At 60.6% G+C, this 55522-nt stretch carries 54 protein-coding genes and 1 pseudogene (1 of these 55 cut by a window edge); 20 read left to right on the plus strand and 35 right to left on the minus strand.

Annotation, left to right across the window (positions count from 1 at the left end; all coding sequences use genetic code 11):
* The first annotated feature begins 247 nt into the window (after nt 1-247).
* Complete coding sequence (locus tag L6D63_RS22825; protein WP_095667354.1) at nt 248-1255, plus strand: DUF481 domain-containing protein; 1008 nt, start codon at nt 248-250, stop codon at nt 1253-1255.
* A 163-nt stretch (nt 1256-1418) separates the two neighbouring features.
* On the opposite strand, the gene L6D63_RS22830 is transcribed toward L6D63_RS22825, so the two are convergent.
* Nucleotides 1419-1628: a cold-shock protein gene (locus L6D63_RS22830; RefSeq protein WP_002554837.1), complete on the minus strand. Its 210-nt coding sequence runs from the start codon at nt 1626-1628 to the stop codon at nt 1419-1421.
* A gap of 353 nt (nt 1629-1981) precedes the next feature.
* On the opposite strand from L6D63_RS22830, the gene dcd reads away from it, so the two are divergent.
* Nucleotides 1982-2548, plus strand: coding sequence for a dCTP deaminase (gene dcd / locus L6D63_RS22835; RefSeq protein ID WP_003222308.1), 567 nt, complete (start codon nt 1982-1984; stop codon nt 2546-2548).
* Between the two features lie 102 nt (nt 2549-2650).
* The gene (locus L6D63_RS22840) at nt 2651-2860 is read left to right on the plus strand and encodes a hypothetical protein (protein WP_047292047.1); all 210 of its coding nucleotides are present in this window, start codon (nt 2651-2653) and stop codon (nt 2858-2860) included.
* Between the two features lie 45 nt (nt 2861-2905).
* Here the strand turns inward: L6D63_RS22840 and pdeM are convergent, their stop codons facing one another.
* The 10 genes from pdeM to L6D63_RS22890 all read right to left on the minus strand — a co-directional run bounded on the left by pdeM (nt 2906) and on the right by L6D63_RS22890 (nt 16163).
* Nucleotides 2906-3562 (minus strand): ligase-associated DNA damage response endonuclease PdeM, encoded by a 657-nt coding sequence (gene pdeM, locus L6D63_RS22845; RefSeq protein WP_047292049.1) that lies wholly within the window; start codon nt 3560-3562, stop codon nt 2906-2908.
* A complete protein-coding gene (locus L6D63_RS22850; protein ID WP_131669900.1) occupies nt 3559-6048 on the minus strand; it encodes a ligase-associated DNA damage response DEXH box helicase in 2490 nt (829 codons plus the stop codon). Before L6D63_RS22850 ends, pdeM begins: the two co-directional genes overlap by 4 nt.
* A 157-nt stretch (nt 6049-6205) precedes the next feature.
* Nucleotides 6206-6970: an ABC transporter ATP-binding protein gene (locus tag L6D63_RS22855; RefSeq protein ID WP_047292052.1), complete on the minus strand. Its 765-nt coding sequence runs from the start codon at nt 6968-6970 to the stop codon at nt 6206-6208.
* A 13-nt stretch (nt 6971-6983) separates the two neighbouring features.
* A complete protein-coding gene (locus tag L6D63_RS22860; protein ID WP_131669901.1) occupies nt 6984-8102 on the minus strand; it encodes a succinylglutamate desuccinylase/aspartoacylase family protein in 1119 nt (372 codons plus the stop codon).
* 11 nt (nt 8103-8113) lie between these two features.
* Nucleotides 8114-8824: an ABC transporter permease gene (locus L6D63_RS22865; protein WP_047292057.1), complete on the minus strand. Its 711-nt coding sequence runs from the start codon at nt 8822-8824 to the stop codon at nt 8114-8116.
* Nucleotides 8821-9549 carry an ABC transporter permease gene (locus tag L6D63_RS22870; protein ID WP_003222319.1) on the minus strand — a complete coding sequence of 243 codons (729 nt, stop codon included), beginning with the start codon at nt 9547-9549 and terminating at the stop codon, nt 8821-8823. Before L6D63_RS22870 ends, L6D63_RS22865 begins: the two co-directional genes overlap by 4 nt.
* Nucleotides 9550-9606: 57 nt before the next feature.
* Nucleotides 9607-10389 (minus strand): transporter substrate-binding domain-containing protein, encoded by a 783-nt coding sequence (locus tag L6D63_RS22875; protein WP_003222321.1) that lies wholly within the window; start codon nt 10387-10389, stop codon nt 9607-9609.
* A gap of 424 nt (nt 10390-10813) precedes the next feature.
* Nucleotides 10814-12502 (minus strand): ATP-dependent DNA ligase, encoded by a 1689-nt coding sequence (locus L6D63_RS22880; RefSeq protein ID WP_131669902.1) that lies wholly within the window; start codon nt 12500-12502, stop codon nt 10814-10816.
* Nucleotides 12499-13533, minus strand: coding sequence for a ligase-associated DNA damage response exonuclease (locus L6D63_RS22885; RefSeq protein WP_047601187.1), 1035 nt, complete (start codon nt 13531-13533; stop codon nt 12499-12501). The genes L6D63_RS22880 and L6D63_RS22885 overlap by 4 nt, the downstream gene beginning before the upstream one ends.
* Before the next feature lie 179 nt (nt 13534-13712).
* Nucleotides 13713-16163, minus strand: a complete 2451-nt coding sequence (locus tag L6D63_RS22890; protein WP_131669903.1) for a penicillin acylase family protein — start codon at nt 16161-16163, stop codon at nt 13713-13715.
* Between the two features lie 285 nt (nt 16164-16448).
* Between L6D63_RS22890 and L6D63_RS22895 the strand changes: the two genes are divergently transcribed.
* Nucleotides 16449-17006 (plus strand): cysteine hydrolase family protein, encoded by a 558-nt coding sequence (locus tag L6D63_RS22895; RefSeq protein ID WP_131670512.1) that lies wholly within the window; start codon nt 16449-16451, stop codon nt 17004-17006.
* A gap of 192 nt (nt 17007-17198) precedes the next feature.
* On the opposite strand, the gene L6D63_RS22900 is transcribed toward L6D63_RS22895, so the two are convergent.
* The 4 genes from L6D63_RS22900 to L6D63_RS22915 all read right to left on the minus strand — a co-directional run bounded on the left by L6D63_RS22900 (nt 17199) and on the right by L6D63_RS22915 (nt 18983).
* Nucleotides 17199-17402, minus strand: coding sequence for an SEC-C metal-binding domain-containing protein (locus tag L6D63_RS22900; protein ID WP_003198420.1), 204 nt, complete (start codon nt 17400-17402; stop codon nt 17199-17201).
* Nucleotides 17399-17893: an LEA/WHy family protein gene (locus L6D63_RS22905; RefSeq protein ID WP_047292071.1), complete on the minus strand. Its 495-nt coding sequence runs from the start codon at nt 17891-17893 to the stop codon at nt 17399-17401. Before L6D63_RS22905 ends, L6D63_RS22900 begins: the two co-directional genes overlap by 4 nt.
* A 111-nt stretch (nt 17894-18004) precedes the next feature.
* Nucleotides 18005-18481, minus strand: coding sequence for a YchJ family protein (locus tag L6D63_RS22910; RefSeq protein WP_047292073.1), 477 nt, complete (start codon nt 18479-18481; stop codon nt 18005-18007).
* 4 nt (nt 18482-18485) lie between these two features.
* Nucleotides 18486-18983, minus strand: coding sequence for a DUF6231 family protein (locus L6D63_RS22915; protein ID WP_047292075.1), 498 nt, complete (start codon nt 18981-18983; stop codon nt 18486-18488).
* Between the two features lie 197 nt (nt 18984-19180).
* On the opposite strand from L6D63_RS22915, the gene L6D63_RS22920 reads away from it, so the two are divergent.
* The 4 genes from L6D63_RS22920 (at nt 19181) to L6D63_RS22935 (ending at nt 21878) form a co-directional block, all read left to right on the plus strand.
* Complete coding sequence (locus L6D63_RS22920) at nt 19181-19876, plus strand: PA1041 family peptidoglycan-binding anchor lipoprotein (protein WP_041070618.1); 696 nt, start codon at nt 19181-19183, stop codon at nt 19874-19876.
* A gap of 90 nt (nt 19877-19966) precedes the next feature.
* Entirely contained in the window at nt 19967-20689 is a 723-nt protein-coding gene (locus L6D63_RS22925; RefSeq protein WP_041070617.1) for a PA1041 family peptidoglycan-binding anchor lipoprotein, read from the plus strand.
* Between the two features lie 162 nt (nt 20690-20851).
* Nucleotides 20852-21127 (plus strand): DUF1145 domain-containing protein, encoded by a 276-nt coding sequence (locus L6D63_RS22930; RefSeq protein WP_047292079.1) that lies wholly within the window; start codon nt 20852-20854, stop codon nt 21125-21127.
* Nucleotides 21120-21878, plus strand: a complete 759-nt coding sequence (locus tag L6D63_RS22935; protein WP_047292080.1) for a hypothetical protein — start codon at nt 21120-21122, stop codon at nt 21876-21878. The genes L6D63_RS22930 and L6D63_RS22935 overlap by 8 nt, the downstream gene beginning before the upstream one ends.
* A gap of 69 nt (nt 21879-21947) precedes the next feature.
* Here the strand turns inward: L6D63_RS22935 and L6D63_RS22940 are convergent, their stop codons facing one another.
* Nucleotides 21948-22412, minus strand: a complete 465-nt coding sequence (locus L6D63_RS22940) for a CopD family protein (protein WP_041070611.1) — start codon at nt 22410-22412, stop codon at nt 21948-21950.
* Between the two features lie 98 nt (nt 22413-22510).
* Between L6D63_RS22940 and dinG the strand changes: the two genes are divergently transcribed.
* From dinG to pdxH, 5 genes are all read left to right on the plus strand, one after another.
* Nucleotides 22511-24655, plus strand: a complete 2145-nt coding sequence (gene dinG, locus L6D63_RS22945) for an ATP-dependent DNA helicase DinG (protein WP_131669904.1) — start codon at nt 22511-22513, stop codon at nt 24653-24655.
* Between the two features lie 92 nt (nt 24656-24747).
* Complete coding sequence (locus L6D63_RS22950) at nt 24748-27087, plus strand: beta-galactosidase (protein WP_131669905.1); 2340 nt, start codon at nt 24748-24750, stop codon at nt 27085-27087.
* 190 nt (nt 27088-27277) lie between these two features.
* Nucleotides 27278-28423 (plus strand): serine hydrolase domain-containing protein, encoded by a 1146-nt coding sequence (locus L6D63_RS22955; protein ID WP_131669906.1) that lies wholly within the window; start codon nt 27278-27280, stop codon nt 28421-28423.
* 113 nt (nt 28424-28536) lie between these two features.
* On the plus strand, nt 28537-29655 hold the full coding sequence (locus L6D63_RS22960) for an OmpA family protein (protein ID WP_047292087.1): 1119 nt from the start codon (nt 28537-28539) through the stop codon (nt 29653-29655).
* 24 nt (nt 29656-29679) lie between these two features.
* A complete protein-coding gene (pdxH, locus tag L6D63_RS22965) occupies nt 29680-30327 on the plus strand; it encodes a pyridoxamine 5'-phosphate oxidase (protein WP_047292090.1) in 648 nt (215 codons plus the stop codon).
* Between the two features lie 5 nt (nt 30328-30332).
* Here pdxH and L6D63_RS22970 read toward each other — a convergent pair whose 3' ends face one another.
* Nucleotides 30333-30569, minus strand: a complete 237-nt coding sequence (locus L6D63_RS22970) for a hypothetical protein (protein ID WP_047292092.1) — start codon at nt 30567-30569, stop codon at nt 30333-30335.
* 167 nt (nt 30570-30736) lie between these two features.
* On the opposite strand from L6D63_RS22970, the gene L6D63_RS22975 reads away from it, so the two are divergent.
* Nucleotides 30737-31201, plus strand: a complete 465-nt coding sequence (locus L6D63_RS22975; RefSeq protein WP_007969461.1) for an outer membrane lipoprotein — start codon at nt 30737-30739, stop codon at nt 31199-31201.
* Between the two features lie 72 nt (nt 31202-31273).
* Here L6D63_RS22975 and L6D63_RS28935 read toward each other — a convergent pair whose 3' ends face one another.
* From L6D63_RS28935 to L6D63_RS22985, 3 genes and pseudogenes are all read right to left on the minus strand, one after another.
* The gene (locus L6D63_RS28935; protein ID WP_445009225.1) at nt 31274-31540 is read right to left on the minus strand and encodes a DUF7683 domain-containing protein; all 267 of its coding nucleotides are present in this window, start codon (nt 31538-31540) and stop codon (nt 31274-31276) included.
* Nucleotides 31528-31758, minus strand: a complete 231-nt coding sequence (locus tag L6D63_RS22980; protein WP_047292099.1) for a DUF7683 domain-containing protein — start codon at nt 31756-31758, stop codon at nt 31528-31530. Before L6D63_RS22980 ends, L6D63_RS28935 begins: the two co-directional genes overlap by 13 nt.
* Nucleotides 31755-32938: pseudogene (locus L6D63_RS22985) on the minus strand (colicin E3/pyocin S6 family cytotoxin). Before L6D63_RS22985 ends, L6D63_RS22980 begins: the two are co-directional and overlap by 4 nt.
* 333 nt (nt 32939-33271) lie before the next feature.
* Here L6D63_RS22985 and L6D63_RS22990 point away from each other — a divergent pair.
* Nucleotides 33272-34366, plus strand: coding sequence for a PLP-dependent cysteine synthase family protein (locus L6D63_RS22990; protein ID WP_047292103.1), 1095 nt, complete (start codon nt 33272-33274; stop codon nt 34364-34366).
* Between the two features lie 133 nt (nt 34367-34499).
* Here the strand turns inward: L6D63_RS22990 and L6D63_RS22995 are convergent, their stop codons facing one another.
* Together L6D63_RS22995 and L6D63_RS23000 are read right to left on the minus strand one after the other, a co-directional pair.
* Nucleotides 34500-36113 (minus strand): NAD(P)/FAD-dependent oxidoreductase, encoded by a 1614-nt coding sequence (locus tag L6D63_RS22995; RefSeq protein WP_041070589.1) that lies wholly within the window; start codon nt 36111-36113, stop codon nt 34500-34502.
* Nucleotides 36114-36210: 97 nt separating this feature from the next.
* On the minus strand, nt 36211-36864 hold the full coding sequence (locus tag L6D63_RS23000) for a COG3650 family protein (protein ID WP_121184107.1): 654 nt from the start codon (nt 36862-36864) through the stop codon (nt 36211-36213).
* Nucleotides 36865-37008: 144 nt separating this feature from the next.
* On the opposite strand from L6D63_RS23000, the gene L6D63_RS23005 reads away from it, so the two are divergent.
* Nucleotides 37009-38115, plus strand: a complete 1107-nt coding sequence (locus tag L6D63_RS23005) for an acyltransferase family protein (protein ID WP_121184109.1) — start codon at nt 37009-37011, stop codon at nt 38113-38115.
* A 21-nt stretch (nt 38116-38136) separates the two neighbouring features.
* Here L6D63_RS23005 and L6D63_RS23010 read toward each other — a convergent pair whose 3' ends face one another.
* The gene (locus L6D63_RS23010) at nt 38137-38736 is read right to left on the minus strand and encodes a short chain dehydrogenase (protein ID WP_131669907.1); all 600 of its coding nucleotides are present in this window, start codon (nt 38734-38736) and stop codon (nt 38137-38139) included.
* Nucleotides 38737-38840: 104 nt separating this feature from the next.
* Here L6D63_RS23010 and L6D63_RS23015 point away from each other — a divergent pair, with 104 nt between their 5' ends.
* Nucleotides 38841-39755 (plus strand): LysR family transcriptional regulator, encoded by a 915-nt coding sequence (locus L6D63_RS23015; RefSeq protein ID WP_131669908.1) that lies wholly within the window; start codon nt 38841-38843, stop codon nt 39753-39755.
* A gap of 107 nt (nt 39756-39862) precedes the next feature.
* Here L6D63_RS23015 and L6D63_RS23020 read toward each other — a convergent pair whose 3' ends face one another.
* The 9 genes from L6D63_RS23020 to L6D63_RS23060 form a co-directional block, all read right to left on the minus strand.
* The gene (locus L6D63_RS23020) at nt 39863-40339 is read right to left on the minus strand and encodes a DoxX family protein (protein WP_121184115.1); all 477 of its coding nucleotides are present in this window, start codon (nt 40337-40339) and stop codon (nt 39863-39865) included.
* Nucleotides 40336-41094: an HvfC/BufC N-terminal domain-containing protein gene (locus tag L6D63_RS23025; protein WP_131669909.1), complete on the minus strand. Its 759-nt coding sequence runs from the start codon at nt 41092-41094 to the stop codon at nt 40336-40338. The genes L6D63_RS23020 and L6D63_RS23025 overlap by 4 nt, the downstream gene beginning before the upstream one ends.
* Complete coding sequence (bufB, locus tag L6D63_RS23030) at nt 41091-41978, minus strand: MNIO family bufferin maturase (RefSeq protein ID WP_131669910.1); 888 nt, start codon at nt 41976-41978, stop codon at nt 41091-41093. The genes L6D63_RS23025 and bufB overlap by 4 nt, the downstream gene beginning before the upstream one ends.
* A 25-nt stretch (nt 41979-42003) precedes the next feature.
* Complete coding sequence (locus tag L6D63_RS23035; RefSeq protein ID WP_007969475.1) at nt 42004-42312, minus strand: BufA1 family periplasmic bufferin-type metallophore; 309 nt, start codon at nt 42310-42312, stop codon at nt 42004-42006.
* Between the two features lie 274 nt (nt 42313-42586).
* Nucleotides 42587-43288 carry an ABC transporter ATP-binding protein gene (locus L6D63_RS23040; protein WP_103307205.1) on the minus strand — a complete coding sequence of 234 codons (702 nt, stop codon included), beginning with the start codon at nt 43286-43288 and terminating at the stop codon, nt 42587-42589.
* Nucleotides 43289-44056: a high-affinity branched-chain amino acid ABC transporter ATP-binding protein LivG gene (livG, locus tag L6D63_RS23045; protein WP_007969480.1), complete on the minus strand. Its 768-nt coding sequence runs from the start codon at nt 44054-44056 to the stop codon at nt 43289-43291.
* Entirely contained in the window at nt 44053-45309 is a 1257-nt protein-coding gene (locus L6D63_RS23050; protein ID WP_047292126.1) for a high-affinity branched-chain amino acid ABC transporter permease LivM, read from the minus strand. The genes livG and L6D63_RS23050 overlap by 4 nt, the downstream gene beginning before the upstream one ends.
* Nucleotides 45306-46229, minus strand: a complete 924-nt coding sequence (gene livH, locus L6D63_RS23055) for a high-affinity branched-chain amino acid ABC transporter permease LivH (RefSeq protein WP_027614381.1) — start codon at nt 46227-46229, stop codon at nt 45306-45308. Before livH ends, L6D63_RS23050 begins: the two co-directional genes overlap by 4 nt.
* A 230-nt stretch (nt 46230-46459) precedes the next feature.
* Nucleotides 46460-47587 (minus strand): branched-chain amino acid ABC transporter substrate-binding protein, encoded by a 1128-nt coding sequence (locus L6D63_RS23060; RefSeq protein WP_047292128.1) that lies wholly within the window; start codon nt 47585-47587, stop codon nt 46460-46462.
* Nucleotides 47588-47939: 352 nt separating this feature from the next.
* Between L6D63_RS23060 and L6D63_RS23065 the strand changes: the two genes are divergently transcribed.
* Nucleotides 47940-48245, plus strand: coding sequence for a DUF2288 domain-containing protein (locus tag L6D63_RS23065; RefSeq protein WP_047292130.1), 306 nt, complete (start codon nt 47940-47942; stop codon nt 48243-48245).
* Between the two features lie 319 nt (nt 48246-48564).
* Here the strand turns inward: L6D63_RS23065 and L6D63_RS23070 are convergent, their stop codons facing one another.
* Complete coding sequence (locus L6D63_RS23070) at nt 48565-50763, minus strand: hypothetical protein (RefSeq protein WP_041070561.1); 2199 nt, start codon at nt 50761-50763, stop codon at nt 48565-48567.
* A gap of 197 nt (nt 50764-50960) precedes the next feature.
* On the opposite strand from L6D63_RS23070, the gene L6D63_RS23075 reads away from it, so the two are divergent.
* Nucleotides 50961-51857, plus strand: a complete 897-nt coding sequence (locus L6D63_RS23075) for an NAD(P)-dependent oxidoreductase (RefSeq protein ID WP_236170393.1) — start codon at nt 50961-50963, stop codon at nt 51855-51857.
* Here the strand turns inward: L6D63_RS23075 and L6D63_RS23080 are convergent.
* Both L6D63_RS23080 and L6D63_RS23085 read right to left on the minus strand, forming a co-directional pair.
* Entirely contained in the window at nt 51748-54030 is a 2283-nt protein-coding gene (locus tag L6D63_RS23080) for a putative bifunctional diguanylate cyclase/phosphodiesterase (protein WP_131669912.1), read from the minus strand. The genes L6D63_RS23075 and L6D63_RS23080 overlap by 110 nt on opposite strands.
* A 147-nt stretch (nt 54031-54177) precedes the next feature.
* Nucleotides 54178-54546 carry a YkgJ family cysteine cluster protein gene (locus tag L6D63_RS23085; RefSeq protein ID WP_041070557.1) on the minus strand — a complete coding sequence of 123 codons (369 nt, stop codon included), beginning with the start codon at nt 54544-54546 and terminating at the stop codon, nt 54178-54180.
* A 301-nt stretch (nt 54547-54847) separates the two neighbouring features.
* On the opposite strand from L6D63_RS23085, the gene L6D63_RS23090 reads away from it, so the two are divergent.
* A protein-coding gene (locus L6D63_RS23090; protein WP_131669913.1) for a spinster family MFS transporter crosses the window boundary here: on the plus strand, nt 54848-55522 show its beginning. The gene runs 681 nt beyond the window's last position; the window shows 675 of its 1356 coding nt (coding positions 1-675); its start codon is at nt 54848-54850; its stop codon lies beyond the right edge, outside the window.

The raw sequence follows: 55522 nt of genomic DNA on the forward strand, positions 1-55522 counted from the left end.
GAGACATTAGCCAGTACCTGATGGGCCACTACAACTGGATCCGACCCCATCACTTCAACGATGGACTGGCTCCGGCGAAAGCTGAAGAAAAACTCAAAACCGTGTCCGGGATGAGTTGACCACTACATCGCTCGTCGGCCAGATGAGAAATGAACTCAATGGAAATCGTCCGGTCAGTCCTTGTCAGGGTCTTATTCCTCCGGATAATGCCGACCTTTTTTCGCAAACTTGAGCCCTTGAACTGCTTATGCTGTCCAGAACCTTGCTGTGCCTTGCTGTTTTCAGTGCATCCACGCCCCTGCTTGCCGACACCGTCTGGTTGAAGAACGGTGACAAACTGAGCGGCAAGATTTCCGTTTTCGATGGCGGCAAATTGCTGATTCAGACCCAGTACGCGGGTGCGGTCACCATTGACTGGAAAGAGGTCAAGACCCTGCAGAGCGATCAGGAACTGCTGGTCAAACAGGACGCCTACAACGGTGAAAAGGCCAAGTCGCTGACCGCCGCCGATGACGGCAAGGTCACTCTGGCCAACGGCGAGGCGCCGAAAACCGTCGAGCTGGCGAGTATCCAGCAGATTCTCAAACCAAAACCGGTGGTCGAAGATCTGGTGTGGAAAGGCAATATCGGCCTGGCGATGGACTATCAGCGGGCGGAAAAGGACACCGACGATTACGACATCGACTTCAAGACCACGGCACGTCATGGTCGCTGGCGGCACACTGCCGAGGGCGAATACAACCGCGAGGTGCAGGACGACGAAGTCACCACCAATAACTGGCGCGCTGAATACGCGCTCGACCGTTTCCTTACCGACAAGTGGTTCTGGCAGGGGCGCCTGAACTACAAGCGTGATTACGTTGAAGAGCTGTCACGTCAGCGCGTGGTCGGTACCGGTCCGGGCTACCAGTTCTGGGACGACGAGCTGGGGGCGTTCTCGCTCGGCTCGCTGCTCAACCGCACCGATTACGAGTACAGCGATGGCGGCAAGGATAATTTCTATTCGGTCGCCATGAAGTGGGATTACAACCGCTACCTGATTGGCAAGAAGGTCGAGTTCTTCACCAACGGCGAACTGGGCAAGCCGCTGTCGGATGTGGCCAATTACGCGCTGGATGCCGAGATGGGGCTGCGTTACAAGGTCACTGACTGGGCGTCGCTCAATCTCAAGGCCGAGCGCGACATCATCAGTGGCACGAAGGACGCAGATTTGAACAAGACCCGCTATACCGCAGGGTTTGGCGTGGCCTGGTAAGGCACAAGCAAAAGATCGCAGCCTGCGGCAGCGCCTACAGGGGAATGGTATTTATCCCGTAGGAGCTGCCGCAGGCTGCGATCTTTTTTTGCGTCTGGAAAACAGACACCCACAAAAAAGCCCCGCTTTTGAGGGCGGGGCTCTTTTCTAAAGAAGCTACAAGTTAGATAACTTGTACTTCTTCAGCTTGCATGCCTTTCTGACCGCGGGTAGCGATGAAAGAAACCTGTTGGCCTTCTTTCAGGCTTTTGAAGCCGTCGGATTGGATAGCTTTGAAGTGAACGAACAGGTCGTCACCGGATTGTGGAGTGATGAAGCCGAAGCCTTTTTCATCGTTGAACCACTTAACGGTACCGGTTTGGCGATTAGACATGGTGTAACTCCTTGAACAAAGATAACTGCGACTCAGGAAGAACCCTGGCCGAGACTGAGTGCAAAGAGCAGGAAAAATTCTTGTAGATGGTTGGATCGAAATTCAACATATCGTGTAGAGATTCTCAGTGACACAAGCAGCACAGTGGCGCCACCTTAACCCTTTTTCCGGAACGTGCCAATGCTTCTTGCGAAGGTTTCTCTGTTTTAAGGATCGGCGGTGTGACGCTTCGTCGCCAGGACGCGTATTTCCAGCGTGTTCGCCGAGAATTGCAGCGCACACTTTGAACCCGGCGGCGCGCCCGGTAAGATGCCGGACAGATTTTTTCCACCTCGCTATTCAGGACACCCGCCATGAGCATCAAATCGGACAAGTGGATTCGCCGCATGGCGCAGGAACACGGCATGATCGAGCCTTTCGTCGAGCGCCAGGTGCGCGGCAGCGACGACAGCCGTGTGATCTCCTACGGTGTGTCGAGCTACGGCTACGATGTGCGTTGCACCAACCATTTCAAGGTGTTCACCAACATCAATTCGGCGATCGTCGACCCGAAAAACTTCGACGCCGGCAGCTTTGTCGACATCCACAGCGACGTCTGCATCATTCCGCCGAACTCCTTCGCCCTGGCCAGCACCGTCGAGTACTTCCGCATTCCGCGCAACGTATTGACCATCTGCCTGGGTAAAAGCACCTATGCGCGTTGCGGCATCATCGTCAACGTCACCCCGCTCGAGCCTGAGTGGGAAGGTCATGTGACGCTGGAGTTTTCCAACACCACCAACCTGCCGGCGAAGATTTACGCCAACGAAGGTGTGGCGCAGATGCTGTTCCTCGAATCCGACGAACAATGCGAAGTTTCCTATAAGGATCGCGGCGGCAAGTATCAAGGCCAGCGTGGCGTGACCCTGCCGCGTACCTGATCCGTCCGGCAGTTCGCGGGAATTCTTTGGCGGGCAGGCACTCTATGGGGTGTACTGCCCGTTTTTGCTTCTGGCAAAACGGGCCTTCGCCGAGGAGGTTGCATGAAGATCGATCCGCATATCACCGCCGAACTGGCAAGGCTTGAGCCCAATCAGGTTGGCGTTTTGGCCTGGTCATTGTTGGCACACCCGGCTTTCCATATGGCTGGCGGCATTCCCGGTCAGCCTGATCCCGATACTCCCAACGAACAACCGACCGAACCGGGCGAGCCGACGCTGCCGGACGAGCCGCCACCCGCGCCAGTGGCTTGAGCCGCTGCCCGATAATGGCCAGTTGGCCGAGGTGTGCCCTGTACCTCAGCTGACTGGCCATATTTCGTTGTCGCCGACGACGAAAATCCTGCAGTTGCCATCTTTCTCTACCGCAAAGCCGCCGGTAAACGCGCCAAACGCTGGCAGCAGGCTCAAACCTTCGCCCAGCCGGAAGCACGCCAGACGCAAGCGCTGCCGCCCTTTGCCGTTAAGCCGATAGACGGGATGCACGTGCCCGGCCAGCACATGCCGTTCCGGGTGCGGGTCGGGTTCGTGTTGCAAGGCAAACGGCCCGAGCAGCATCGGTTCCGGAACCACGCGGATATTCAGTGCCGCTGGCGGGTCCCCGGCGCGTTTGTCGTGGTTGCCGCGAATCAGTGTCATCGGCAGATCCGCGTGACGTGCGCGCCATTCGGCCAAGGCATTGAGCGTGCCCGCCGAATGCGAGCCGGGACCGTGCAGAAAGTCACCGAGGAAAATCAGCTGCCGGCAGGGCAGCCTCGCCAGCAAACGGTCGAGCACTTCGATGTTCGCCGTCGTGGTGCCTTGTGGCACCGGCTGGCCGAGGCTGCGGTACGCCGCAGCCTTGCCGAAATGCACGTCGGCGATCAGCAGCGCTTGCTGCGCTGGCCAGTACAGAGCCTTTTCCGGCAGCAGCCAGAGTTCCTCGCCGGCCAGGCGCACGGGATACGCTGCACTCATGAGGCTTGACCCTTGTCGGCGGATTGCTCCAGATCGCCGACCATGCGCCGGATGCGATCGGCAAGTTTTTCCGAGCTCATGCTTTCGCGCATGCGCTCCACCAGCAACGGAAAGCCCAGCGGTGTAGGCCGTTTGATCAGGTGCATGTCCAGTTTCATCCGGTTGATTCGCTCCAATGTCTGTTCCAGACGACGGATATCCAGTTCTTCCCGCAAGACTTCTTCCCCGGCCTGGGCCAGCAGCAGGTTGTCGGCGTCGTATTGCTTGAATACTTCGAAGAACAATCCGCTGGAGGCCTGCACCTGACGGGTACTTTTCGGTGCGCCGGGATAGCCGGCGAACACCAGCCCGGCGATTCGCGCAATTTCGCGAAAGCGCCGCAACGCCAGCTCCCCGGCATTCAGGCTGGCGAGCACGTCGCGCAGCAGCTGCTCGGGGCTGAGCAGTGCTGCATCGAATTGCCCGGACCAATCGACCGGTGTGGCGCTGAGCAACTCCAGCCCGTAATCATTGACCGCAATCGAAAACGTCAGCGGCTGGCGCTGGCTCATGCGCCACGCCAACAGGCTGGCGAGCCCCAAATGCACCTGGCGCCCGGCAAACGGGTAGAGGAAAAGATGCCAGCCTTCGCGGGATTTCAGCACCTCCGCCAACAGACTGTCGGAAGTGGGCAGACCCGACCAGCGCGCCTGGGTTTGCAGCAACGGTTGCAGCGCGAGCATTTCCGGGCCGACAAACTCACCCCGCGCGGCTGCTGTGAAGCGACTGACCACGGCGGCGGCCAATTCGTTGGAAAGCGGCATCCGCCCGCCATTCCAGCGCGGCACAGCGGCTTTCTTTGCGGTGCTGCGTTTGACGTACGCGGTCATGTTTTCCACCCGCACCAATTCCAGCAAGCGTCCGGCGAACAGAAAGCCGTCACCCGGTTTCAGCCGCGCAATAAAACCTTCCTCGACGCTGCCCAATTGCTTGCCGCCGCCACCCTTGCTCCAGAATTTCAGATGGATGCTCGCATCGCTGACGATGGTGCCGATGCTCATGCGATGACGGCGGGCGAGCCGTGCATCGGGGACGCGCCAGACGCCGTTTTCGTCCGGTTCGACCCGGCGGTAATCCGGATAGGCTGTCAGAGACAGCCCGCCGTGACGTACGAACGCCAGCGCCCAGGCCCAGTCCGCCAGCGTCAGGTCTCGATAAGCCCAGGCACCACGGACTTCTTCGTACAGCGCCTCGGGAATAAAGCCACCGCCCAGCGCCATGCTGACCAGATGCTGCACCAGCACATCCAGCGGTTGGTGCGGCGACAGGCGCGGTTCGATGAGTCGCTGCGCCACGGCATCGCGTGCGGCGACGGCTTCGATCAGTTCCAGGCTGTGGGTCGGCACCAGCGTCACTCGCGAGGTGCGCCCCGGCGCGTGACCGGAGCGCCCGGCGCGTTGCATCAGCCGCGCCACGCCCTTGGCCGAGCCGATTTGCAACACCCGCTCGACGGGCAGAAAGTCCACGCCCAGATCCAGGCTCGAGGTGCAGACTACGGCTTTCAACTGCCCGTCCTTCAACGCTTGCTCGACCCAGTCGCGGGTCTCGCGGGCCAGCGAACTGTGGTGCAGTGCGATCAACCCGGCCCAGTCAGGCCGCGCTTCGAGCAACGCCTGATACCAGATCTCCGACTGCGCGCGGGTGTTGGTGAAGACCAGGCTGCTGGCGCAGGCGTCGAGTTCGGCGACAACCTGCGGCAGCATCTTCAGACCAATGTGCCCGGCCCACGGAAAACGTTCGATGGCGGGCGGGATCAAGGTGTCGACCTTGAGTGATTTTTCGCTCTGGCCCTGCACGCTGATCCCGCCGCCCTGTGGGATCAGCACCTGTTCGGCGTGAGCTTGATTACCGAGGGTCGCGGACACGCCCCAGACGATCAGTTCCGGTTGCCAGTGGCGCAGGCGGGCGAGGGCCAGTTGCAGCTGTACGCCGCGTTTGTTGCCGAGCAGTTCGTGCCATTCATCGACGACGATCATGCGCAGGCTCGACAGTGCGGTTTGTGCGTCGGCGCGGGCGAGCAGCAGGGTCAGGCTTTCCGGGGTGGTGATCAGCGTGGTCGGCAGGCGTCGGCCCTGACGTGCGCGTTCAGCGCTGCTGGTGTCGCCGGTGCGCAGACCGATGCTCCATGGAATCTGCAAATCAGTGACGGGCGTTTGCAGGGCGCGAGCGGTGTCGGCGGCGAGGGCGCGCATTGGCGTGATCCACAGCACGGTCAGCGGCTCGGCCGGTGCTTTGCGTTTTTTGCTGTCTGCGATGAGAGGCTTTACACGGGCGAAGCGGTTGAGCGCGGCGAACCACACCGCATAGGTTTTACCGGCGCCGGTGCTGGCGTGGAGCAACCCCGACTGACCTTGTTTGACGGCGGCCCACACCTGCTTTTGAAAGGCGAACGGCTTCCAGTTGCGTGCGTTGAACCAGGTTTTTGCGAGGTCGGTGGAGGTGGGCATACCGGCGGCGTGCGCTCTGAACGTGTTCCTTCAGTGACCGCGCCGACTGGCGAAAGGTTTAATCACGCCGCAATCCCCGTGTAGGAGCTGCCGCAGGCTGCGATCGGCAACATCAAAAGATCGCAGCCTGCGGCAGCTCTTACACAAGGGATTCGGGTTACTTGAGGTTACCGCTGAGGAACTGCTTCAGCCGTTCGCTCTTCGGGTTGCCCAGAACGTCTTCCGGCGCGCCTTCTTCTTCCACCAGCCCTTGATGCAGGAACAACACCTGGCTGGAGACCTTCCGGGCGAAGCTCATTTCATGGGTCACCATGATCATCGTCCGGCCTTCCTCGGCCAGCCCCTGAATCACCCGCAACACCTCACCCACCAGCTCCGGGTCGAGTGCCGAGGTCGGTTCGTCGAACAACATCACCTCCGGCTCCATCGCCAGCGCCCGGGCAATCGCCACCCGCTGTTGCTGGCCGCCGGAGAGAAACGCCGGGTACTGATCGGCGACGCGCGCCGGCAGGCCAACCTTGTCCAGATAACGGCGGGCGCGGTCTTCCGCTTCCTGTTTGCTGCAACCGAGCACACGGCGCGGGGCCATGGTGATGTTTTCCAGCACGGTCATGTGGCTCCACAGGTTGAAGTGCTGGAACACCATCGCCAGTCGCGTGCGCAGGCGTTGCAGTTCATTCGGGTCGGCGACATGCATGCCGTGGCGGTCGGTGACCATGCGAATCGCCTGGCCGTCGAGGCTCATAGCGCCATCGTTGGGTTGTTCGAGGAAGTTGATGCAGCGCAAAAAGGTGCTTTTGCCCGAGCCGCTGGCGCCGATCAGGCTGATCACGTCGCCGGTTCTGGCCTTGAGCGAAACGCCTTTGAGTACCTGATGGTCGCCATAGCTTTTGTGCAGACCTTCAACCGTCAATTTGTACATGGGACAGACATCCTCAAGGCGAAAGTAGATAGCCGCTGCGATAGGCTTCGGCGCCGGCCACGTGGGCGATCACCATGCCGGCAGTGGCCATGCGCCGCAGCGAGCGGGCGTACATGACGCCGGCAGCGGTGCAATGAATGGGGGTGACCCGGTCGTGGATCGGGTCGATGATTTCGGCAATCTGTTGCCCGGCTTGCAGGTATTGCCCGGCCGTGGCGGTGTACACCAGCAAGCCGCCGACCGGCGTGGTCACCGGTTCGACGCCGGCCAGCGGCGTGGCGGGGAAGGGCAGGGGCGGCTGCGGCTTGGTCTCGCCGACGATCGCATCGAACTGGATCAGGTAATCGATCAAGGCCTGGCAGTCACGACTGGCCATCGGGTGATTGACGTCACCCTGGCCGCGCAACTCCACGGTCACCGAAAAACTGCCCAGCGGAATCTCGAAGTGCTCGCCAAAGCGTTCCTGCAGTTGCCACCATAGCAGGGTGAAGCATTCGTCGAACGACTGGCCGCCGGAATCGGTGGCCAGCAAGCTTGCCTGGGCTTCGATGTAACGCGCCAGCGGCTCGACCTGCGGCCACGCCTCGGGCGTGGTGTAGAGGTGAACCACCGATTCGAAATCGCAGTGCAGATCCAGCACCATGTCGGCATCACACGCCAGCCGTTGCAGGGTCAGGCGCTGGGATTGTAGCTGCGTGGCGGGTGTCTGGCGGGCGAGGGCGTTGCGCAGGCTGGCGCGGATCAGCTCAAGGTTGCGTTGCGGGTCGGCGCCCAGTTTACCCTCGATGGCGTTGCCGATTTCTTCGCTGAGGTCGACGAACCAGCGATTGAAATTCTGCCCGCTTTCCATCTCGTAACGGCCCAGCGGCACGTCCATCAGCACTTGTTCGAGGCCGACCGGATTGGCCACCGGCACCAGCACGATCTGACTGCGCAGGCGCCCGGCGGCTTCCAGCTCCGCCAGGCGCTGCTTGAGGTGCCAGGCCACGAGCATGCCGGGCATTTCGTCGGCATGCAGCGAGGACTGGATGTAGATCTTGCCTTGGGCCTGCTCCGGGCCGAAGTGGAAGCTGTGGATCTGGCGTGCGGTCCCCGGCACCGGGGCCAACAGGTCATGGATCTGGTGTCGCATTACAGGGTTTCCTAGTGGGTCGGCCCGAGGAAGGCCAGCCATCGGCGTTCGGCGAGACGGAACAGGCCGACCAGCGCAAAGGTAATGGTCAGGTAGATCAGCGCGGCGATGCCGAACGACTGGAAGGTCAGGTAGGTCGCCGAGTTGGCGTCCCGCGCCACTTTCAGGATGTCGGGGATGGTCGCGGTGAAGGCCACGGTGGTCGAGTGCAGCATCAGGATCACTTCGTTGCTGTAATACGGCAACGAACGGCGCAGCGCCGAGGGCATGATCACGTAGGCATACAGCTTCCAGCCGGTCAGACCGTAGGCCTTGGCCGCTTCGACTTCACCGTGGTTCATGCTGCGGATCGCCCCGGCGAAAATCTCCGTGGTGTAGGCGCAGGTGTTCAAGGCAAACGCGAGGATCGTGCAGTTCATCGCATCGCGAAAGAAACTGTCGAGCAACGGCTGCGCGCGCACGGCGGCCAGACTGTAGATCCCGGTGTAGCAGATCAGCAACTGGATATAGAGCGGCGTGCCACGGAACAGGTAGGTGTAGAACTGCACCGGCCAGCGCACATAGAAGCGCGACGAGACCCGGGCAATCGACAGCGGGATCGATGCCAGGAAACCGATGAAGATCGAGGCGCTGAGCAACCACATCGTCATCGCCAGCCCGGTGATGTTGGTGCCGTCGGTATAAAGGAAGGGTTTCCAGTATTCCTGCAGGAGTTCGATCATCGTACGGCCTCCCGGGCACCGGCGGCGTAACGACGTTCAAGCCAGCGCAGGATAACGTTGGATGCACTGGTGATCAGCAGATAGATCAAGGCGGCGAGTACCAGGAAGTAGAACAGTTGATAGGTGCTTTTACCGGCGTCCTGCGCGGCTTTGACCAGATCCGCCAGACCGATGATCGACACCAGCGCAGTGGCCTTGAGCATTACCATCCAGTTGTTGCCAATGCCCGGCAGGGCAAAACGCATCATTTGCGGGAACACCACGAAGCGAAAGCGCTGGCCGCGTTTCAGGCCGTAGGCGGTGGCCGCTTCGACCTGACCGCGCGGTACGGCGAGAATCGCGCCACGGAAGGTTTCGGTGAAATACGCACCATAGATGAAGCCCAGCGTGATCACCCCGGCGGTAAAGGAGTCGATTTCGATGTAGTCCCACTCCATGACGTCGGTCAGGGCGGTCAGCCAGGTTTGCAGGCTGTAGAAAATCAGCAGCATCAGCACCAGATCCGGCACGCCGCGGATCAGCGTGGTGTAGAGCTGGGCAGGCAGGCGCAGCAGTTTGGATTTCGACAGTTTGGCACTGGCGCCCAAGAGACCGAGCAACACGGCCACCAGCAGCGACAACGCCGACAATTTGATGGTCATCCAGGTGCCTTCCAACAGCAATGGACCGAAGCCCTTGAGGCTGAAGGCGGAGAGCCCCAGATTTTGTAAGAGGTTTTCGAACATAAATCAGCAACCTGAGCGGATGGAAAAGGCGCCCATCGAATGATGGGCGCCAGGGCATTATTTACCGCTGTACAGATTCAGATCGCCAAAGTGTTTCTTTTGAATCTCGGCGTATTTGCCGTCATCGTGTAACGCTTTGATACCTTTATCTAAAAGCGCCTTCAGCTCTTTGTTACCTTTCTTAATACCGACAGCGGTTTTGGCTGGCAGCAATTCGCTGTCGACCGGCTTGCTGACTTCGTAGTTGGCGCCATCCGGCGACTTCAAAAAGCCCAGTTCGGCTTGCAGCATGTCCTGGATCGAGGCGTCGAGGCGGCCGTTTTTCAGGTCGGCGTAGACCTGGTCCTGGTTGGCGTAAGCCTGGATTTTCACCCCGGCCTTCTCCAGTACGGCCTTGGCGTAGGCTTCCTGGATGGTGCCTTGCTCGTAACCGACGGATTTGCCCTTGAGGGAAGCGACGTCATCGCTCAGGCCGGAACCCTTCTTGAACACGTAGGAAGTCGGGCCGGAGAACAGTTCGCTGGAGAAATCGATCGCCTTTTCACGGGCCGGGGTCACGGTCATCGACGAAATCACACCGTCGAATTTGTTGGCGTTGAGGCCCGGAATCATGCCGTCGAAGTCGCTTTCAACCCATTTGCACTTGACCTTCAGCTCGGCGCAGATCGCGTTGCCCAGGTCGATGTCGAAGCCCACCAGGCTGCCGTCGGCCGCTTTCGACTCGAACGGTGCGTAGGAAGGATCAACGCCAAAACGCAGCTCTTTGTATTCCTTGGCCAGCGCGGAGCCGGCAGCCATGCACAACGCCAGTGCAGAAAGGGTCAGCAATGCTTTTTTCATTATTCAATCCCTAAGAACCAATATGAGCGCTTGTGGCGCAGAATTATTGTTACTGGAACGCGTACGACCTATAGAAAGTAGCAATTTCCGAACCAGAGTCCCGAACAAGTGTTTTAAAAGGTTGGGGGAGGGACGAGGGAGAGGGATTGGTGCACGGAACCGGGCGGCTGTTGAAGGCTGCACCAAGTTGGGTCGAGACACGCATTTTTCTGTGGTTGAGAGGACCAGAGGTAAGGTGATTTTGTGGTGAGGGGATTTATCCCCGATGGGCTGCGAAGCGGCCCCCAGTGTTCTTTCAGCAAACCGCGCGTACCGGATTTGCGGCTGCTGCGCAGCCGATCGGGGATAAATCCCCTCACCACAAAATTCCCTCACCACAGGGAATTCATTCAGGACGATTGGAGGTATGTCCCCGGAAACCGGGTCAGGCCAGCAAATCCTGCAACGTCGCCAGGCTGTCGGCCTCATCCACTGTCTTGTCTTGGCGCCAGCGCAGCATGCGTGGAAAACGCACGGCAATGCCGCTCTTGTGCCGTCGCGACAGGGCGATGCCTTCGAAACCCAGTTCGAACACCAGACTCGGTTTGACGCTGCTGACCGGGCCGAATTTTTCCACGGTGGTCTTGCGCACGATGCTGTCGACCTGACGCATCTCCTCGTCGGTCAGCCCCGAATAGGCCTTGGCGAACGGCACCAGCGCCCGTTGGCTGGATTCGGGCGGTCCGTCCCACACGGCGAAGGTGTAATCGCTGTACAGACTGGCGCGCCGGCCATGGCCGCGCTGGGCGTAGATCAATACCGCATCGACGCTGAACGGGTCGACCTTCCACTTCCACCACACGCCCATGTCCTTGGTCCGGCCCACGCCATACAGGGCGTCGCGGGCCTTGAGCATCATGCCCTCGACCCCCAGTCGCCGTGAGGCTTCGCGTTGCCGGGCGAGGTCGAACCAGTCACTGCCAGTGAGCATCGGCGAGGCCAGTAACACCGGGTTGTTACCGTGGGCGATCACTTGTTCCAGTTGCGCACGCCGTTCGGCCTGCGGACGATTGCGCCAGTCTTCGCCCTGCCACTCCAGCAAGTCGTAGGCGAGCAGCACCACCGGCACTTCTTCGAGGATCTTCTTGTCGAGGGTTTTACGCCCGATCCGTTGCTGCAGCAGGGCGAAGGGTTGCACCGCCGGCGCAACTGTTGATTGCGGGTCGAACGCGTCTTCAGTGCTGGGGTGGTTGCTTTTCCAGACCACGATTTCGCCGTCGATCACCGTGCCGTCGGGTAACGCGTGGATCAACGTATCGAATTCGGGAAAGCGTTCGGTCACCAGTTCTTCACCGCGCGACCAGACCCACAACCGACCCTCGCGCTTGACCACCTGCGCGCGGATCCCGTCCCACTTCCATTCCACCTGCCAGTTGCTCGCCGGGCCCAGCAAGGTTTCGAACTCTTCCACCGGTTGCGACAAGGCATGGGCGAGGAAAAACGGGTAGGGCTGGCCGCCGCGCTGAGCGTGTTCGTCGGCGGATTCCGGGGCGATCAGTTTCAGGTAGCTGGCCGCGTTCGGCCGGTTCGACAGGTCGGTGTAACCCACCAGACGCTGCGCCACACGTTTGCTGTCGAGGCCGGCCATCGATGCCAATGCGCGAGTGACCAACAGTTTCGACACGCCGACGCGAAAGCTGCCGGTGATCAATTTGATGCACAGCATCAGGCTCGGCCGGTCCAGTTGCGACCACAGTGCGGGCAGTTGGCGGGCGAGATACTCCGGGGTTTCACCGCGCAGCGGCAGCAGCTTGTCTTCGATCCATTCGGCCAGGCCGGCCTCGGAGCTGTGCGAATTTTCCGGGAGCACCAGGGAAATGGTCTCCGCCAGATCGCCGACGGATTGATAACTTTCCTCGAACAGCCATGGCTGCAGCCCCGAAACCTCCACCGCCAGTTCGCGCAGGATGCGAACTGGCACCAGTTGCCGCGGGCGTCCGCCGGACAGAAAATATACCGCCCACGCCGCATCCTGCGGCGCCGCCTGGGCGAAGTAGGCTTGCATGGCGGCCAGCTTGGCGTTGCTGGACGTGGTGGCGTCGAGTTCGGCATACAACTCGGCGAAGGCTTTCATGCTTGCACCTCGGCGATGGCAGGTTCGGCGTCAATGTTTTCCTCTTCATCGTCGCCGTATTCGGTGTTGAAGCCTTGCGCATCCAGGCCTTGTTCACGCAGATGGCGCACCAGCACGCCGATCGAGCCGTGGGTGACCATCACCCGTTCGGCGCCGGTCTGTTCGATGGCCCAGAGCAGGCCCGGCCAGTCGGCGTGATCCGACAGCACAAAACCACGATCCACGCCGCGCCGCCGGCGGGTGCCGCGCAGGCGCATCCAGCCGCTGGCAAACGCATCGCTGAAATCACCGAACCGGCGCATCCAGGTGCTGCCACCGGCCGAGGGCGGGGCGATGACCAGCGCCTGACGCATGATCGGGTCGGATTTTTTGATATCGCCGGCGTAGATCGTCGGCGGCAGGTACACGCCGGCCTCGCGGTAGACCCGGTTCAGCGGCTCGACGGCTCCATGGCTGAGGATCGGACCGAGGCTGGCGTCGATGCCATGCAGGATCCGCTGAGCCTTGCCGAATGAATAACAGAACAGCACGCTGGCCTTGCCCGCCGCGATGTTTGCCTGCCACCACTGGTTGATCTCGCTGAACACCTGCGCCTGTGGCTGCCAGCGGTAGATCGGCAGGCCGAAGGTCGATTCGGTGATAAAGGTGTGGCAGCGCACCGGTTCGAACGGCGCGCAGGTGCCATCGGGTTCGATCTTGTAGTCGCCGGACGCGACCCAGACTTCACCGCCGTATTCCAGACGCACCTGGGCCGAACCGAGCACATGCCCGGCCGGATGGAAACTCAAGGTCACGCCGTGGTGGGTCAGCCGCTGGCCGTAGGCGAGGGTTTGCAGGTTGATGTCCTGACCCAGGCGCGCGCGCAAAATCCCTTCGCTGGCGCTGCTGGCAAGGTAGTGCTGATTGCCGTTACGGGCGTGATCGCCGTGGGCATGGGTGATCACCGAGCGCTCCACCGGGCGCCACGGATCAATATAGAAATCCCCGGCAGGGCAGTACAAACCTTCGGGGCGGGCGATAACAAGGTCCATGTCGTTACCAGAATGGAGGGCTTGTTAGCTATGAGGTGGGCGCGAGTCTGGAAGTTCTATCGGGTTTTTATGTGGGGCGAAAAGCAAAAGATCGCAGCCTTCGGCAGCTCCTACAGGATGTTCACCATTCCCATGTAGGAGCTGCCGAAGGCTGCGATCTTTTGATCTTGCTCTAGCGTTTATTTGCCCGGGGTGAGGGTCAAACGCGTCTTGCCATACACCCGGTCAAAGTTCTGCGGCTGCATCGGCAAACCGATGTACTGACCCTTGAGCCACGCATCAATGCCATTGAGGTAATTCGGGCTGGCCGGGTTGCCGGACTGGCCGGTAGCGTTCTGCCCCATCAAGGGTTCGGTCTGGCTGAAGTCGACAATGAAACGCATCGACGGCGCCCGCGTGGTGTCGAAGTCCTGACCCCAGGCAAATGCCGAGGTATTGAGCGTGGTGTGATCGCCACCGGCTGCCAGTGGGCCGCGAACGGTCTGGCCGTTGGCGTTTTTCCATGTGTAGCTGTGCAGTTTGCCCCACTGCCAGGCCTTGTGATCGCCACCCAACTGACTGTCGCCGGCGTTGATCGCGGCTGCCAGACTGCGCGCCAGAATCTGCGCCTTGTCTTCTTTCTGCGGGGTGTGGATGTCATCCCAGAACGGGCTGTCTTCGCGACCGAGCAGGTGATCGGCCTGCGCCGCGTAGGACAAGTCGCCATTGGCAACAAAGGCTTTCCACGCCGGGCTCGACTCGGGGCCGAGCTCATCGAGGAAGATCTGCTTCATGCTCGCCTGCAGGAACAGCTCATAGATCGCCGCATCCGCCGAGGTCGGGCTGAGTTTGCCGTCGAACGCCATCAAGCGGCTGAAGGCCTCGCGCGCCTTGCTGCGATCGGCCTCCGGCAGGGCGTCGATCGCCTGTTTCAGCGGCTGCTTCATGCCCGGCGCTTCAAACATTTTCTTCAGCTTGGCGGCGAAGGTGGTGGTCTGGTCGTACTGCATGGCGATCACGCTGCGACCGTCCTGTTTGCCGCTGTTGGCCAGTTCCGCCAGACGTTCGCCGCGCTCCGGCGCCGCCCACGAGTTGGACAACTGCATGCCGTAGCCGTGAGGAATCACCCGCTGGTTGGCCGTGCCGAGCCAGCCCTGGGTCGGGTCCTGATCGTAGGGGTGAAGCATCGGGTCGGCGTAACCGTCCCAGTCGTAGCGGCCTTCCCAGCCCGGCGATGGCAGCAGGCCTTCGCCTTCACGACGGTTGGGGAAACGCCCGGTGACTTGCCAGCCAATATTGCTGGCGTCGGCGAACACCATGTTCAGGGCGATGGCGCGGATTTCGCGACTGGCGTCCGAAGCGCGTTCAACGTTCTGCGCGCGGGTCAGGTCGAAAAAAGCGTCCAGCGATTTGTCGTCGGTGAAGTTCGGGGTTTGCAGGGCCAGGCCAAAACCGTTGCCCTGTGCCGCCGCCTGGGCACTGTTGAGCAGTGCACCGTGACGGGTTTCGTACACCGCTTCGCGAATCGGCCGCTGGCCTTTGACGAAATAGGTTTCGTTGCGCACGCCCAGCGGCTGCCATTTGCCGTTGACCTCGTAGGTCAGGCTGCTGCCCTGACGGCGGATTTTTTCCAGGAACAGGTCCTGGTTGTCGCCGAGCACGCTGGTGGCGCTCCACGCCACTTTGCCGTTGAAACCGCCGAGTACCATCGGCAAGCCGGCGACGGTGACGCCGGCAGCCTGATATTTCGGCGCGCGGATCTGCACGAAGGTCCACAGCGACGGCGCGGCCAATGGCCCATGACTGTCGCTGGCAAGAATGCTCTTGCCGCTGCGGCTGCGTTGCGGGGCGATGGCCCAGTTGTTCGAGGTGCTGGCGCCCAGCAGATTCACCGCCGCCAATTGTTGGCTGGCGTTGCTCAGTTCGCTCAGGCCAGGGATCTGTCCGTTGAGTTTGAGGCCTTGCAGCTTGTCGGCCTCGGCCAGCGGCAGGTTTTCATCCGGTGCAGACGGGGTCAGCCAGGCGAGTTTGTCGCTGGTCACGGTTTGCGCCAGCACCAGCGAGGAAATTTCCTCCGGCAGGTTGGCCGACTGGCTGAAGTTCAGCAGCGCGAACAGCAGCGCCGAGTCTTCCGGTTTCCAGTATTCCGGCTTGTAGCCGCTGGATGCGAGGTCGCCCGGCAATTTGTCGGCGTAACGGAACAGGTAGGCGTTGACGCCTCGCGCATAGACTTCGAAGAAACGCTTGAGGCGGGGCGACGAGGCCTTGTACAGCTCGTCGGCGCTTTTCTTCAGGTTGACCGCGCGCATGTAGCGGTCAGCGTCGAGCATTGAGGCGCCGGACATTTCCGCCAGACGGCCCTGGGCCAGCAGGCGCAGGGTGACCATCTGGTTGATGCGGTCGCTGGCATGCACGTAACCGAGGGTGAACAGCGCGTCGTGGAAACTGTTGCTTTCGATCAACGGCATGCCCATCGCATTGCGACGCACCGAAACGTTCTGTGCCAGCCCCTTGAGCGCTTGTACGCCGGAGGTAGGCGGGAGGGTGTCCTGCGCGTTCCAGGTCTGGCAACCGGACAGGCTCAAGACACCGGTCACTGCTGCGGCAACGCCGAACCGGGGAAGAAAATGTGTAAGGGCTGGCGAGGCCATGGCAAAGCTCCTGCGGGGGTGTAGAGGCTGGGGGCGCAATAAAGCCGCTACGTTAGTGAGCGGGCGGTGGCCGCGCAAGCGGGCGCGGGGGTTATTTGTGTAATTCTGTCGAATGGAGAAGATCGCAGCCTGCGGCAGCTCCTGCATTGGATTGAGTACACCCTGTAGGAGCTGCCGCAGGCTGCGATCTTTTGATCTTGGAGGGTTGGTCTTATGCACTTGCCTGATACCTGGAGGTGATGTTGAAGTGCGGGAAGTTCACTGACCCGCATGAGAAAAAACGCCATGGAACTCAAGGCCAACGCGGCACTGATCATCATCGACCAGCAACAAGGCATTCTGCAGCCGCGCCTGGGCCGACGGAATAATCCGCAGGCCGAAGAACGCGTGCTCGATTTACTGAGGGCGTGGCGCAGCAGCGGGCGGCCGGTGATTCATGTGCAGCATCTGTCCCGTGAAGCGGATTCGGTGTTCTGGCCCGGGCAGTCCGGGGTGGAATTTCAGCAGCGATTCATGCCGCGGGACGGCGAATGGCTGATCCAGAAACAGGTGCCGGACGCCTTTTGCGCCACGGGATTGGAGGCACGGTTGCGTGAGGCGGGGATCGGGCAATTGATCATTGTCGGTGTGGCGACCCACAACTCGGTGGAATCCACAGCGCGTACGGCGGGCAATCTGGGATTTGACGCCTGGGTGGCGGAGGACGCGTGTTTTACCTTCGACAAGGCCGATTATTTCGGTACGCCGCGTTCAGCCGAAGAGGTGCACGGGATGTCGCTGGGGAATTTGCACGGGGAGTATGCGACGGTGATCAGTGCGAAGCAGATCCTGGCCGTCGCCTGAGAAACCTGTGGGAGCTGGCTTGCCAGCGATAGCGGAGCGTCAGGCTGCATCAATGCTGGATGTGCCGGCCTCATCGCTGGCAAGCCAGCTCCCACAGTAATTGCATTCCAGCTGGAGGAATGCGCTCGAATGTAGGAGTGAGCTTGCTCGCGATAGCGATGGTTCAGGCGAAGAGCGACTTCGCCCAAGGCATCAAGCGCCGTGGCACTTCTTGAATTTCTTGCCGTTGCCGCAAGGGCAAGGGTCGTTGCGACCGACGTCTTTCAGGGCGTTGCGCACCGGTTCCTGGTGAGCGTGGCCGCAGTTCGGGCCGTGGACATGGCCATGGTCGTGATCGTGATGATGGTCATGATCGTGGTTGCAGTCAGGGCCATGGACATGAGGTTGCTGAGTCATCGGTTGTGCTCCGGAATTAAATCGGCGGGGATTATCACGCCATTGCGCTCCAGGTGCACGTAGTGGGCGATGAATAAACCGGTTTCCATCTCGCCTTGCAGTCGGTAAGGCACCTGCTGGTGCGGACTTTTCAGCATTTTCACCACCTCCTTGACCCGTGGCCACAGGTTGGTGCGGATCGGTATCCGATAGAACGCGCTGCTTTTCGGCCCCACGGTGATCCAGTGTTCATGCTCGCCTTCGGCCAACAACATATCCGCCAGATGAATGCGGTATTCCATGCCGCGCACGGTCAGGTCGCTGTCGTTGGGATTGTCGATGCGAAAATGCAGGATGAATTTCTGTTCGAGCAATTTGGCCCGCACCACCTCGACTTTCACGAGGTGGACGGCGGGATCGACGCTGTCGTCGCTGAACCATGAGGCGCAACCGCCGAGGTTCAGGATCAGCAGCAGGGGAAGAATGTTGAGTGTGCGCCATAGTCCGAGCATGAGTTAACTCCCTTTGCTGGCAGTCTAGACGCTAAAAGATCGCAGCCTGCGGCAGCGCCTACATGAGTCGCGTCCTCTGTAGGAACTGCCGCAGGCTGCGATCTTTTGATCTTATGCGCCGAAATACCCCGCACAGCACTTCTTGAACTTCTGCCCGCTGGCACATGGACATGCGTCATTGCGCCCCAGCTTCAACTGCACGGTCGGGTCGATGAAGTACCAGCGCCCGGCGTTCTGCACGAATGAAGAGCGCTCGCGGTGGCTGTGTTCACCCTGGCTGTCGTGCCAGCGCGCGGTGAAGGTAACGAAGGCGTGCTCGGGTTGACCGCCGAACACTTCCGAGCTTTCAACCTCAAGGCCAAGCCAGGTGCTTTGCGCGCTCCAGGCACTGATCGACTGGCGATCCAGTCCGGTCTGCTGGGCGGGCAGGGTGGTGGCCACCAGATAATCGATCAGCCCCAAAACGTAGGCGCTGTAGCGCGACCGCATCAGCGCTTCGGCGCACGGCGCCGGGTGGCCTTCGTGGTAGGGACCGCAGCAGGCCAGCAGCAGGTTGCCGCTGCCGCATGGGCAAATGGCTGTACTCATTGCATTACCACCAGTATTTGCCGAAGTTTTCCGGATTGGCCCAGAACCGCGAATTGAGCCAGTCGGGGACTTGTTTGTAGTCAAGCAGATCGTAGGTGAACAGGGTCAGTACCTGCTCGTCACGCTGAAAGCGCTCACTGGCTTGCAGCGCCAGCGAGTAGAAATCGGTTTCCTGCCAGCTGCTGGCTGGCAGATCCGCCAGCACCGCAATGCGACTGGCGTTGAGGTTGCGAATCCCGCCCAGCAGGTTCAGGCCGTCACGCTTGGGCAAGTGCTCCAGGCAATCGACTACCAGCGCCAGGTCGAAGCGCCGCGCCGCGAGTTCGGCGGGCAACGCACCGGGTTCGGCGTGGGCCACGCAGCAATCCGGGTGCGCCTGTTTGAAAGCGGCGAGCGCCGGAAATTCGCTGGCGCCGATCAGCAGCAAACGCGCCGGGGCATAGCGATCCAGTAAAGCAGCCAGCGCCTGTTGCGGCGTGCGCGAAGAAATGGCGACGTTCATCGAAGCTCCTCAATCAGATCGCCAAGACTAGCGCGCCAGACGGATCCGGCCTAGACCCCGATTTGTCGCGCGTGGCAAAAGTGCCGAATCCCTGTGAACACGGTCCCAAATGCCAGTGGCCTATTGCTGGCGGAGATTAAAACTCCGGTCTTTACTCCGTGAATCGGTTCTAAGCCGATCCCTCAGGAGAAAACCAGATGAGCATAGTTCGGACAGCATTACCTTTGATTCTGCTAACCAGTGTGTTGACTGGTTGCGCAGGTTTGCAGAAAACCGATTGGCCGACCTGTGCGGCGGTCGGCGGTGTGGTCGGGGCCGGTCTCGGTGCGACGGAAAGTTCGGCGTGGGCCGGCTACGGCGCACTGTTGGTCGGCGGTACGGCAGCGGCCTATTGCTGGGTGCACGGTGATGGCGACGAAGACGGCGACGGTGTGCCGGACAGCCGCGACAAGTGCCCGCACACGCCTAAAGGCGTGCAGGTCGATGCTGACGGCTGCCCTCCACCAGCCCCGGCGCCTGTGGTAGAAGAGGCGGTTGTGGTCAAGGAAGAAACCATCGTCATCCGCGATGTGCACTTCCAGTTCGACAAAGCCACCCTGACCGGCTCCGATAAACAGGTGCTGGACAAAGTTGCCACGCGCCTGAAACAAGAGTCGTCCACGGCGCAACTGACCGTGACCGGTCACACCGACAGCGTGGGCAGCGATGCCTACAACAAGAAACTGTCGGATCGTCGTGCGCACTCGGTGGTGGAATACCTGATCCAGCAAGGTGTGCCGCGTGCCAGCTTCGTTTCGGTCTCGGGCATGGGTGAAAGCCAGCCAGTGGCGGATAACAAAACCGCTGACGGTCGCGCACAGAACCGTCGTACCGAAATCAAAATCGTCCGCTAGCCCCTCACGCATCCGCGGCTTGTGCAGTCGCGGATGCGCGTCTTTACTCCTGTGTAACCGGTATGGGCCGGTGACACAGGAGCTTTCACAATGACTGTTTTCTCAAGGTCCGTCTTGCCGGTGCTGCTGCTGGGCAGCTTGCTCACCGGTTGCGCCACTCACAGCGACGGCGACGCGCCCCTCAATCAACGTACGTGGCCGATTTGCAGCCTGATCGGCGGGCTGGTAGGTGGCGGCCTTGGCGCCATTGAAAGTGGCGGCTGGGCCGGTGGCGGTGCCGCGCTGGGGATCCTTACCGGCGGGCTGATCTGTTATGCCCAGGATGGCGATGAAGATGGCGATGGCGTGTTCGATCGCCGCGACCGTTGTCCGGACACTCCGGCCAATACCCCGGTCGATCATCGTGGTTGTCCGCTGCCGCAATACCCGGTCACGGAAAAAGCGCCCGAGCCTGCACCGCAATCGGAAGTCATCACCCTCAGCGATGCCGGCAATGTGTTGTTCGATTTCGACAAGTCGGACCTGACCCCAGCCGCGAAAGCCCAGCTCGATACGCTGATGGACAAGTTGCGCAATGCTGACGTGGTCAGCATCAAGGTTATCGGCCATACCGACAGCAAGGGTTCGGACGCCTATAACCAGGCGTTGTCGGAGCGGCGTGCCAGCAGTGTGGCGGCGTATCTGCTGAGCCAGGGCCTGGAACCGGCCAAACTGACCAGCGAAGGGCGCGGCGAGAGCGAGCCGGTGGCCGATAACGCGACGGACGAAGGGCGGGCGAAAAACCGTCGGGTGGAGTTGCATATCAATCGCTAGGACTTGTCTGTAGTCCGCAGGCTAGAGCTGCCGGGCGACGATCATCGTCGAACCGGCAGCGATCCGACGACTGACAAAAGTTTTTTCTTTTGCCCCTCTGGCTTATCCCCCGCGTAAGCCGTTACTGTGCGCCCAAAGAATAATTCCGAGACGGGGGAGCGTATGAAGGTTTTCTGGGGGCTGGGGCGTTTGCTGACCCTGCTGTTCTGGTGCGTGGTGGTGGTCAATCTGCTGCTGCCGTTTGTGCATCCGCTGCATCTGCTGGTCAATCTGGCTGGCGCCTTGTTGCTGGCGCTGCATGGGCTGGAGTTGCTGTTCTCTCGCCTCAAGGGGCGTGCCAACCCGTGGCGCGATCGTCTGCGCATCCTGCTGTTCGGCGTTTTTCACCTGCAAACCATCCCGGCCCCGGCCGCTCCGGAGGCTTCTTCCCATGCGTAAACTTTGCCTGCTTGCTGCATTCATCAGTCCCCTGGCCTGCGCCCAGGTGGTCAGTGTCGAAACCAATTCCCTGATGCGTTTGCCCAACACGGCCAGCACCCTGCAGCTGGAGCGGCTGGACGTCGCGGACTACGGCACCTTGCTGATTCCTGCCAACGTGACCGAGCTGACCGTCGGCGAATTGCGTCTGGGTCACGAAGCACGCATCGCGATCGTCCCGAGCGAACAGGCGCTGGATATGAAAGTCATTCGTGCCGAACTGTCTGAAGGCAGCCTGATCACCGCGCGCGGTGCGCCGGGCACGTATGAGAAAGCCGCCCGTGCCGGGCGCAATCTGAATTTGCAGTTCAAGGCCTTGAGCGCGCCAAAACTGTTTGTGGATGCTCGCGGCGGTACCGGCGCGCCGGGTTTTGTTGGCCTCGATGGCGGCAACGGTGAGGATCCGGGCTGCACCTGGGGCGCGGCCGGTCACGGATTTGATGGCAGCAACGGTAGCGATGGCCAGCCGGGAGCGCCGGGAGCGCTGGTGCGCCTGGAAGTGCCGCGTGAGTTTCCGGCTGAGCTGATCAAGGTCAACGTCGCGGGCGGCGCCGGCGGCCCGGCGGGTGTCGGCGGCAAGGCCGGCCAGGGTGGCAAGTCCAAGGGCTGCCTGGTGTATCGCGCCGATGGCGGCAAGAACGGCAAGCCCGGGGCGGATGGTCAGCCTGGACCGACGGGTGCGGCGGGGGCGGTGACTGTGCAGCGCCTCTAAAACGCAGCACTCTTGATTGTGGTGAGGGGATCTATCCCCTCATCACAAAAAGTGCAGGTCGTCAGCGGGTCAGAACATCGGCCGCGCCGCCGCAATCGCCACCAGCACCAACCCCACAATCAGATTGATCCCCACCACCCGGCGAATCCGCCCCAGCACCGCCGCACCCACCGGCCATTCTTTGGCTTCAACGGCTTTGCGCAACTCTGGCAGCATCAAACCCTGAATCCGGATAAACAGCGCCGTCATCACCACATACAGTCCGATCATCACCTGCACGTATTTCGGCGCGGTCTCGAAGCCGACCTGCTGCAAGTGCAACATGCCCACGCCGCTGATCGGCAACAGGATCACCGCGACCCAGACCCAGCGGAAAAAACCTTGAAACACTTCTACCCACAAGGTCAGGCGGGCAGGGCCGTCGAGCGCCTTCACCGCCGCGGGGCGCAGGACCATCCAGGCGAAAAACATACCGCCGACCCAGACCAGGGCGGACAGGACATGCAGTGGATAAACGAGGCTAAAAGGTGTCATTGGGGTACTCCGTTCTGCGCGGGACTGATTAGCGGGGTATGATAGCGGCCGATCCGAACTACTGAAAATTTATCCAGCGTTTTTACGCCCGACATTCAATGATCAGCACTGAACTCAAAACCACGATCCAGGGCGCCTATTCGCGTTTTCTTGAAGCCAAGAGCCTCAAACCGCGTTACGGCCAGCGCCTGATGATCGCCGAAGTCGCCAAAGTCCTCGGGGATATCGACACCGACGACGAAGGCCGGCGCAGTGGCGATCCCGCGATTGTCGCGGTGGAAGCCGGCACCGGTACCGGCAAGACCGTGGCCTACAGCCTGGCGGCAATTCCCACGGCGAAGCTGGCCGGCAAGCGTCTGGTGATCGCCACCGCGACCGTGGCCCTGCAAGAGCAGATCGTCTACAAGGACTTGCCCGACCTGATGCGCAACAGCGGGCTGAACTTCAGCTTTGCGCTGGCCAAGGGCCGTGGCCGTTACATGTGCCTGTCCAAGCTCGACATGTTGTTGCAGGAAGGCCACGCGCAAACTGCCACCGCGCAGCTGTTTGAAGAAGAAGGCTTCAAGATCGAGGTCGATGAGGCCAGTCAGAAGCTGTTCACCAGCATGATCGAGAAGCTCGCCGGCAATAAATGGGACGGCGACCGTGACAGCTGGCCCAACGCTCTCGAAGATGCCGACTGGGCACGGCTGACCACCGATCACAGCCAATGCACCAACCGCCATTGCCCGAATTTTGGCCAGTGCGCCTTTTACAAGGCGCGCGAAGGCATGGGCAAGGTCGATGTGATCGTCACCAACCACGACATGGTGCTGGCTGACCTGGCCCTCGGCGGCGGTGCGGTGCTGCCGGATCCGCGTGACACCATTTACGTGTTCGACGAAGGCCATCACCTGCCGGACAAGGCCATCGGCCACTTCGCTCATTACACGCGCCTGCGTTCCACCGCCGACTGGCTGGAAACCACGGCGAAGAACCTCACCAAACTGTTGGCCCAGCATCCGTTGCCGGGTGACCTCGGCAAGCTGATCGAGCAGGTGCCGGAGCTGGCGCGGGAGATCAAGACCCAGCAGCAGTTCATGTTCACCGTGTGCGAGCAGATTGCCGATTTCAAACCCGGCGAAGACGTCGAAGGTCGCGAGCGGCCACGCCATCGTTTCGTCGGCGGGGTGATTCCCGAGCACATGCGCGAAATGGGCATCGAGCTGAAGAAGGGCTATTCACGTCTCAACGACCTGTTCACCCGTCTGACCGACCTGCTCAAGGAAGGCATGGACGGCGAGGTCAACATCGGCATTGCCAGCAATCAGGCCGAAGAGTGGTATCCGCTGTTCGGCAGCCTGTTGTCCCGTGCCTCGGGCAACTGGGAACTGTGGACCGCGTTCACCGCCGAAGACCCGGAGGACAGCCCGCCGATGGCCCGCTGGCTGACGCTGGCCGAAAGCGGCTCGCTGTTCGACATCGAGGTCAACGCCAGCCCGATTCTCGCCGCAGAAACCCTGCGCCGCAGCCTGTGGAACGTCGCCTACGGCTGCCTCGTAACGTCGGCAACGCTGACCGCGCTGGGCACCTTTGACCGGTTCCGCATGCGCGCCGGGCTGCCGAAGAAAGCCGTCACCGCTGTGGTGCCGAGCCCGTTTCATCACGCCGACGCCGGCGTGTTGCGCGTGCCGGACCTCAAGGCTGATCCGCGTGATGCGGCGGCCCACACGGCGGCGATCATCCGCGATCTGCCGGAACTGGTGGAAGGCTCGCGCGGCAGTCTGGTGCTGTTCTCTTCGCGCAAACAGATGCAGGACGTGTTCGACGGCCTCGACCGCGACTGGCGCAAACAAGTGTTCATTCAAGGCAATCTGTCGAAACAGGAAACCCTGAACAAGCACAAGGCGCGGGTCGATGGCGGCGATTCCAGCGTGCTGTTCGGCCTCGCCAGTTTCGCCGAAGGGGTGGACTTGCCGGGCGCCTACTGCGAGCACGTGGTGATCGCCAAGATCCCGTTCTCGGTGCCGGACGATCCGGTCGAGGCGGCGCTGTCGGAGTGGATCGAGGCCCGGGGCGGCAATCCGTTCATGGAAATCTCGGTGCCCGACGCATCCTTGAAACTGGTTCAGGCCTGCGGCCGTCTGCTGCGTACCGAAGAAGATCGCGGCACCATCACTTTGCTCGATCGGCGCCTGGTCACCCAGCGCTACGGCAAGGCGATCCTCAATGCGTTGCCGCCATTCCGTCGTGAAATATCCTGAGACAACGGTGGGCAGTTTTGCCCGCCGCGCTGTCTATCTCTCTGCCATGCTTTTCCATTGGCCTTTTGGTCGTTAGGGAGAACTCTGTTCTTATGATTCGCCGTTCGTTGCCTGCCGTATTCGCCTTGATTTTCGCTGCCCCGTTACTGGCGGCGCCTGCGGGTCAGCAGACCCTGTTCAACTTCGTTCGCCCTGCCGATGTGGTGAAAGTTGTCACCGAAAACACTGATCTGCCACAAGCCAACGCCGAGCAAACCCCGGAAGGTGAAGTGCTGCGCCGGGTGACGTTCAACCCGGTAGCCCGCCCGACCCTGCGCCTGACCCCGCAGACCGGCGCCTGGGACTGGTCGCAGTCGGGCATGATGAGCCTGCGTCTGCAAAGCGCAATGAACTGGGCCGTGACGGTTTACGTGCAAATCCAGAGCAACAACGGCCAGACCCTGACCAGCCGCGTTGACCTGCCGGCCGGCCCTGCGCAAACCCTGCTGGTGCCGCTGGTGGCGACCTCGCCACTGAGCCAGGGCATGAAGGCCGGGCCGCCGATGCCGATGACCGTCGATGGCCAGCGCATTCTGCTGGCCAGCAGCAGCGGCGAACTGGATCGCAGCCAGGTGGTGTCGGTCAGCCTGTGGATGGATCAGCCGAAAGCCGCGCAAAGCCTGCTGCTCGAACGTTTCGGTGTGCAGGACGGCGATGCCGTGACCCGGGCCGTCTACGGCAATCTGGTGGACGCCTACGGGCAGTTGACCCGCAGCAAATGGCCGGAAAAAATCAGCAACGACGAACAACTGAAATCTGCCGCCGCCAAGGAACAGCAACAGCTGAAAACCTGGCTGGCCGAGCGCGAAAAATCTTCGCTGGACAAGTTCGGTGGCTGGAATAAGGGGCCGGCGTTCAAGGCCAGCGGCTTTTTCCGCACTGAAAAGCGTGACGGTCGCTGGTATCTGGTGACCCCTGAAGGGCATCCGTTCTATTCGCTGGGGGTCAACACCGTCAGCCCGCAGGTCAACCAGACCTACGTGGCCGGGCGTGAGTGGATGTTCGAATCCCTGCCCAAGCCTGACGAACCACTTGCCAGTCATTTCGGCGAAGGCGATAACCGTGGCGGCAACGGTGCCGATCAGGGCCGAGGCTATGGCAACGGGCGCTGGTACGATTTTTACGGCGCCAACCTGCAACGCCTGTACGGTGAACCTTGCGCGGCACAGGCGCATGCCGAACCGCCAGCCGCGCCGTGCAAGGCCACGGTCGATCAGCAGAAGTGGGCCACCCACACCCTCGACCGCCTGCAGGCCTGGGGCTTCAACACGGTCGGCAACTGGAGTGCCGACGCGCTCGCCGACGCCGAGCGGGTGCCGTACACCTTGCCGCTGTCGATCGTCGGCGACTACACCAGCATCAGCACCGGCAGCGACTGGTGGGGCGGCATGCCTGATCCGTTCGACCCGCGTTTCGCCATGGCCACCGAGCGCGCCGTGGCCATCGCCGCCCGCGATCATCGTGATGATCCGTGGCTGATCGGCTACTACGCCGACAACGAACTGGCCTGGGCCGGTCCGGGCGATGATCCGCAGTCGCGCTATGCCCTGGCCTATGGCACGTTGAAGATGACTACCGACGTGCCGGCCAAACGCGCGTTTCTCAAGCAGCTGCGCGACAAGTACCGCAACCAGGCGGGCCTGTCGAAAGCCTGGGGCATTGATCTGCCGGCATGGGAGTTGATGGAAGACCCGGGTTTCGTGCCACCGATGCCGAATCCGGAGCACCCGGAAATCGAAAACGACTTCAAATACTTCCAGAAGGTGTTCGCCGACACCTACTTCAAAACCATCTCCGATTCGCTGAAGTGGCACGCGCCGAATCAGTTGCTGCTCGGTGGTCGTTTCGCCACCAGCACCCCGGAAGCCGTGGCGTCCTGTGCACAGTATTGCGACGTGCTGAGTTTCAACCTGTATACGCTGAAACCGCAGGACGGCTATGACTTCGCCGCTCTGCGTGCCCTCGACAAACCGGTGCTGATTACCGAGTTCAACTTCGGCTCCAGTGATCGCGGCCCGTTCTGGGGTGGCGTGACGCAACTGGCGAAGGAAGAAGATCGCGGCCCGGCGTATGCCAACTTCCTCAAACAGGCGTTAAGCGAACCGTCGATTGTCGGCGTGCACTGGTTCCAGTATCTGGATCAACCGGTGACCGGGCGTCTGCTTGATGGCGAGAACGGGCACTTTGGTCTGGTGGGGATTACCGATCTGCCGTATCAGGGTTTCGTCGAAGCGGTGCGCAAGAGCAATCTGCAGGCGATCGATCAATTGGGCAAAGAGGCTGAGAAGGCCGCGGCCGCTGTCGGTCATGAAGCGGAGGGCGGGCGCAAGGGTGAAGCTGGAAAAGGCCCGGGGGCCGGGCATGCGGGTGGGCATTCGGGCAATGGTCATTGAGGTTTGATGCCTTAAAGTTCGCAGCCTTCGGCAGCTCCTGCAGGGAATGGAATTTTGTAGCAGCTGCCGCAGGCTGCGATCTTTTGATTTTGCGTTGAAATGACCACCCGGCCCGCAGCTGTTCCCAAATCCCTCAAGGGCTGGAACAATGCGGGCCACTTTGTAGAGCGTTTTCGCGGGGGAGTTGCGGGTGCAGATTCAGGGCCATTACGAGCTTCAATTCGAAGCGGTGCGCGAGGCTTTCGCGGCACTGTTCGACGATCCCCAGGAACGCGGCGCAGCGCTGTGCATCAAGGTCGGCGGAGAAACCGTCCTCGACCTCTGGTCCGGTACGGCCGACAAGGACGGTACCGAAGCCTGGCACAGCGACACCATCGCCAACCTGTTCTCCTGCACCAAGACGTTCACTGCGGTCACCGCGCTGCAACTGGTGGCCGAAGGCAAACTGCAACTGGACGCACCGGTTGCCCGCTACTGGCCGGAATTTGCCGCCGCTGGCAAAGAAACCGTCACCCTGCGCCAATTGCTCTGCCATCAGGCCGGTCTGCCAGCGCTGCGCGAGTTGCTGGCGCCCGCCGCCCTCTACGAATGGCAAACCATGGTCGACGCCCTTGCGGCCGAAGCGCCGTGGTGGACGCCGGGCACCGGTCACGGCTATGCCGCCATCACTTATGGCTGGCTGGTCGGGGAGTTGCTGCGTCGTGCTGACGGTCGTGGGCCGGGCGATGCCATCGTCGCCCGTGTCGCCAAGCCGCTGGGGCTGGATTTCCACGTCGGTCTGGCTGACGCAGAGTTCCACCGCGTGGCGCATATTGCTCGCGGCAAGGGCAATGTCGGCGATGCCGCGGCCCAGCGTCTGCTGCAGGTGACTATGCGCGAACCGACCGCCATGACCACTCGCGCCTTTACTAATCCGCCGTCGGTGCTGACCAGCACCAACAAACCGGAATGGCGGCGCATGCAGCAGCCGGCTGCCAATGGTCATGGCAACGCGCGCAGCCTGGCCGGTTTCTACGCAGGCTTGCTCGATGGCAGCCTGCTCGAAAGTGAAATGCTCGAAGAACTGACCCGCGAACACAGTTACGGCGAAGACAAGACCTTGCTGACCCGTACCCGTTTCGGCCTGGGCTGCATGCTCGATCAGCCGGACATGGCCAATGCCACCTATGGCCTCGGCCCGCGGGCGTTTGGTCATCCGGGGGCGGGCGGTTCGGTGGGTTTTGCTGATCCCGAGCATGATGTCGCGTTCGGTTTTGTGACAAATACCCTTGGGCCTTACGTCTTGATGGATCCGCGCGCGCAGCAACTGGCGCGGGTACTTGCCACTTGTCTGTAAAGCGTTACATGAGGTTCCAGGGTTGGAACCAGATTCGGATTTTTGATTCAAAGCGTCTGTTTATCCGGGCAAAAGAGCTCTGATCTTTCATTACTTCACTTTGTGGATTTTCAATGTCATCCAAAAAAACTCTCGCCCTGGCCCTGTGCGTTGCAATGACCGGTTGTGCACAGACTCCTAAAAACGATGCGGACGGCGGCAGCTGGTGGCCGTTCGGATCTTCCGACAAAGTGGCGGCCAAAGAGCCGGCCCCGGCTCCAGCCCCGCTCAAACCTGCCGCGACCGCACCCGTGGCCAAGACTGAAAGCAGCAGCCACTGGTACTGGCCGTTCGGCAGCTCTGATGACGCGGCGGCCAAGGCCGACGTGAAACCCGAAGTCAAACCAGAAGCAAAACCGGCGGTAGTGGCCAAGGCCGATGCTGACACCGGCACAAAGTGGTGGTGGCCGTTCGGCGGCAAGGATCAGTCCACGGCGAAAGTGGTGCCGATGCCTGACCCGAAAGTCACCCAAGCCTGGCTGGATGACTACGAGCCGCGCCTGCGTGCAGCGATCAAGGACAGCAATCTGCAACTCGAGCGCCGTGACAACGTTCTGGTGGTGATCGCGCCGGTTGAAGGCTCGTTCAACCCGAAACGTCCAGCGATGCTGTTGCCGGTGACCCTCAGCCCGTTCACCAATGTCGCGAAAATCCTCGAAGCCGACCCGAAAACCGCAGTTCTGGTGCTTGGTCACAGCGACAACACTGGCGCCGCGCCGGCCAACGTCAAGCTCAGCCAGGAACGCGCTCAGTCCGTGGCGGCAATTTTCCGCCTGAGCGGCTTGCAGCGTGATCGCCTGATGCTGCGCGGCATGGGTGGCGATGCGCCGCGTGCGGCCAACGACAGCGCCGAAGGCCGTGCCCTGAACCGTCGCGTCGAACTGCTGGTGACCCCGCAGAACACCATGGTGGCCCTGCTGAGCAAGTACAACATGCCGGCGCCCGCACCGACCACGATGCTTGCCGCACAGGACGTCAAGCCTGCAGCCAAACCGGTAACCCCGGCGCCGGCCGCTTCGAAAGCCGCCGTACCTGCAACCAAAAAGGCTCCGGCGAAGAAAGCCGCTGCCAAGGCACCAGCGAAGAAAGCGGCGACCAAGGCTCCGGCGAAAACCCCAGCCAAGAAAACCGCTCCGGCCAAAGCCGCGACGACTGACAAGAAAGTTGCCGCCAGCGATACTTCCAAGCAGTGATCCGCTAACGAAAAGGAATGCGCCATGACCCAGGCTCTGGCAGATATGCGTCGTGATTACACCCGGGATGGTCTGACCGAGGCGCAAGCCCCGGCTGAACCCTTTGCGTTGTTCCACCAGTGGTTCGCCGATGCGGTGAAAACCGAACAGGCGCCGGTGGAGGCCAACGCCATGACCCTGGCCACGGTCGATGCAGACGGTCGCCCGCATTGTCGCATTCTGCTGCTCAAGGGCCTGGACGAGCAGGGCTTCACCTTTTTCACCAATTACGACAGCGCCAAGGGCCAGCATCTGGCGGCCAACCCGTTGGCTGCCATGACGTTCTTCTGGCCGACCCTGGAGCGCCAGGTGCGCATCGAAGGGTGTGTGGTGAAAGTCACGCCTGCTGAGTCCGATGCTTATTATCAGGTGCGTCCGCTGGGCAGTCGGCTCGGGGCCTGGGCTTCACCGCAGAGCCGGGTGATCAACGGGCGCGGCGAACTGGAAGAGTTGCTCAAGGCCACCGAGCAGCGTTTCAGCGATACGCAACCGCACTGTCCGGAACACTGGGGCGGTTATCGCCTGCTGCCTGAGCGCATCGAGTTCTGGCAGGGCCGTCCAAGTCGTCTGCACGATCGCCTGAACTACCGTCAGCAGGGTGCCGACTGGATTCTTGAACGTCTGGCGCCTTAAGCAGTCTACCGAGCGGGATAGCTTGCCGCAGCGGCCTCAAGCCACTTCGGCAGGTCCCGACGCTTGATCTTCTGCACGCGGGCATCGGCCAGTCGTTGCAGCATGAAGGCGCGTTTGTCTTCATCCTTGCCCGCCAGCGACAGGGCCAGATCACGATCCATCCAGCGTTTGATCCGCACGTACAGCCACCCATGGAAGTACAGGCCGGCGACGGTGGTGACGAAAATGATCAGGTAATCCATGAAAATCCTTGGGTTGGCAGGGCGGATTGGGCGATTTGGCGCTACTGTTGGGTGGGGCTGCAGGTGCCTGTACCGGGCCTGAATAAAATCAAGTTTATCCGGGCTGCGTCGTGACAGGCGTCAAGCAGCGGGGTTTAATGAACACCTGTTCTTTTGGAGTTGATGCTATGCGTAAGTCTGTTCTGCTGGTTGCTTCTTTTTCCACGATGGCGATGTTGCTGACCGGCTGCCAGTCGAGCCTGACCGGTGACTCCTACTCCCGTGACGAAGCGCGTCGTGTGCAGACGATTCGCATGGGCACCATCGAATCCCTGCGTCCGGTGAAAATCGAAGGCACCAAGACCCCGATCGGCGGCGCTGCAGGCGCAGTGGTCGGCGGTGTCGGCGGCAGCGCCATCGGTGGCGGCAAGGGCAGCATCGTTGCGGCGGTCATCGGCGCCGTGGCCGGCGGCCTGATCGGTTCGGCCACTGAAGAAGGCCTGACCCGCACCCAGGGCGTGGAAATCACCGTGCGCGAAGACGACGGCAGCATGCGCGCCTACGTGCAACAGGTTCAGGAAAACGAAGTGTTCCGTGTCGGTGAGCGCGTACGCATCTCCACCGTCGGTGGCACCAGCCGCGTTTCGCACTAAGCGCGAACGAGCGGTAAAACAAAAACCCGATCAGGTGACTGGTCGGGTTTTTTTTGTCAAGACTAATCAGTATTACTCACTTCCATAACAGCTCAATTGAAAGTCATATTCCGGAACGTAAAATGGCCGGCCGATTAAAACTTCGAGTTGTGTTATTTGCTTGGGGTCGAGATCGTAGCCGTAGATTTCGTCTTCTGGCACGGTCCACTTCATGATTGTTCTGAGCTGGTCGATTTTCCCGTCTGGAACAGGTATTTCGAAAACAAGGAGTGACGTTTTTTTATCATAGGCATCGACAGTATAATTAAGTTTTGGGTAGCGACATGTCATTCGATGCATACCAGTTGAACTATACGATTTACACCTGATAGCTGTTTCCCGGTCCAGTCTTCCAAAATATTAATCTGTTCCTCAGACAGGTCGTACCCATCAAACTCATCTTCCGGTTGCTTCCAGTTCATGAGTACCTTCAGCGCGTCCTCATGATGTTCGGCGATATCAACGCTTAGGAGTAAAACCTCGGTTTTTTGATCAAATACCTCAACTATATGTTTCACTTTTCTACTCTCCTTTTGGGGTCAGCAGGCTTGGTCTGTTCGCCGGTTCTCGGGTCATATTCTCCAAGGTGTTTTCCTTGTTTGGTGTACAACTCAACCTTGCCGTGCTGGGAATCCCATTCATAAATTTTCCCTGATAGATCCTTCCATCGCCTGCGTTTTTTTCCTCCCCCACGAACAGACGTTTTCATTGGTGCGGATTTGGCCTCAGGAAAGGCTGTAAGGGAGTTTGGGGCCGGATGATATTTGATATCCCCAGCAATATTCAGAACGATGTATACCGGCGCTACCCCCGAATCCGCCGGAAACACCAGAATGAAATCCCGATACTCCGGCGGATAAACCGGATTCACCAGAATCCCGTCCGCCGCTTTCGTCGGCGGATACACCCAGATGTGCGGTGCTTGCGGTGCAGCCTCCAGTGCCGGGATGCCGAGAATGTCAGAACCATCCACCGCCGGCGTCCAGATCAGTTCGACGCCTTCACCAAGGTCCGCAATGAATTGACTGCCACGCGTGCTGAACTGCACGACATCGACCATTTCCCAATCGCGATTCCTGCCGGTATAGAAGCCGTAGCCCTTTAGGCTGCCGTCTGCTTGCTGTTCGACGCGCAGGCGCACGCGGGTGCGCGCCTGGTTGAGGCTGCGCAGTTGCTCGTCGCTATAGAGTGCGCTGTCGCCGAGGCTGGAAGGCAGGAGCAGCGCCACCAGTCCTGCCAGGGTGGCGCTGGCCGTTCCGGCGGCGATGGCGGGTAGCGCCTCGAAGGCGGCGCCGGCCAGGGCGAAACTGCCGAATCCGGCGGGAATGGCTGTGGCGCCGATTTTCTTCAGGGCAACGCCGCCCGTTTCATCGTTTTCGCGTGCACCCAGCAGGATCAGCTCGCCGTAATCCTTGAGGCTGTCGGTCGGCACCATCCCCGAAGGATTTGCGTAGTCGATGATCGCGTCCGGCAATTTGCAGGACTTGGGCGAACACGCATCCGGCACGCACCGGATCTGGCTTTTGGGCCGCTATCTCGCGGCTGCGAGGCCTCCTGCCGCGCCAGCATGGCGTCGTAAGCGTTCTGCCGGGCTTCGCGCTCGGCCAGTTCAGTGGCCGTCATGTAGCGCCAGGTGACGTGATGACCGTCGCCCGCCGGCGGGTTGGGGACCCGGGGAATGTCCTTGTTGCGAGCCACTGAGCGTCCTTTCGTTCATCCATCGACAGGCCCTCGAAAGGGCTGTGCGACGTTAACGAAGCGGACAAAGGCTGGCTGTAGGACGGATCTTTGATTAAGTGCGGATTGTTCGCTATTGGTCAGGCAGGGGGCGAGCAGGCCGCTTCAGCTCAAGAACGGAGGGAAGGTTCTGTGCCGTTACTGCAAAAGCCTGATACCCATTTGCCCAGAATCTGGCAGTTGGTGGAAGAATTGAGCCTCAGCTGTATCTGTGAGGCTTGCAGGTTTTTTCCTATGCTTTAGAGCTGAGCCTGTGACGAGGCAATTCCTGCCCGAATCAACGAGAACATGACCATGAGCGACAACCGACAGTGGGCCCGTGAAGCGATCCGCATCATCGAAGCGGACTTCCAGCGCAGCGCCGACACCCATCTGATCCCCTTGCCGCTGCCGGGCTTCGCAGGTATCGAGTTGTACTTCAAAGACGAGTCGAGCCATCCCACCGGCAGCCTCAAGCATCGCCTGGCGCGCTCGCTGTTTCTGTATGCGTTGTGTAACGGCTGGCTCAAGCCCGGCGCGCCGGTGATCGAGGCGTCCAGCGGTTCGACGGCAATTTCCGAAGCGTATTTCGCACGCATGCTTGGCTTGCCGTTCATTGCGGTGATGCCGGCGACCACTTCGAAAGAGAAGATCGCGCAGATCGCCTTCTACGGTGGCCAGAGCCATCTGGTTCAGGATCCGACGCAGATTTACGCCGAGTCCGAACGTCTGGCCCGCGAGCATGGCGGCCACTTCATCGACCAGTTCACCTACGCCGAGCGGGCCACCGACTGGCGGGCGAACAACAACATCGCCGAGTCGATCTTCCAGCAGATGCGGTTCGAGAAACATCCGGAACCGAGCTGGCTGATTTCCAGCCCCGGCACCGGCGGCACCACCGCGACTCTCGGCCGTTACGTGCGTTATCGCCAGCACTGCACCCGGGTGTTGTGCGCCGATGCCGAGCGCTCGGTGTTCTTCGATTACTACCAGACGGGCGACGCGAGCCTGCGTCTGGACTGCGGTTCGCGGATCGAAGGCATCGGTCGGCCCCGGGTCGAGGCGTCGTTTCTGCCGCAGGTGATCGATGCGATGGTCAAGGTGCCGGACGCCTTGTCGCTGGCGGCCATGCATTATCTGGCGCAGCGTCTGGGACGGCATGTCGGCGGGTCGAGCGGCACCAACCTGATCGGCGCGCTGATGGCGGCGCAGCAGATGAAAGCGGCGGGGGAGTCGGGGTCGATCGTGGCGATTCTGTGCGATGGCGGCGAGCGCTATGCCGATACCTATTACGATCAGGACTGGCTAAAGGCGCAGGGCTATGAGCTGGAGGGGTTGATTGCGGCGGTGGCGGCGAGTGCCGAGAAAGGTGAGCCGTTGCCGACCTCGGTGTTGCGCGCGAATATCTGATACACCGAAAACCACTGTGGGAGCTGGCTTGCCAGCGATAGCGGATTGTCAGTCAACATCAATGTCGAATCTGAGTCCGTCATCGCTGGCAAGCCAGCTCCCACAGGATTGCGCGTTTTGCAGATTTGGCTGATCAGGCTTCCAGGCCGAGAATATCCCGCGCCACAGCTTCCGCAATCCGAATCCCGTCCACACCCGCCGACAGAATCCCGCCCGCATACCCCGCGCCTTCACCGGCCGGGAACAGACCTTTGACGTTCATGCTCTGCAGCGACTCGTTACGCGTGATGCGCAGCGGCGACGAGGTGCGGGTCTCGATGCCGGTCAGTACGGCGTCGTGCAGCGAGTAGCCGCGAATCTGCTTCTCGAACGCCGGCAACGCTTCGCGGATCGCTTCGATGGCGAAGTCCGGCAGCGCCAGGGCCAGGTCGCCCAGGGCCACGCCCGGTTTGTACGACGGCTCGACTTCGCCCAGTTCGGTCGACGGGGTGCCGTTGATGAAGTCGCCGACCAGTTGTGCCGGGGCCTTGTAATCGCTGCCGCCGAGGATGAACGCGTGGGATTCCAGACGCTCCTGCAACTCGATACCGGCCAGCGGGCCACCCGGGTAATCGACTTCCGGAGTGATGCCGACGACGATCCCGGAGTTGGCGTTGCGCTCGTTACGCGAGTACTGGCTCATGCCGTTGGTGACCACGCGATTCGGCTCGGACGTCGCCGCCACCACGGTGCCGCCCGGGCACATGCAGAAGCTGTAGACCGAACGGCCGTTCTTGGCGTGGTGCACCAGTTTGTAATCGGCAGCGCCCAGCTTCGGGTGGCCGGCGTACTTGCCCAGCCGCGCACGGTCGATCAGCGACTGCGGGTGTTCGATGCGGAAACCCACCGAGAACGGCTTGGCTTCCATGAACACGCCACGGCTGTGGAGCATGCGGAAGGTGTCGCGGGCACTGTGGCCGAGGGCCAGAATGACGTGTTTCGAATGCAGGGTTTCGCCGCTCGCCAGTTCGACGCCGACCAGTTGGCCGTCTTCGATCAGCACGTCGGTGACGCGTTCCTGAAAGCGCACTTCGCCGCCCAGGGCGCGGATCTCTTCACGCATGGTCTCGACCATGCCGGTCAGACGGAAGGTACCGATGTGCGGTTTGCTGACATAGAGAATTTCTTCCGGCGCGCCGGCCTTGACGAATTCGTGCAGGACTTTGCGGCCGAGGAACTTCGGATCCTTGATCTGGCTGTACAGCTTGCCGTCGGAGAACGTGCCCGCGCCGCCTTCGCCGAACTGCACGTTGGACTCGGGGTTGAGCACACTTTTACGCCACAGACCCCAGGTGTCCTTGGTGCGCTGGCGGACTTCGGTGCCGCGTTCGAGGATGATCGGCTTGAAGCCCATCTGTGCCAGCAACAGGCCGGCGAAGATCCCGCACGGGCCGAAACCGACCACGATCGGGCGCTGGTTCAGGTCGCTCGGCGCCTGACCGACGAATTTATAGCTGACATCCGGCGCCACGTTGACGTTACGGTCGTCGGCGAACTTGCCCAGCACCTTGGCCTCGTCGCGCACGGTGAGGTCGATGGTGTAGATGAAGCACAGTTCGGAGGACTTTTTGCGCGCGTCGTAGCTGCGCTTGAACAAGGTGAAATCGAGCAGGTCATCGCTGGCGATGCCCAGGCGCTGCACGATGGCGGCACGCAGGTCTTCTTCGGGATGGTCGATTGGCAGCTTGAGTTCGGTGATTCGTAACATGGCGAGGATCCGGATTCGCGGGGCGCACAACTGCGCCAGGGCGTTTGAAGGCCGCGATTATAAGCCGCAAAGGCCGGATCCGGTGAGGCTAAAACGCTCAGTCGTTGCGCGATCCGCCGAAATACCCGCAACCACGCTCGACCTTGCCGTCGATGCGCAACTCGGCGCTCATGTGCTGCACGCTGCCGGTGCTGCTGTCGACGCAGCGTTGCGGCGCGACCCATAACTCGATGCGCTGGTTGTTGGCTTCGCTGCTGAGGTTGAAGCGGCCGTCGCCCAGTTGTTCTTCGACATACGGCACGGCCAGCGCCGGTTGGCCTTCACGGTCGATGACCATGCCCTTGCCACTGACTTTGACGTTCCACTCGGGACCGTGGCCGGCGGCACGCAGGATCAACAGCTTGAAATTCGGGTCATCGCAGGCGGTGCCGGAACGTTCGACGCGATACAACTGGCCGAGGTCGAGGCGGTCGCCGGCGATCTTCCCGCGTACATCGGCAAACAGCTTGCCCTGCTGATCGGCGAGGGTCGCGGCCTCTTGCAGCACGCTGGTGCCGCCGATGTCATTGACCACGTACTGACGTTGTTCGCCACAGGGCTGGAACACCAGTTTGCCGTCGGCCGCCGTCAATTGCCCCTGCATCCGGGATTGCCCGACATGGGATGCGCTTTCGCGCGGGCCATCAAACAATTGGCAGGCGGCGAACAATGGCAGCAAGGCAACAACGATCAACGAACGGGCAACACGCATCTTCGGCTCTCCAGACAAGTGCTGCCACGTTACGCAGGCTGACCGTCGATCACAAGACTTGAGTGGCCGGTTCAGGCTGGCTATTGAGTTGCCCGTTACCCGCCAGCATAGTGGCGTACCTGTGCGGGCATGGATTGATGGTGCATGAAGCAAAACCCTTCGGTATTCCCTGAGCGGCTGTACGCGCTGGACGCCCTGCGCGGCATCGCTGCATTGGCGGTAGTGTTCTGGCATTGGCAGCACTTCTTTTTCCAGGGCGCACTGCCTGGCCCTTTGCAGCGTGAAGACCAACCGTTGTATAGCCTGTTTTCACTGTTCTACCGCCACGGCGGCGATGCGGTCTCGCTGTTTTTCAGTCTTTCGGGGTTTATCTTCTTCTGGCTGTTTTCCAAAGGACTGGCGCAACGGGAGATCAGCGGCAAACAGTTTTTCATGGAGCGTTTCAGCCGGATCTATCCACTGCATCTGCTGACGTTCCTGGCGGTCGCCCTGTTGCAGAAAATCTATAGTGCGCACACGGGGAATGCGTTCGTGTATCCGTTCAATGATGCCTGGCACGCGCTGCTCAATGTGTTTCTGGCACCCGCGTGGGGGTTGGAGCAAGGCTGGTCGTTCAACGGCCCGGCATGGTCGATATCGGTGGAGGTGTTGCTGTACGCAGGGTTTTTCCTGCTGTGGCGTTACTCGCCGGCGCCGCTGCTGCTCAGTGCGTTGTTGATTGCCGTGAGCCTGTGGGTGTTTCCGGCACAGTACAAAATCAGTCTCGGGGTGTTCGGGTTTTTCTGTGGCGGCCTGGGTTACATCGCTGCGGACTGGCTGTTGCGGCGCTTTGATGTGCGCTGGGTCGCTGCCGGCCTGGTACTGGCCTGCGGGGCTGGCTGGTGGTGGTGCGGCGGCGATGCGGCGCAATCACCGCTGGTCAGGTTTGCCGTGCTGTTTCCATTGACCATTGTTGCCGTCGCCGCTTGCCACCCATGGTTGCAGTCGCTGGCGCGCCGTGTGTCCTGGCTGGGGGACATCAGTTTCGCCGCCTATCTGCTGCACTTTCCCTTGCAAATTGTCGCGGCGCTGTTGGCCGATAAATTTCTGCCTGGACGCGCCGTTTTTTATCAGCCGTGGAGCCTGCTGTTGTTTTTTGCGGTGCTGATCGGTAGCAGCCTGTTGTGTCACTACGGGTTCGAGCGCCCTGTGCAACGTTGGATACGCCGACGTACAGTGGGACACAACAAGGTTGCCGCGATGGCCCGTTGACGCCCCCTGCCTACGAGGCATTCAGCCTACGTGAAAGGTCTGCCCTGTTTGCAGACCTTCGACACTTTTCGCGTAGGCCAGCGCCACATCCGCCGCCGGAACCGGCTTGTAGCCACGGAAGTACGGGGCGTAGCTGCCCATGGCTTCCAGCAGCACCGTCGGGCTGATCGAGTTCACCCGCAGACCGCGCGGCAGTTCGATGGCGGCGGCTTTGACGAAGGCGTCCAGTGCGCCATTGACCAATGCCGCCGAGGCGCCGGTACGGATTGGGTCGTGGCTGAGTACGCCGCTGGTGAAGGTGAACGAGGCGCCGTCGTTGGCGTATTCGCGGCCGATCAGCAGCAGGTTGACCTGGCCCATCAGCTTGTCTTGCAGGCCTAGGGCGAAGCTGTCGGCGTTCATCTCGCCGAGTGGGGCGAAGGTCACGTTGCCGGCTGCGCAGATCAGCGCGTCGAACTTGCCGGTTTGCTCGAACAGTTTGCGAATCGATGCGCTGTCGCTGATGTCCACCTGGAAGTCGCCGCTGCTGCGACCGATACGGATCACTTCGTGACGCTGGCTAAGCTCTTTATCCACGGCCGAACCGATGGTGCCGGCGGCACCGATCAACAGAATCTTCATAGGACTGTTCCTCAATGGGTTGAACGAGGTTTCAGTCTAGAGTGGTTTTTTCTGCGGATAAGCGCACTAATAGGCAACCTTTGGTTTTCAAATGGAAACAGTCCATGAGTGAAATGGATGATCTCGCGGCGTTCGCGGTGTTGATCGAGGCCGGCAGTTTTACCTTGGCAGCGCAGCAGCTGGGTTGCAGCAAGGGCCAGTTGTCCAAGCGCATCAGTCAGCTCGAAACGCGGTTTTCCGTGGTGTTGCTGCAACGCACCACGCGCCGCTTGAGCCTGACAGCGGCGGGCGCGGCATTGTTGCCGCAAGCCCAGGCGCTGGTGGTGCAAGTGGAGCGGGCACGTCAGGCGCTGGCGCGTTTGAAAGACGACATGGCCGGTCCGGTGCGGATGACGGTGCCGGTGTCGCTGGGGGAAACGTTTTTCGACGGCTTGCTGCTGGAGTTCTCGCAGAAGTATCCAGAGGTGCAGATCGAGCTGGAGCTGAACAACCACTATCGCGACCTGTCCCGGGACGGCTTCGATCTGGCGATTCGCTCCGAGGTGGCCAATGACGAGCGGTTGGTGGCCAAACCCCTGCTGGCGTGGCAGGAGTTGACCTGCGCCAGCCCGATATACCTTGAACAATTCGGCGAACCGCTGACCCCGCAGGAGCTGGCCGAACACCGCTGCCTGCTCAACAGTCATTACAGTGGCCGTGAAGAATGGCTGTATCACCAACAGCACGAGTTGCTGCGGGTGCGGGTGTCGGGGCCGTTCGCCAGCAACCATTACAACCTGCTGAAGAAAGCCGCCCTGGCCGGCGCCGGTATCGCACGGTTGCCGTCGTATCTGTTGCAAACGGAACTGGCTGACGGCCGGTTGCGCTGGCTGTTGCGCGATTTTCAGACGCGCCGGATGCCGATGTATCTGGTCCACCCCTATCAGGGCGGGTTGCCCAAACGCACGCAGGTGCTGGCGGATTATCTGATTGGCTGGTTCAAACGCAGCGGCGAGGCGCTGGATCGCCTGGCGCATTGACCACGATGCCTGTGATATCCCTGTAGGAGCTGCCGAAGGCTGCGATCTTTTGACCTTGAAAATCAAAAGATCGCAGCCTTCGGCAGCTCCTACAGAGACATCAGACATCAGCGTTTGTAGTACCTGGCGATCATGTGATCGATCGACAATTTCCCCGGCCCGGTCGCCATCAGGTACAGCAACACCGCCGCCCAGGTGCCATGGGTCGGATAGGCATCGGGATAGACGAACACCTCGATGACCAGCGTCATGCCCAGCAGCGCCAACGCTGAAAATCTCGTGGCGAAGCCGATCAATATCAGCACCGGGAAAAAGTGTTCGGCGAACGCTGCCATGTGCGCGGCGATTTCCGGTGCCAGCAGCGGTACGTGGTATTCGCTCTGGAACAACGGAATCGTCGAGTCCGCCAAGTGTGGCCAGCCGAGTTGAACGGTGCCGTCGATCAAATCGATGGCCAGGCCCTCGACCTTGGTCTGCCCGGACTTCCAGAACACCGCGGCAATCGAGAACCGGGCGATGAAGGCGATCAGGCTGTGGGGAATCTTTTCCATTAGCCCGATGGCGCGAGTGATGAGGTTGTTCATGGCGATACCTTGTTGTTCAGGTCGGTGATGGCGTGGTGGCCGATCAGCAGGGCGAGGGTCTGCGGCAGATTGAAGGGCGGGCTGTCTTGCGCCGCTTGCAGCAGCGGTCGGTGATGGAGCAGATGGCGGATGAATACGCTGGCGCCGTGATCGAGGGCAAAGACCTCGACCTCCAGACCGTTGCGCAGCACCAGTGCGTGTTGCCCTTGATGGATATCGATACCCGCCAGTGTGGTGTCCTGCTGATGTGCGGCCCAGATCGAAACCACTGCGTAGGCGGAGTTGAGCAGGTGCAGCGAGGGATGCAGGGTGATGTTCAGTTCGGCCAGTGTTTGCGGATCGGCCAGCGCAGCGCTGATCTGTTGCGCACTGACTGTCGCCGCATCGGCGGCGTGATAAGCGCGGGTGCGCAAGCGTTCGAGCCGTGCGACGTCGGCCAGATACGGCACCTCGGCCGCCGGTTCGAATGCATCAATGAAGTCCGCCAGTCCGTCACCATAACGGCTCATCAACGGACTGTGCGGCGGCTGCTGCTGAATAAAAATGCTGGCCATGCCGCGAAAGAATTCCTCGCCGACCAATTGCTGCACCACCGGATAACTGTCGGCCAGCGCGTTGATCAATGAGCCTTGCACGTTATTGCGATACACCGAAAACCGGCTGGCAGGATCAGCGCCGTTGGCACTGTACAGGCCAGCGGGGCAGGGCAGGCGAGTGTCGAGCAGGGCGGTGCTGAAGTCGGCTTGAGTGCTCATGGCTGACTCCTTGCGTGCCGCAGCAACGCTTCGGCCTGCTGCGCCTCGGCCAGCAGCACGTTGAACGCCGGAAGGTGATTGTCCCGTTCGATCAAGGTTGCCACCGGGCCAACACGTTCGAGTGCCTGTCGGTATAACGCCCAGACGGCATCATCAACCGGCGCGCCGTGATCATCGATCAGCAAGCGATCGCCGAGGCTGTCGGCGTCTTCGGCGAACCCGGCCAGGTGAATCTCGCCGACAGCGTGTAATGGCAGTGCCTCGAGGTAGGTCAGTGGATCGCGTTGATGATTGATGCACGAGACGTAGACGTTGTTGACGTCAAGCAGCAGACCGCAACCGCTGCGGCGGATCACCTCGGTGATGAACGCCGGCTCATCGATGGTCGAGCGCTCGAAGCCAAGATAGGTCGCTGGATTTTCCAGCAGCATCGGACGCTTGAGGGTGTTCTGCACCTGGTCGATATGCGCGCAGACGCGGTCAAGCGTCGGCGTGTCATACGCCAGCGGCAGCAGGTCATTGAGGAACACCGGGCCGTGGCTCGACCAGGCCAGGTGTTCGGAAAAGGCTTGCGGTTGATAACGCTCGATCAGTGTTTGCAGGCGTTGCAGGTGTTGCAGATCCAGTGGCCCCTCGGCCCCGATCGACAGCCCGACGCCGTGCAGCGACAGCGGATACTGCTCGCGGATCAACCCGAGAAAATGATGAAACGGACCGCCGTCGACCATGTAGTTTTCGGCGTGGACTTCGAAGAAACCGATGTCGGGTCGGGTGCCGAGCACTTCACGAAAGTGCCCGGTCTTGAGTCCCAGCCCCGCGCGGGGCGGGAGCCCGCAGAGGGCTGCCCGAGTGCGCGGTGGGACAGGTTCGTTGAGGGTGAACATGAGCGTCACTCGGGCAGGTCGTGGATCAGGACTTGGCTTTGAAGGCTTCCATCTGACCGAAGCCGGTCGGCGAGGTCTTGCTCTCGGTGGTGGTGCAGGTGCCTTTTGGCACGAACTTCCAGGAGTTGGCCTGGTAATCCATTTTCGCGGTGCCGGCACAAGTGGTGCCTGCGCCCGCGGCGCAATCGTTGTGACCCTTCATGGCCACACCGAAGCATTTTTCCATGTTGCTGTTGTCGGCGGCGTTGGCGCTGGAAACGGCAGTCATGCTCAGGGCGGAACCAAGAGCCAGAACCAGTGCAGCGGCGGACAGGGTGCGAGTGGTAGCAGTCATGATGTTTCTCCAGATTTGAGCTTGGGTTTTACAAGCGAAGTGCGCTTGCTTACCCCACTAGAGAACGCTCATGGCGATGCGTTACAGCGCAGCTGAAATTTTTCAGAAAAAATGCAAAACCCTGTAGGAGCTGCTGCAGGCTGCGATCTTTCGACTTTGATTTTTAAACCAGAAGCCAGATCAAAAGATCGCAGCCTGCGGCAGCTCCTACACGGAGGATGTGTGAGGTATAAAAAAACGGCCCGAAGGCCGTTTTTTTGTTCAGCGAAAAGCCTCAACCGCCGAGGTACGCCTCGCGTACTTTCGGGTCGGTCAGCAGCGCTTCACCGGTACCTTGCATGACCACGCGGCCGTTCTCCAGAACGTACGCACGGTCAGCGATTTTCAGCGCCTGGTTGGCGTTCTGCTCGACCAGGAACACCGTTACACCGTCCTTGCGCAGTTGTTCGATGATGTCGAAGATCTGCTGGATGATGATCGGTGCCAGGCCCAGCGACGGCTCGTCGAGCAGCAGCAGTTTCGGCTTGCTCATCAGCGCACGGCCGATGGCGAGCATCTGCTGTTCGCCGCCGGACATGGTGCCGCCGCGCTGGTTGAAGCGTTCTTTCAGGCGCGGGAACAGGCCGAGGACCTTGTCCATCTGCTCCTGATAGTCGCCCTTGTCGGTGAAGAAACCGCCCATCGACAGGTTCTCTTCAACGGTCAGACGGGCAAACACCCGACGACCTTCCGGCACCACGGCGATGCTCTTGCGCATGATCTGCGACGAGTCCTGGCCGACCAGTTCCTCACCCATGTAGCGGATGCTGCCGCTGTGCGCCTGCGGCGAACCGCACAGCGTCATCAGCAGCGTGGACTTGCCGGCACCGTTGGCGCCGATCAGGGTCACGATCTCGCCCTGGCGGACTTCGACGTTGACGTTGTGCAGGGCCTGGATCTTGCCGTAGAAGGTGGAAACGTTTTCGAACTGCAGCATTTACGCTTCCCCCAGGTAGGCTTTGATCACTTCAGGATTGTCGCGGATCTGTTCCGGCGTACCGTCGGCCAGAGGCGTGCCCTGGTTGATCACGACGATGTGGTCAGAAATGCTCATGACCAGTTTCATGTCGTGCTCGATCAACAGCACGGTGACGTTGTGCTCTTCACGCAGCACGCTGATCAGCGCCTTGAGGTCTTCGGTTTCCTTCGGGTTCAGACCGGCGGCCGGTTCGTCGAGCATGAGGATCCGCGGACGGGTCATCATGCAGCGGGCGATTTCCAGACGCCGTTGCTGACCGTAGGCCAGGGTGCCGGCGGTACGGTTGGCGAACTCTTTCAGGTTGACCTTTTCCAGCCAGTATTCGGCGTATTCCATGGCCTCGCGTTCGCTCTTGCGGAACGCCGGGGTCTTGAACAGGCCGGACAGGAAGTTGGTGTTCAGGTGACGGTGCTGCGCGATCAACAGGTTCTCGACCGCCGTCATGTCCTTGAACAGCCGCACGTTCTGGAAGGTGCGCACCACGCCCTTGAGGGCGATCTTGTGCCCCGGCAGACCCTGGATCGGCTCGCCGTCGAGCAGGATGCTGCCGCCCGATGGCTGGTAGAAACCGGTCAGGCAGTTGAACACGGTGGTCTTGCCCGCGCCGTTCGGCCCGATCAGCGCCACCACTTGTTTCTCCTTCACGGTCAGGGCCACGCCATTGACCGCCAGCAAGCCGCCGAAGCGCATGCTCAGGTTTTCGACTTTCAGGATCTCGCGGCTCATTTTCGCAACTCCATGTGTGGGCGTTGCATCGGCAGCAGACCTTGTGGACGCCAGATCATCATCAATACCATCAGCGCACCGAACATCAACATCCGGTATTCGCTGAACTCACGCATCATTTCCGGCAACAGGATCATCACCACGGCCGCGAGAATCACGCCCAGCTGCGAGCCCATGCCACCCAGCACAACGATGGCGAGGATGATCGCCGACTCGATGAAGGTGAACGATTCCGGTGTCACCAGACCCTGACGGGCGGCGAAGAAGCTGCCGGCGAAACCGGCGAAGCTCGCACCCAGGGTGAACGCCGACAGCTTGATCACGGTCGGGTTGAGGCCAAGTGCGCGGCAGGCGATTTCGTCTTCACGCAGCGCTTCCCACGCACGGCCGATCGGCATGCGCAGCAGACGGTTGATGATGAACAGCGCCGCCAGTGCCAGCAACAGGGCAACCAGGTACAGGAAAATCACCTTGTTGATCGAGTTGTATTCGAGGCCGAAGTACTCGTGGAAGGTTTGCAGGCCTTCCGCCGCTTTGCGTTCGAAGGTCAGGCCGAAGAACGTCGGTTTCTCGATATTGCTGATACCGTTCGGACCACCGGTGATGTCGGTCAGGTTGCGCAGGAACAGGCGGATGATTTCCCCGAAACCCAGGGTCACGATCGCCAGATAGTCACCGCGCAGACGCAACACCGGGAAGCCCAGCAGGAAGCCGAACGTCGCCGCCATCAGGCCGGCAATCGGCAGGCAGATCCAGAAGCTCAGGCCGTAGTAGTGCGACAGCAGTGCGTAGCTGTAGGCGCCGACGGCATAGAAGCCGACGTAACCCAGGTCGAGCAGACCGGCCAGACCCACCACGATGTTCAGGCCGAGGCCGAGCATCACGTAGATCAGGATCAGCGTGGCAATGTCCACCGCGCCACGGGAGCCGAAGAACGGCCACACCAGCGCACCCAGAATCAGCGCAATGATGATGTAGCGCTGCGTGGTCGGCAGGGTCAGGAAGTTGCTGGCCTTGGCCGGGATCAACGGCAGGCCCGGCGAGGATTTCCACGCCTTGCTGATCTGCTGGTTGAACAGCACCCGCAGGAACATCAGCACCGAGCAGATGGCGATGGTCGCCAGAATGGCCGGGCTGGTGCCGTGCACTTCGAGGTTGATGCCGACGATGGTCAGTTTCAGACCGAGTACCGGGTAGGCCACGGCCCACACCAGCAAGGCACTGAACAGTGCCTGTTTAAGATTCCTAGTCATACTTTCTCAACCTCCGGACGGCCCAGAATGCCGGTCGGACGGAACAACAGCACCAGAACCAACAAGCCGAAAGCCACGACGTCCTTGTACTGGTCGCCGAAGATATCGGCGCCAAAGGCTTCCGCCACCCCGAGCACCAGCCCGCCGAGCATGGCGCCGGGGATGCTGCCGATGCCGCCGAGTACCGCAGCGGTGAAGGCCTTGAGGCCGACGAGGAAACCGGCGTTGGGGTTGATCACGCCGTACTGCATGCTCAGCAGCACAGCCGCAACGGCTGCCAGCGCGGCACCGATGACGAAGGTCAGGGCGATGATGTTGTTGGTGTTGATGCCCAGCAGGTTGGCCATCTTGATGTCTTCGGCGCAGGCGCGGCAGGCGCGACCCAGGCGAGAGCGGGAGATGAACAGCGTGAGGCCGAGCATGGCGACCAGGGTCACCACGAACACCACGATTTGCATGTAGGAAATCAGCACTTCATGTGCGCCACCTGGCCCGATGGAGAAGTTGCCGGGGATCAGGTTGGGGATGGATTTGTCCTTGGAGTCTTGCGCGAGCAGAACCGTGTTCTGCAGGAAGATCGACATACCGATCGCGGAAATCAGCGGGATCAGACGGTTGCTGCCGCGCAGGGGGCGGTAGGCAATCCGTTCGATGCTGTAACCGTAGGAACTGGTGACGACGATGCTCGCGATGAACGCGGCGGTCATCAACAGCGGGACGTTGTCGATTCCCATCATGGCCAGCCCGGCGATGGCGATGAACGCCACGTAGGAACCGATCATGTACACCTCGCCATGGGCGAAGTTGATCATTCCAATGATGCCGTAAACCATCGTATAGCCGATGGCGATCAGGGCATACGTGCTGCCAATGGTCAGGCCATTAACCAGCTGTTGGAAGAAGTGATAGATGTCAGGCATTACAACGCTCCTAAAAACCTGATACGCATTTCACTGGTGGAGTCATTTTCCCGCCCGGCCCCGTGGATCTTTATCCACTTCGAATCCGAGTTTTGCCAGCGAACCGCTGATGACGGTTTTGAGATTTTCAGGTGGGGAGACTGGCGGATCACGCCAGCGCGGCCCATACATTCGTAAAACAAAGCCCACGGCACGCCGTGGGCTTTATTGGCAGTCAGTCAGGGCGCGCCTTACTGAGGCGAAACTTCAGTTTTCGGTTTGCCGAAGTGCCACTCGTAAACCACAAATTTGAAGTCCTTCAGGTCGCCCTTGGCGTCGAAGCTCAGGTCGCCGGTAGGGGTCTTGAAGGTGCCGGCGTGAATGGCTTCGGCCACTTTGGCTGCGTCTTCGGACTTGGCTGCCTTGATGCCTTCGGCAATCACTTCAACCGCCGAGTAGGAAGGGAACACGAACGGGCCGCTCGGGTCTTCTTTCTTCGCCTTGAACGCATCTGCCAGGGCAACGTTGGCCGGATCCTGGTCGAAGGATTTCGGCAGGGTCACCAGCAGGCCTTCGGAGGACTCTTTGGCGATCTGCGAAATGGAGTCGTTACCCACGCCTTCCGGGCCCATGAACTTGGCTTTCAGGCCTTTTTCCTGGGATTGACGCAGGATCAGGCCCAGCTCCGGGTGGTAGCCGCCGTAGTAAACGAAGTCGACGTTGGCTTGTTTGAGCTTGGCGATCATCGAGGAGAAGTCTTTGTCGCCGGCGTTGACGCCTTCGAACACGGCGACTTTCACGCCTTTCTTCTCAAGAGTCGCCTTGACGGCGGTGGCGATGCCTTCACCGTATTGCTGCTTGTCGTGCAGGACGGCAACGATTTTCGGCTTCACGTGATCGGCAATGTAGTTACCGGCGGCAGGGCCCTGGGCGCTGTCCAGACCGATGGTGCGGAAGACCATTTTGTAACCACGGGCGGTGATGTCCGGGCTGGTGGCAGCCGGGGTAATCATCACCACGCCTTCGTCTTCGTAGATGTCCGAAGCAGGCTGAGTGGAGCTGGAGCACAGGTGACCAACCACGAACTTGACGCCGTCGTTGACGACCTTGTTCGCCACCGCTACGGCTTGTTTCGGATCGCACGCGTCATCGTATTCAACGGCTTCGAGTTTCTTGCCGTCGACGCCGCCCTTGGCGTTGATCTGCTCGATGGCCATTTTCGCGCCACTGAACTGCATGTCGCCGTATTGGGCTACAGGACCGGTTTTAGGGCCGGCGATACCAATCTTGATGGTGTCAGCGGCGAACGAATGGCTGGCAACCCCGGCCAGAACCATAGCGGCAAACAGTTTGGAAATCTGCTTAGTAGCCTTAGTCATAGTGCTCCACTCTTACTGTTGTAATTTTTTTGAGTTCTGGCGCCGTAGCAGCAGAACCGGGTCAGATATCTTGGCGATACCCTCCAGAAATGCCCCCGGCAACTGTACCGGTACAGTGTAGAGCGCCGGTTGTTGGCCTGGGAAGCTGGCGCCAGGGGGCAAAACTTGTGGGTGTCGCATTTTTGAATGAAAAAGACAGAATTGCGGCGGGGCTTTCGAGGGGCTTATGCCCCAAACAGCAGCATTCCTTGGCGTTCCTGCTCTTTTCGTTCGGTGAAGCCATTTGCAACCGGGTTTTTCTGCCGGACCACCGACGTTATCATTCGCGTCGATTTCTTTTCCGGACAGTCCCATGAATCAAGAACCTAGCACCCTCTATGCCAAGCTGCTTGGTGAAACCGCATCTATTACCTGGAAAGAGCTGGAGCCGTTCTTCGCCAAGGGTGCCCTATTGTGGGTCGACCCGGCCCTGGATTTGATCGCCGCCGCCGAGGCCGTGGCCTCGGACGATGGCGAGAAAGTCGCCGCCTGGCTGGCCGAAGACAAGGTCGCCAAGCTGTCTGAAACGCGGGCGCTGGATATTTTCGAGCGTGATCCAGCGCTGTGGGCGGTGGTGGTGAGTCCGTGGATTCTGATCCAGGAAAGGGCGGTCGCCTGAGCCTGTGCACCTTTTTGGTGCTCATGATCGTCAGCGAAAAGTGTGTAGCCGAGTAGCGTGATGGCACGTTGCCGTAGAGAAAGGCCACAAGCGTGCGTGGCCTCACGGTGACGTAAACGTAACGGGAACAGTTTATTGAGCAGCCTGAGGGCTGCTTAATTGTTTCTGGATGTTGGAAGGGCTGAGATTTTCAGGGAATTTGCGGGCCCCATCGCTGGCAAGCCAGCTCCCACAGGTTGTGTGGTGTTCACAAATGGTTGTGTTCACATGGACCTGGTGGGAGCTGGCTTGCCAGCGATTGGGGCGACTCGGTCGTCAATCAGACCGAGTAAGTCTTGCCCGTATGGTTATTCAGCGAAATAACCTTGGTCTTGCCGATCCGGTGACGGTAGATCTCGCGCAGGTACTTGATCGATTTCTTCACGCAATCGCGCGACAGGCGAATGTCGTTGATCGAAACAAACTTGTCCTTGTCGTTGATCAGTTCGCGGTACTTCTTCTCGTACATCGGTTTGATCGCGTACCAGTTGGTGTCGAGGATCTTCGCCGGGTTCTCGAATTCGTTGAGCAGATCGTCGATGCGGTCTTCGTCAAAGTCTTCATTAATGATGAAGTCGAGGATCGAGTTGTCCAGGGTCTCGTCGAAACGGTACGGGGTCTTGGCGAAGCAACGCTTGATGAACGCCACGATCAGGGTCAGGAAGTCGTCCGACAGACACGGGCTCTTGGCGATCAGGGTGGTCAGCGACAGGTTGGCCGACGCACCGATCACCAACGCATAACGCTTGAGCGTGGTGTTGGGGAACAGGCTGTTGAGGTGGGTCTTCAACCGGTTCAGGTCCATGTAGGACAGCTTGTAGTCTTTCGGCAACGAAACGATCGACACCACCGACGAGCAGTTCTTGAAGAAGTGCAAGTCGTGCAGCGCGGCGGCGTCGTAGCCGGAATTCTTGTACTGCTCCAGCGACGCGCGATAGCGCTTGGATTCGATTGGCAGCAGGCTGATGCCTTCGATGGCCTGGGTGACCTTGTTGAAGTGCGGCAGGTCGATCGAGCGGAAGAACAGATCGTCGATGTTCAGGCGCTGCGGCTCTTTGTCGAATACCTTGAACTTGTCGCTGCTCGGCGGCGGGGTTTCCGGCACCACCGATTCGGCGTAGGCAATCGCCACCGGGCCGGCCAGGCTCATGAACAAGTCGTTGGCGTCGAGGCGAATGGTTTCGCCGATGTCGATGCCGGCGCGACGGAAGTAGTTCTGGTCGTAGTCGGTGGTCACCGCCTGCGCCGTCAGAATGTTGAAGATCTGCTGGGAGATGTACTGGTTGGCGTGCTTCTCCATCGCATTGACATCAATGTTCTGGATGTTGCCGTCATCGCTCTCTTCGGCGTAACGCATGATGTCGTTGGAGATCAGCATCATCGCGTTCCACGGGCGAATACGGCCCATGACGCTGGCTTCGCTGCTGTCTTCATTGGCGAAGTTGTAGGAGAAATCCCACTCTTCCGAGAGGTATTTGCACAGCAGGCGTCCGGCGTTGATGTGCAGCGCCTCAGACATTTCACTGCGGTGATCGGAAATGTTCGGCAGCACACAGATGCCGCTGGTGAAGATCGGCTCGAACACGAACGAATGCCCGCTCTTGCCGTCATGCTCGTCCATCGGCTTGGTGTCGAACGTCTTGTTCATGTACGAGTGCTGCTGGGCCAGGCCGAATTCCGAAGCCATGCCCGAACCGGTACCGCCGCCGGCACTGAAGATCGAGAAGTACAGGCGCGACTGGTTGGCCTTGATGCCGCAGCTGTCGATCAGGTACGAGTGGATCATTTTCCAGTCAGGGCTGGAGAAACGCTGGGTGTCCTTGTTGAGGATGATCTTGGCCAGGTACTGACCGAGGATCGGCGCGTTACCGGCGCCACCGGCATGGACTTCGGACAAATCCATGATCTTCATTTTGCTGTAGTCGCGCAGAAAGCCGCTTTTCTCGCCCTTGCGCGAGAATCGGATGCGCCCGGCAATGTCCTTGTCGAGGTCGCCGAGCATCACCAGCGGTTCGACGAGGAACACCGGTTTGCTCGACTTGTTCGGGCCGATCCGCAGATTCTGCTTGATCCACTGGGCCGGGCTGTAGCCCTTGTCGGCCAGACGCCGGTCAGCGGCGCGGTCTTCATTGTTGAATTCGTTGAGGTAGAACTTGCGCGCGTTGTACACCAGCTCCGCGACGTCGAGGGCGATGTTCGAGCCGCAGCGACCGAGGCCGATCAGGCACACCGACGGGAATTCCTGGTCGTTGTGCTGTTCGTTGTCGCCTTCCAGGTGCGGCGGGCGCGGGAACACCAGGTCACGCAGACCGTCGAGGTTGTCGAGGATGCGGTCGGTGTTGGTTTCGGTGTAGTACAGATATTGCTGAGTGCCCAGCGGGCGCGAAGGAGGCAATGGCTTCATCGGAGCCGGGCTGTTCGCCGCAGGGCTCAGGGGCAGATCGGATACCGCAGTGGCCGGATTGTTTTTAGAAGTCATTGTGCGCCATATACCTGGACAGGGTTGGCTCGGCGACCGTTGTCATCGAGCCTCACGGAAAGAGGATCTCGCGTCTTTGACTGCGCGTATTTGGCCCGGGCGTCAGGGGCTTGGCCTGATCGTCGCGCGGGGGAATCCTTTCCTGATCGTTCATGAATCGGCCATTATTCGGTGATCTTTAATTGAAAAGAGGCAAAATGATGTCAACGCTACCTTCGTTGGGTTTTGCCGGAATCGGCCTGATGGGCTTGCCGATGTGTCACCGTTTACTGGCGGCGGGCTACCCGTTGACCGTGTGGAACCGCAACCCGGCCAAGTGCGCGCCCCTGGTTGAAGCTGGCGCCCGGCAGGTGGCGACTCCAGCCGAGCTGTGCGAACACGCGGACGTGGTGATGCTGTGTCTGGCCGATACGGCGGTGGTGCGCGAGGTGGTGTTTGGCGCCGGCGGGGTTGTTGAAGGTGCGAAAAACGGCCAGTTGCTGGTGGACTTCTCCAGCCTCGAACCGACGGCTACTCGCGAGATGGCCGCCGACCTGGCAGGCAGGACCGGCATGGCCTGGCTTGATTCACCGGTGTCCGGCGGCGTGGTCGGTGCCGAGGCGGGCAGCCTGGCGATCATGGTCGGTGGTGCGGTGACGGATCTGGATCGGGTGCGCCCGATGTTGCTCAACCTCGGTCAGCGCGTCACGCACATGGGCGGCATCGGCGCCGGGCAGGTGACCAAGGCTTGCAATCAGATGATCGTCGCCTGCAACGCGCTGGTGATTGCCGAAGTGGTGGCGCTGGCCGAACAGGCTGGAGTCGATGCGCGCTTGATTGCCGAAGCGCTGGCCGGTGGCTTTGCCGATTCGAAACCGCTGCAGATCCTCGCCCCGCAAATGGCCGAAAGCCGTTTTGAACCGGTGAAATGGCACGTGCGCACGCTGCTCAAGGATCTCGATACGGCGGTGAAATTCTCTCGCGAACAAGGCTCGGCCACGCCGATCAGCGGATTGGCCGCACAACTGATGCGCCTGCATGGGGCGCAGGGTTTTTTGCAGAAGGATCCAGCGACTCTGGTACACATGTACCGCGCGCCAGACTCAGTGGATTGACCGAATGTGCGTGTTTGCGCTGATTGATCTCCTCGAGCACCGGACGGAGTTCATCCAGCGGCACCGGGCGGCTGAGCAGATACCCCTGAATGAAGTCGCAGCCCGAACGTTCGAGAAACTCGTACTGCTCCAGGCTTTCCACGCCTTCGGTCACCACCTGCAAGTGCAGGGTGTGGGCCATGACGATGATCGCCTGGACGATCTCCATGTCGGCAGTCGCCGCAGGAATGTCGAGGATGAACGAACGATCGATTTTCAGCGTATTGAGCGGCAGGCGTTTGAGGTAGGCCAATGATGAGTATCCGGTGCCGAAGTCGTCGATCGACAGCGATACGCCGAGGGCCCGGATCTGCCGCAACAGCACCAGCGTGTTGGCGATGTTGCCCATCAGTGCGTTTTCGGTGACTTCCAGCTCCAGCCGTTCCGGCGCGACGCCAGCGCTGCGCAGTGCACTTTCGATTTCGTTGGCCAGTTCTTCCCGGGCCAGGTTGAGCGGTGAGCAGTTCCAGGCGATTTTCAGTTCGTTGCAGCCATGGCGCGTCAGTTCGCCGAGGTCGGTGCAGGCCCGGCGAAGCACCCAGTTGTCCAGTTCGGCGATCAGGCCGTTGGTTTCGGCAATCGCGATGAAACGGTCCGGGGCCAGCAGGCCATGCAGCGGATGCTGCCAGCGAATCAACGCTTCGAGTTTGGTCACCCGGCCGGTTTTCAGTTCGAAGATGGGTTGGTAATACAGCGTCAGCCCGTGGTCTTCACGCAAAGCCTGGCGCAGTTCTTCTTCCAGTTGCAGTTCGAGGCTGGCGCGGGTCTTCATGTTCGAACTGAAAAAATGCAGGCCGTTACGCCCGGCACCCTTGGACTGATACAACGCCAGATCGGCGTGCTTGAGCAGTTCTTCGCAGGTGGTGCCGTCGTCGGGGAACAGGCTGATGCCGATGCTGGTGGTCATCACCATACGACGTCCGGCCAGTTCGATCGGCTCCTTCATTTTCTGCATGATCCGTTGCGCCATGCTGCGCGCTTCCTCGCGGTCGTGCAGGCCGATCAGGATGCAGAACTCGTCACCGCCAAAGCGTGCGACCACGTCGTCATGGCTGCGCACCGAGCCTTTGATGTGGTTGGCGATCACTTTGAGCAGGGCGTCGCCGGCGTCATGGCCGAGGCTGTCGTTGATCCGCTTGAAGTGGTCGATGTCGAGAAACATCACCGCGAGCATGCCGCCTTCGCTGGTTTTCTGGCTGAGTTTCTCGGCGAAGATCTGGTTGAAACCGCGACGGTTGATCAGGTTGGTCAGGGCGTCGTAATTGGCCACTTGTTGCAGCGACATCCGAGCCTGATCGAGCTGGCTGAGCAGGGCATTGACTCGGCGCAGATCCTGCTCCTTGCTCTGCAGTTTCTTGTCGGCCAGTGCCGCGCTGATCGCGCTGCCGAGAATCAACAGTGTGATCAGCGCGATGGTCAGGCCCAGTTGCAGGTGATTGGTTTCGGCACTCAATGTGGGCGTGGCGCCTTCGGGCAACACCAGATGCAACGCGGCCATCCCGGTGAAATGCATGCTGATGATGCCGGCGCCGAGAATGATCGCAGCGGTGTATTTGAACAGTTGATGAAAACGCCCACTGCCTTCACGCAAGTAACCGGCGACCCACAGCGCGGCGAAACTGGCGCTGATCGCAATCACGATCGACAGGCAAAACAACAGCGGCTCGTAATAGGCGGTGGCCATCGAGTGCATCGCCGCCATGCCGACGTAATGCATACCGGCGATGCCCAAGCCAATGACGATGGCGGTTTTCAGGTAATGCACCCGTGAGGGATGGGGCACGCTCAAGGTGTGCATCGCCAGCCACGAAGCGAGCAGGGCGATCACCAGGGAAAACAGGGTGGTGGCCAGTTCGTAATGGATTTCGATCGGGGTCTGGAACGCCAGCATGGCAATGAAGTGCATGGCCCAGATACCGCCGGCCAGGCAAGTGGCGCCGATCCAGCGCCAGACCCGTTGCGAGCCCGGGTCTTCGGCATGGCCGACCCGCTCGGCCATGTCGAGGGTGGCAAAACTCGCGGCGCAGGCGACCAGATAAGCCACCAGCACCAGCAAGGGATTATGTGTGCAATCGAGAATGACCTGCCCGCCGTCCGGCAGCTCGGTAACAAACTGCAAACCAAGCCACTCCATAGCATCCCCGTCTCTGAAGTCGTCCCTTCTGCGTCAGAAACGCAGGCGAATGAGAGGAGTATAGAGGCGGTTTTTATCGTGCAAGCGATAGTGGCATATTGGCGGCAACCATTTCGGCATGAGCCTCATAGCGATTAGCGCTAAGCGTCAGGCGCTCTGGTCGTAGGGGATCTGATTCCAGTCCTTCTCGAGCGGCGGCAAGCCGAAGCGGGCGCGGGCCTTGTCGCAATCGACATTCTGTTCGCCGTTTTCCCAGGACGATTCGAATTCGCGGCAGGGGCTGGAGCGCTGCTCATAAATCGAGCACTGGACCTGACTGCCCACCTCGCCGACCAGCGCCGTACAACGCGGTGATTTGCAATCGGTGCCGTTCATCGCCACCCGGCTCGGGCTGATCTGCGTCACCAGCTCATCGGGCACTGTGCCACCGGAGGAGGCGCATTCACCCCAGAAAAAAGACACGCGAAAATGGGAACAGCAGGCACCGCAATTCAGACACGGACTGACTTCGGACATTAGGAGGGCATCAAAGGGGTTGATCGGCGAATCCGGACGGATCCGGCGGCTATTCTAGGCTTCGCCATGAACTTGGGAAGGGGGGCGCGAAAGTATTTTTTTGTAGCCGGGTTTTGCCGCAAAACCCCCGGTTTACGGGGGATTGCTGCGTTATCAAGGGCTTACGTTTCTTTACAGTGCCATGGCTCATTATCAGCTTGACGAATGATCACAGACAGCTACGCACCGCCTGTCTAGATTGCAGGTTCCGGGCTCGGATGCGTCGGCAGTGAAGCCCTCATAACAATAAAGAGACGGACCCATGCAGAACTCGACCCAAGCGGCGAATGCCTGGCGCATTCTGTTCCTGTTGTTCCTTGCCAACCTGTTCAACTTCTTCGACCGCACCATTCCAGCGATCATCATCGAGCCGATCCGCATGGAGTGGCACCTGAGTGACTTTCAACTGGGGATCGTCGGTACCGCGTTTACCCTGGTTTATGCGATTGCCGGTCTGCCGTTAGGCCGCATGGCCGACACTGGCTCGCGCAGCAAATTGATGGGCTGGGGCCTGGCGACCTGGAGCGCACTGACGGCGGTCAACGGCCTGGTTGGCAGCTTCTGGAGCTTTCTGCTGGTGCGCATGGGGATCGGCATTGGTGAAGCCAGTTACGCGCCGGCCGCCAACTCGCTGATCGGCGACCTGTTCCCGGCGCACCGCCGGGCGCGGGCCATGGGCATTTTCATGCTCGGGTTGCCATTGGGATTGTTGCTGGCGTTCTTCACCATCGGTGCGATGGTCAAGGCGTTCGACAGCTGGCGCGCGCCGTTCTTTATCGCGGCGGTGCCGGGGCTGATCCTCGCGGTGTTCATGTTCTTCATCAAGGAACCCAAGCGCGGTGCGGCGGAAATCGTGCAGGTGTCCCAGGATAAAGTCGACAGACCGATCCGCCGTGTCCTCGCCGTGCCGACATTCCTGTGGCTGGTGATGGCAGGC

This window comes from Pseudomonas parakoreensis (assembly GCF_021602155.1).
GTDB classification, from domain to species: domain Bacteria; phylum Pseudomonadota; class Gammaproteobacteria; order Pseudomonadales; family Pseudomonadaceae; genus Aquipseudomonas; species Aquipseudomonas parakoreensis.

Excerpts from the sequence above, each read along its gene's own strand:
- L6D63_RS22825 (WP_095667354.1), top strand. The coding sequence starts at position 248 with ATGCTGTCCAGAACCTTGCTGTGCCTTGCTGTTTTCAGTGCATCCACG.
- L6D63_RS22830 (WP_002554837.1), bottom strand. The coding sequence starts at position 1,628 with ATGTCTAATCGCCAAACCGGTACCGTTAAGTGGTTCAACGATGAAAAA.
- dcd (WP_003222308.1), top strand. The coding sequence starts at position 1,982 with ATGAGCATCAAATCGGACAAGTGGATTCGCCGCATGGCGCAGGAACAC.
- L6D63_RS22840 (WP_047292047.1), top strand. The coding sequence starts at position 2,651 with ATGAAGATCGATCCGCATATCACCGCCGAACTGGCAAGGCTTGAGCCC.
- pdeM (WP_047292049.1), bottom strand. The coding sequence starts at position 3,562 with ATGAGTGCAGCGTATCCCGTGCGCCTGGCCGGCGAGGAACTCTGGCTG.
- L6D63_RS22850 (WP_131669900.1), bottom strand. The coding sequence starts at position 6,048 with ATGCCCACCTCCACCGACCTCGCAAAAACCTGGTTCAACGCACGCAAC.
- L6D63_RS22855 (WP_047292052.1), bottom strand. The coding sequence starts at position 6,970 with ATGTACAAATTGACGGTTGAAGGTCTGCACAAAAGCTATGGCGACCAT.
- L6D63_RS22860 (WP_131669901.1), bottom strand. The coding sequence starts at position 8,102 with ATGCGACACCAGATCCATGACCTGTTGGCCCCGGTGCCGGGGACCGCA.
- L6D63_RS22865 (WP_047292057.1), bottom strand. The coding sequence starts at position 8,824 with ATGATCGAACTCCTGCAGGAATACTGGAAACCCTTCCTTTATACCGAC.
- L6D63_RS22870 (WP_003222319.1), bottom strand. The coding sequence starts at position 9,549 with ATGTTCGAAAACCTCTTACAAAATCTGGGGCTCTCCGCCTTCAGCCTC.
- L6D63_RS22875 (WP_003222321.1), bottom strand. The coding sequence starts at position 10,389 with ATGAAAAAAGCATTGCTGACCCTTTCTGCACTGGCGTTGTGCATGGCT.
- L6D63_RS22880 (WP_131669902.1), bottom strand. The coding sequence starts at position 12,502 with ATGAAAGCCTTCGCCGAGTTGTATGCCGAACTCGACGCCACCACGTCC.
- L6D63_RS22885 (WP_047601187.1), bottom strand. The coding sequence starts at position 13,533 with ATGGACCTTGTTATCGCCCGCCCCGAAGGTTTGTACTGCCCTGCCGGG.
- L6D63_RS22890 (WP_131669903.1), bottom strand. The coding sequence starts at position 16,163 with ATGGCCTCGCCAGCCCTTACACATTTTCTTCCCCGGTTCGGCGTTGCC.
- L6D63_RS22895 (WP_131670512.1), top strand. The coding sequence starts at position 16,449 with ATGGAACTCAAGGCCAACGCGGCACTGATCATCATCGACCAGCAACAA.
- L6D63_RS22900 (WP_003198420.1), bottom strand. The coding sequence starts at position 17,402 with ATGACTCAGCAACCTCATGTCCATGGCCCTGACTGCAACCACGATCAT.
- L6D63_RS22905 (WP_047292071.1), bottom strand. The coding sequence starts at position 17,893 with ATGCTCGGACTATGGCGCACACTCAACATTCTTCCCCTGCTGCTGATC.
- L6D63_RS22910 (WP_047292073.1), bottom strand. The coding sequence starts at position 18,481 with ATGAGTACAGCCATTTGCCCATGCGGCAGCGGCAACCTGCTGCTGGCC.
- L6D63_RS22915 (WP_047292075.1), bottom strand. The coding sequence starts at position 18,983 with ATGAACGTCGCCATTTCTTCGCGCACGCCGCAACAGGCGCTGGCTGCT.
- L6D63_RS22920 (WP_041070618.1), top strand. The coding sequence starts at position 19,181 with ATGAGCATAGTTCGGACAGCATTACCTTTGATTCTGCTAACCAGTGTG.
- L6D63_RS22925 (WP_041070617.1), top strand. The coding sequence starts at position 19,967 with ATGACTGTTTTCTCAAGGTCCGTCTTGCCGGTGCTGCTGCTGGGCAGC.
- L6D63_RS22930 (WP_047292079.1), top strand. The coding sequence starts at position 20,852 with ATGAAGGTTTTCTGGGGGCTGGGGCGTTTGCTGACCCTGCTGTTCTGG.
- L6D63_RS22935 (WP_047292080.1), top strand. The coding sequence starts at position 21,120 with ATGCGTAAACTTTGCCTGCTTGCTGCATTCATCAGTCCCCTGGCCTGC.
- L6D63_RS22940 (WP_041070611.1), bottom strand. The coding sequence starts at position 22,412 with ATGACACCTTTTAGCCTCGTTTATCCACTGCATGTCCTGTCCGCCCTG.
- dinG (WP_131669904.1), top strand. The coding sequence starts at position 22,511 with ATGATCAGCACTGAACTCAAAACCACGATCCAGGGCGCCTATTCGCGT.
- L6D63_RS22950 (WP_131669905.1), top strand. The coding sequence starts at position 24,748 with ATGATTCGCCGTTCGTTGCCTGCCGTATTCGCCTTGATTTTCGCTGCC.
- L6D63_RS22960 (WP_047292087.1), top strand. The coding sequence starts at position 28,537 with ATGTCATCCAAAAAAACTCTCGCCCTGGCCCTGTGCGTTGCAATGACC.
- pdxH (WP_047292090.1), top strand. The coding sequence starts at position 29,680 with ATGACCCAGGCTCTGGCAGATATGCGTCGTGATTACACCCGGGATGGT.
- L6D63_RS22970 (WP_047292092.1), bottom strand. The coding sequence starts at position 30,569 with ATGGATTACCTGATCATTTTCGTCACCACCGTCGCCGGCCTGTACTTC.
- L6D63_RS22975 (WP_007969461.1), top strand. The coding sequence starts at position 30,737 with ATGCGTAAGTCTGTTCTGCTGGTTGCTTCTTTTTCCACGATGGCGATG.
- L6D63_RS28935 (WP_445009225.1), bottom strand. The coding sequence starts at position 31,540 with ATGCATCGAATGACATGTCGCTACCCAAAACTTAATTATACTGTCGAT.
- L6D63_RS22990 (WP_047292103.1), top strand. The coding sequence starts at position 33,272 with ATGAGCGACAACCGACAGTGGGCCCGTGAAGCGATCCGCATCATCGAA.
- L6D63_RS22995 (WP_041070589.1), bottom strand. The coding sequence starts at position 36,113 with ATGTTACGAATCACCGAACTCAAGCTGCCAATCGACCATCCCGAAGAA.
- L6D63_RS23000 (WP_121184107.1), bottom strand. The coding sequence starts at position 36,864 with ATGCGTGTTGCCCGTTCGTTGATCGTTGTTGCCTTGCTGCCATTGTTC.
- L6D63_RS23005 (WP_121184109.1), top strand. The coding sequence starts at position 37,009 with ATGAAGCAAAACCCTTCGGTATTCCCTGAGCGGCTGTACGCGCTGGAC.
- L6D63_RS23010 (WP_131669907.1), bottom strand. The coding sequence starts at position 38,736 with ATGAAGATTCTGTTGATCGGTGCCGCCGGCACCATCGGTTCGGCCGTG.
- L6D63_RS23015 (WP_131669908.1), top strand. The coding sequence starts at position 38,841 with ATGAGTGAAATGGATGATCTCGCGGCGTTCGCGGTGTTGATCGAGGCC.
- L6D63_RS23020 (WP_121184115.1), bottom strand. The coding sequence starts at position 40,339 with ATGAACAACCTCATCACTCGCGCCATCGGGCTAATGGAAAAGATTCCC.
- L6D63_RS23025 (WP_131669909.1), bottom strand. The coding sequence starts at position 41,094 with ATGAGCACTCAAGCCGACTTCAGCACCGCCCTGCTCGACACTCGCCTG.
- bufB (WP_131669910.1), bottom strand. The coding sequence starts at position 41,978 with ATGTTCACCCTCAACGAACCTGTCCCACCGCGCACTCGGGCAGCCCTC.
- L6D63_RS23035 (WP_007969475.1), bottom strand. The coding sequence starts at position 42,312 with ATGACTGCTACCACTCGCACCCTGTCCGCCGCTGCACTGGTTCTGGCT.
- L6D63_RS23040 (WP_103307205.1), bottom strand. The coding sequence starts at position 43,288 with ATGCTGCAGTTCGAAAACGTTTCCACCTTCTACGGCAAGATCCAGGCC.
- livG (WP_007969480.1), bottom strand. The coding sequence starts at position 44,056 with ATGAGCCGCGAGATCCTGAAAGTCGAAAACCTGAGCATGCGCTTCGGC.
- L6D63_RS23050 (WP_047292126.1), bottom strand. The coding sequence starts at position 45,309 with ATGACTAGGAATCTTAAACAGGCACTGTTCAGTGCCTTGCTGGTGTGG.
- livH (WP_027614381.1), bottom strand. The coding sequence starts at position 46,229 with ATGCCTGACATCTATCACTTCTTCCAACAGCTGGTTAATGGCCTGACC.
- L6D63_RS23060 (WP_047292128.1), bottom strand. The coding sequence starts at position 47,587 with ATGACTAAGGCTACTAAGCAGATTTCCAAACTGTTTGCCGCTATGGTT.
- L6D63_RS23065 (WP_047292130.1), top strand. The coding sequence starts at position 47,940 with ATGAATCAAGAACCTAGCACCCTCTATGCCAAGCTGCTTGGTGAAACC.
- L6D63_RS23070 (WP_041070561.1), bottom strand. The coding sequence starts at position 50,763 with ATGACTTCTAAAAACAATCCGGCCACTGCGGTATCCGATCTGCCCCTG.
- L6D63_RS23075 (WP_236170393.1), top strand. The coding sequence starts at position 50,961 with ATGATGTCAACGCTACCTTCGTTGGGTTTTGCCGGAATCGGCCTGATG.
- L6D63_RS23080 (WP_131669912.1), bottom strand. The coding sequence starts at position 54,030 with ATGGAGTGGCTTGGTTTGCAGTTTGTTACCGAGCTGCCGGACGGCGGG.
- L6D63_RS23085 (WP_041070557.1), bottom strand. The coding sequence starts at position 54,546 with ATGTCCGAAGTCAGTCCGTGTCTGAATTGCGGTGCCTGCTGTTCCCAT.